The organism is Arthrobacter sp. 05L44, assembly GCF_056397605.1.
Map to the genome: position 1 here is coordinate 1 of NZ_JBFTNS010000010.1, position 55,498 is coordinate 55,498.

Genomic DNA, 55,498 nt, shown 5'->3' on the forward strand with positions numbered 1-55,498 from the left:
ACCAACCATCCCCGCCCCCTGGTGCGAAGCCCACCACATCACCTACTGGTCCCACGGCGGCACCACCAGCACCGACAACGGAACCCTCCTCTGCTCACACCACCACCACCTCATCCACAAAGAACAATGGACCATCCACAACCACAACGGCACCCCCTGGTACACCCCACCACCACACCTCGACCCCACCCAACAACCCCGACGCAACCACCACTTCCGACCCTAAAAAGAAGTCCAGACCGGCTGCGGGCAGAAACTGTCCTCCGCTGGGACCCATGGACTGCGGATACCCAGTGAGCACCGAGGCGGTGACGGGACGGACGGCGCGGCAATAAGCACCATGCCCTCACCGCGTCACGGTTCGTCGGCGACTAGCGGGTCTTGAACGGCAGGGGAGCGCCCGTGGGGAAGGGGAGAGCTCCCTGGTCCGGCGTCATGGTGAACCATTCGCCGTTCTGGTTGGTGAGGAAGAGGAGCTGCCGACCGCCGGCGTCGAGCGGGTCACCGTCCGGATACGACTTGCCGCACGTAACAGGCATGGACGCAACCCGGACGGGTGCAGTCCCCACATCGCCCTTGAAAACCCGTTCAACCTCAACAGCATGGATGTTGGCCTGATACCCATAGATGCGGGTTTCGCCGTCCGTCGGCTGCGGGGTGCCGACAACAACAGCTCCCGCATGGTCGAACCGTTCCTGCAGGGTGCCGAAGCGGACCCAGTCCACGCAGGCGGCCGTGTGGGAGCCCGGCTCCAGCCAGCATCCGCTGAGCACCGTCACGGAAACCAGGCTGATCGCTGCTGCCGCCGCCAGTCGCCTCATACCCAGATAGTAGGCACGGCAGTGACGCCGGGTACATGGGGAAGTGCCGCGGACTCGTCGGACTAGCGGAACAAGGCAAAGACCCGAAGGGGTTCCGGAGTGAAATCGGTGCCCTCAGTGAATCCAAGGGCCTCGTAGAAAGCCCGCTGGCCAGGTTCGTTGTCCGTGAGGAGCACCGTCTGTCGGACATGCCGGTAACGGGCCTGGACAGCTTCCAGCATGGCGCGCCCGACGCCTGCACCTTGGCACCCCGGGTCCACGAGGATGTCCTGCACATAGCAGATGGTCGCATCGTCGGAGACGGCGCGGGCCAGCCCGACCAGCCGTCCGTCCGGGTTCCGTGCGGCGACCACAAAGGAGGAGTTTCGGAGCGCCTGTAATAACAGGCCGGGGTCCCGCGTGTACGCGGCCCACCCGACGGATTCATAGAGTGCCACCACCTCGGCGCCGGAGACCTCGGGGCTGGCGGCAATGACAAATTCGGGCATCGGACCAGTGTGGCATGCTGACCTAGTGCAACCCCCACCTTCGCCAGCGGCCCCTTCGCGAGTCCTTTTCTACGGCGTCACCGGCAGCGGCAAGTCCTCCGCCGCACACGCCTACGCTGCGCGTACCGGGCTGCCGGAGTATTCCGCCGACGACGACATTGGCTGGCTTCCGGGGTGGCGGCAACCGGATACCGCGGAACAACGCGAGCTCGCGGCGCGCATCGCCGGCCAGGACAGGTGGGTCCTCGACAGCGCCTACGGCGTGTGGCGGGACCTGGTCGTGCCCCGGGCGCAGCTGATCATAGGGCTGGACTATCCGCGGTGGCTTTCGCTGCTGAGGCTGATCCGTCGTTCGCTTCGGAGAGTCGTTGCCAGGGACGAAGTGTGCAATGGCAACCGGGAGACGTTCGCCCGACTCTTCGCGCCGGATTCGATCATCGGCTGGCACTTCCGGTCCTTTGGCCGGAAACGACGGGTCATGCGGGAACTCCAACGTTCCCCCGGGCCGGCTGAAGTCCTCCTCTTCCGTCGCCCACGGGACCTGGAAGCATGGTTGCAGCTCATCCCGCAGGCAGATCCGACGGCCGCCCGGAAGCAGTAGCCCCGCTGATATTGGAAAGCAGTACCGGGCAGGGCGCCGGGGCGGGCGATGAGGCGCGGCCGCCCCGCCTGGTACGCGGTCTGGACCCTACTTCTTCCCGAAGAGTCCGCCGAGCAGGCCGCCGAGTCCGCCGTCGTCTTTCCGGGACTGCTCCGCGGACTGCCCCTCATCCTGCCGGGCCGCGTCGTCCTGCTGTTGCCCGGGGAGGTCAATGTCGATCAGCTCACCCGGTGCCGGACCGTCGCCCGACGGCTGTCCCTGCGGTACCGCCTGGGGCTCAGCTTGGGGAGCCGGTTCCGTTGCACGGCCCGCATCGGGCGCTGGAGCTTCATCGGTGGTGCGCTGTTCGCCGCCGCCGAACATGCCGCCGAGGATGCTGCCCAGGCCGCCGCCCGCCCCTCCTGCGCCGCCACCCAGGATTCCACCCAGGATTCCGCCGAGGTCAATGCCCCCGGGTCCGGCCTGGCTCCCGGCGCCGGCGCCGGCGCCAGCTCCGGCACCTGCGCCGGCCTGGCCACGGCCGCCCAGGACCTTCTTGGCGAGGTAGGACATCACGATCGGGGCGAGCAGCGGAAGGAGCTTGCGCACCAGGTCCCCGCCCATCCCGCCGAGCTGTGCCGAGCCGGCCAGCTGGCTGGCCACCTGGTCCTGCTGGCCGCCGAAGACGTGGTTCACGATCTTTTCGCCGTCGGCGGTGTCCACCTGGGCGGCATCCACACCGCCGTCCACCAGCCCGTCCCGGTGCTGGTCCAGGGCCGACTCCAGGGCGGCTGCGCCTTCGGGGGCCTGCGCGTTGTTGTGCATGCCGGCGAGAAGCGTGGGGACAGCGGCCTCCACAGCGGCCTGGGCCGTCTGCCGGTCCGTGCCGAGCATGTCGGCGATCTGGTCTACGGGAATCTGCCCAAGGATGTCATGGAGCTCAGTCATGGCGTTCTCCTTCAGCCGCGGTCCGGCCGCGGGCATTGGTGGCGGCGGCGGCCGCATTGCCGTCGCCGAACTGGTGCCCTTGCATCGTAGCCCCGGGCCGGGTAGACGGAAAGGTAACGGCGGCGCCCGGATCCGTCCGGGACCAGCGCCGGCAGCGGGTAATCTTAGAGAGTTCCGGAGCCGGCCAGACCCTCCGGAAAAGTCCACAGCAGGCAGCAAAAGGCGAGGTAGATGGTCCACATCTGGAACGATCCGTCCGAAGTCCCGGCGGACTTCGGTCCCTCCGTGGTCACGTTCGGCAACTTCGACGGCGTGCACCGCGGCCACCAGCAGGTGCTGTCGCAACTGATCCGCACGGCCCGCCTGACCCACGCCCGCGCCGTCGCCATCACCTTCGACCCGCACCCGGCACAGGTCCACCGCCCCGAATCCGCCCCCGAGCTGATCATGGGGCTCGAAGACAAGCTGGTTGCCCTCGGCGAGGTCGGCCTGGACGCCGTCCTGGTGATGAAGTACTCGCTGGAACTGGCCAGCCTGACCCCGGAGGAATTCGTCTCCTCGGTGCTGGTGGATGCCCTCAAGGCCAGCCACGTCGTCATCGGCCACGACGCCCGGTTTGGCCGGGGCAACTCCGGCGACCTGGACACCATGAAGGAGCTGGGGGAGAAGCTCGGCTTCGAGGTGCAGGTCATCAGCGAATTCGGCTCCGAAGGCTACCCGGTGCACCGCACCGACGGAACTGACCACGACGGCGGCGCGGGCGACCGCCGCTGCTCGTCCACCTGGGTCCGGGATGCCTTGCGGGAGGGCGACGTCGCCACCGCCGCTGCCGTCCTGGGCCGGCCGCATAAGATGCGGGGCGAGGTGGTGCACGGCGCCGCCCGCGGCCGCGACCTCGGTTTCCCCACCGCCAACCTCGCTGCGGACGCCAGCGGCTACATCCCCGCGGACGGCATCTACGCCGGCTGGCTCGTAGACCAGGCCGGCATCCGCTGGCCGGCCGCCATTTCGGTCGGCTCAAACCCCACTTTTGACGGCGTCAGCCGGCAAGTCGAGGCGCACGTGATCGACCGGCCCGAAGAGGCCGTGGAGGATTTCGATCTCTACGGCCAGACAGTCGTCATCGAATTCGTGGCCCGCCTGCGCGGTATGGTCGCGTACCGTGGCCCGGAGGCGCTGGTGGAACAGATGCGCCTGGACGTCGTCCAGGCGCACGATCTCCTGACCGCGTCCCAAGGTTAAGGAAGGCACCCGACGTGACCCTAGAGAAGAACACCCGCGAGCTGGACAAGGACATTGTCCGCGACTTCAGCTCCCGGATGAGCTACGCCTCATACCTGCAGCTGCCAACGCTGCTCAGCGCCCAGCAGCCCGTGAGTGCACCGGAGCACCACGACGAGATGCTGTTCATCATCCAGCACCAGACCACGGAGCTGTGGCTCAAACTCGTGCTGCACGAACTCCGCAGCGCCGCAGCCTGGCTTCGCGCCGACGACCTCGGCTCCGCGCTCAAGGCCATCGCCAGGGTCAAGCACATCCAGAAGACCCTCACGGAGCAGTGGTCTGTCCTGGCCACCCTGACACCCACCGAGTACTCCCAGTTCCGGGGTTTCCTGGGCAGCTCATCAGGCTTTCAGTCCAGCCAGTACCGCGCCGTGGAGTTTCTCCTGGGCAACAAGAACCGCAAGATGCTGCCGGTTTTCGAATCGGACCCCGAGGCCCACGGGATGCTCCTGGAGCTCCTCGAAGCACCCAGTATCTACGACGACTTCCTTGCCTACCTCAAGCGCCAGGGCTTCGACGTGCCGGCGTCGGTCCTGGACCGCGATGTCAGCAAGGCCCACGAATTCAGCCCGGAACTTGTCCCCGTGTTCAAGTACATCTACGAAAACGCGGCCACCAACTGGGGCGCCTACGAAGCCTGCGAGGAACTCGTGGACCTCGAGGACAACTTCCAGCTCTGGCGCTTCCGGCACCTCCGGACGGTCCAGCGGACCATCGGCATGAAGTCCGGGACCGGCGGGTCCAGCGGAGTGGCCTTCCTGCAAAAAGCCCTCGAACTGACGTTCTTCCCGGAACTGTTCGCCGTCCGCACGGAGATCGGCCAGTGAGCGCCGGCACACCGGCACAGGCAGCGACCGATGCCCTGTGGCAGCGCGCGTTGGACCTCGACGCCGCGGACCCGCTGGCCGCGTACCGCGCCCACTTCGTCGGGGCGGACACGGAGCTGTCCTACCTCGATGGCAACTCCCTGGGCCGGCCCCTGAAGCGCACTGTCACGGACATCAGCAGCTTCATCCAGGACAGCTGGGGCGGCCGCCTGATCCGCGGCTGGGACGAGGAATGGCTGCAGCTGCCGCAGCAGATCGGTGACCAGCTGGGCCGGGCCGTGCTGGGCGCGGCCCCCGGGCAGACCATCATCGCCGACTCCACCACCGTGGTGCTTTACAAACTGATCCGCGCCGCGCTGGCCGCCGTCACCGATCCGGCCCGCACCGAAATCGTGCTGGACACGGACAACTTCCCGACCGACCGCTACCTCGTCGAAGGCATTGCCCGCGAAGAGGGGCTCACACTGCGCTGGATCGAGGCAGACCCCTCCGCAGGGGTCAGCGTTGACCAGGTGCGCGCCGCCACCGGGCCGGCCACCGCCGTCGTGGTCCTCAGCCAGATCGCCTACCGCTCCGGTTTCCTCGCGGACCTGCCCGGTATCACCGCCGCTGTGCACGACGCCGGCGCGCTGGTGGTGTGGGACCTGTGCCACTCCGCCGGGTCGGTGGAGATCGGCCTGGACGACGCCGGCGTCGACTTCGCCGCAGGCTGCACCTACAAGTACCTGAACGGGGGACCGGGGTCGCCCGCGTTCGCCTACGTCAACGCCCGGCACCTGGCCGGGCTGCAGCAGCCCATCTGGGGCTGGATGGGACGCAAGGACGCGTTCGAGATGGGTCCGGGCTACGAGGCGGCGGCAGGGATCCGGGGCTTCCTCAGCGGAACGCCCGCCATCTTCGGCATGCTCGCCATGCGCGGGACACTGGACCTGCTTGAGGAGGCCTCCATGGCCGCCGTCCGGGAGAAGTCACGGCTGCTGACGGCGTTCGCCGTCGAACTCCATGACGCCTGGCTGGCGCCCGCAGGGGTGCAGTTGTCCACCCCGCGGGACCCTGACCTGCGCGGCAGCCACATCACGGTGGACCATCCCGCGTTCCGTGAGATGACCGCCCAGCTGTGGGAACAGGACGTGATCCCTGACTTCCGGGCGCCGCAGGGCATCAGGATCGGGCTCTCGCCGCTGAGTACCTCCTTCGCCGAGCTGTACCAGGGTGTCGCCGCCATCCGCGGGTTGCTGGTGGGCGCGCCGGACGGTTTAGACAACATCGGCGGCGTGCCAGTAAACTAAACGTTGGATCCGGCTGCAGTCCGTGGCGGCTGGCTCTTGTTGTGTGGAGGATACCTTCCCTGTGGGGCAGGAATTCCGGCGCAGCACCCCCGGCAGTGAATTACTGACTCGGGCCTCACGGCACATCTCTAGGAGTTAACGTGGCACTTGAAGCCGCTGTAAAGCAGTCCATCATGAAGGATTTCGCAACGTCCGAGGGCGACACCGGTTCGCCGGAGGTCCAGGTTGCAGTCCTGACCCAGCGGATCAAGGATCTGACTGAGCACATGAAGGAGCACAAGCACGATTACCACACCCAGCGCGGTCTGCTGGCCATGGTTGGTCGTCGCAAGCGCATGCTCACCTACCTCAAGAACACTGACATCAACCGCTACCGTGCGCTCATCGAGCGTCTCGGCCTGCGCCGCTAGTCAGCTTTAAGGGGCGGCCCTTTCCCACGGGAAGGGCCGCCTTTTTCAAAACTCAATAGGAGGATCAACCGCATCGCGCATTCGCGGTCTTCGGTAGTGATCTCCGGGAACGGCTTCGAAGAATGAAGCCCGGCCCGTGGGTCTCGATCGATGACCGGGTGCAGTGCAGGCCAGTCGACAGATGCTGGCCTGGGTTGATGCGGATGGGCTCCGTTAACCAAGAAACGGAGGTGACTCTCTTGGAGGGTCCCGAAATCCAGTTCTCAGAAGCCGTCATTGACAATGGCCGCTTCGGCAAGCGGGTTATCCGCTTTGAAACCGGCCGTCTTGCCAAGCAGGCAGCCGGCGCAGCCATGGTCTACATCGATGAAGAGACCGCGCTGCTGTCCGCAACCACCGCCGGCAAGCACCCGCGCGAAGGTTTCGACTTCTTCCCGCTGACCGTCGACGTCGAAGAGCGTATGTACGCCGCGGGCCGTATCCCGGGTTCGTTCTTCCGCCGCGAAGGCCGCCCCTCGACCGAAGCCATCCTGGCCTGCCGCCTCATGGACCGCCCGCTGCGCCCCGCGTTCGTCAAGGGCCTGCGCAACGAGGTCCAGATCGTCGTCACCGTGCTCTCCATCAACCCGGATGAGCTCTACGACGTCGTCGCGATCAACGCCTCCTCGATGTCCACCCAGCTCTCCGGCCTGCCCTTCTCCGGCCCGATCGGCGGCGTCCGCGTTGCCCTCGTCGCCGACGAGCACGGCACCCAGTGGGTTGCGTTCCCGAAGCACTCCCAGCTGGAGAACGCCGTCTTCAACATGGTCGTCGCCGGCCGCGTTGCAGGTGACGACGTCGCCATCATGATGGTTGAAGCCGAAGCCACCGACAACTCCTGGAACCTCATCAAAGAACAGGGCGCCACCGCCCCGACCGAAGAAGTTGTTTCCGAGGGCCTCGAGGCCGCCAAGCCGTTCATCAAGGCCCTGTGCGAAGCCCAGTCCGACCTCGCAGCCCGCGCCGCCAAGCCGACCGTCGAGTTCCCGGTCTTCCTGGACTACCAGGACGATGTCTACGCCGCTGTGGAATCCGCTGCCGCCGACAAGCTGGCTGCTGTCTTCCAGATCGCCGACAAGCAGGAGCGCGACACCGCCTCGGACGAGCTCAAGGACGAGGTCACCTCTTCCCTGGCCGGCCAGTTCGAAGGCCGCGAGAAGGAGCTGTCAGCAGCCTTCCGCTCCGTCACCAAGCAGGTTGTGCGCCAGCGCATCCTCAAGGACCAGATCCGCATCGACGGCCGCGGCCTGACGGACATCCGCCAGCTCACCGCCGAGGTTGAGGTTCTGCCCCGCGTGCACGGCTCGGCCATCTTCGAACGCGGCGAGACCCAGATCATGGGTGTCACCACGCTGAACATGCTCAAGATGGAACAGCAGATCGACTCGCTGTCGCCGGTAACGCGCAAGCGCTACATGCACAACTACAACTTCCCGCCGTACTCCACCGGCGAGACCGGCCGCGTCGGTTCCCCGAAGCGCCGCGAAATCGGCCACGGCGCCCTCGCAGAGCGCGCCATCATGCCGGTGCTGCCCACCCGCGAGGAATTCCCCTACGCCATCCGCCAGGTGTCTGAGGCTCTCAGCTCCAACGGTTCGACGTCGATGGGTTCCGTCTGCGCCTCCACGCTGTCCCTGCTCAACGCAGGCGTGCCGCTGAAGGCGCCGGTTGCCGGTATCGCCATGGGCCTGGTCTCCGACCAGGTTGACGGCCAGACCCGCTACGCCGCACTGACCGACATCCTCGGCGCCGAAGATGCCTTCGGTGACATGGACTTCAAGGTCGCCGGTACCTCCGAGTTCGTCACGGCCATCCAGCTGGACACCAAGCTCGACGGCATCCCCGCCTCGGTCCTGGCCGCCGCCCTGAAGCAGGCCCGCGAAGCGCGCCTGCACATCCTGGACGTCCTGAACTCCGCGATCGACACCCCGGACGAGCTCTCCGAGTTCGCACCGCGCGTCATCGCGGTCAAGATCCCGGTAGACAAGATCGGCGAGGTCATCGGCCCGAAGGGCAAGATGATCAACCAGATCCAGGAAGACACCGGAGCCGACATCTCGATCGAGGACGACGGAACTGTCTACATTGGCGCCACCAACGGCCCGTCTGCCGACGCAGCACGGTCCGCGATCAACGCCATCGCCAACCCGCAGGTCCCGGAAATCGGTGAGCGCTACCTGGGTACGGTCGTCAAGACCACCACCTTCGGCGCCTTCGTTTCCCTGACCCCGGGCAAGGACGGTCTGCTGCACATCTCCGAGCTGCGCAAGATCGCCGGCGGCAAGCGCGTGGACAACGTCGAGGACGTTGTTTCCGTGGGCCAGAAGATCCAGGTGGAAATCACCAAGATCGATGACCGCGGAAAGCTCTCCCTCTCGCCCGTCGTGGCCGATGAGGCAGGGTCCGCTGACGCTGACAACGCTGAGGTTTCCGTGGAGGCCGCAGAGTAGTCTTTCCTGACTCGCGCAGCGGGGCCGGTGGATTCGTCCACCGGCCCCGCTGCCGTTAAAGGCAGGTAGGATTGCAGGCAGATTTGGCACGTTTCCCCTGACGGTTTTCTTGAAAGGCCTTAATGACTGTCGTACCCCTGCCGCTTGAGCAGAACCAGCACGCCGACACCCTCATCCACGGAGCCGACGGCGGCTCGCAGGTGCGCCGCTCGGTGCTCCCCGGCGGCGTCCGCGTGCTGACCGAAGCGATGCCGGGCCAGCGCTCGGCGACCATCGGGTTCTGGGTCGGCGTCGGATCGCGGGACGAAGCGCCGGGGCAGCACGGGTCCACCCACTTCCTGGAACACCTGCTCTTCAAGGGCACCAAACGGCGCACCGCGCTGGAAATCGCCTCCGCCTTCGACGAGGTCGGCGGGGAATCCAACGCCGCCACCGCGAAGGAAAGCACCTGCTACTTCGCCCGGGTCCTGGACACGGACCTCCCCATGGCGATCGACGTCATCGCCGACATGATCACCGGCGCCGTCCTGGACCCCCAGGAAATGGAGCAGGAACGCGACGTCATCCTCGAGGAAATCGCCATGGACAGCGATGACCCTACCGACGTCGCCCACGAACACTTCGTCGCCGCCGTCCTCGGCACGCACCCGCTCGGCCGTCCGATCGGCGGCACCCCGGACGCCATCCGCGCCGTGGCCCGCGACTCGGTCTGGGACCACTACCGCCGCTACTACCGTCCGGATGAGCTCGTTATCACCGCCGCCGGGGGACTGGATCACGACGTCGTCTGCGGGCTCGTCGTCGACGCCCTGCATTCGGCGGGCTGGCAGCTCGAGCACGACGCCGCCCCCGTCCAGCGCCGGTCCACCGAACGGGCGGCGATTACCGGCACGGCCGGCCTGCACGTGGTCAAGCGTCCCGTGGAGCAGGCCAACATCATCATGGGCTGCCCCACGATCGTCGCTACCGACGACCGCCGTTACGTGATGAGCGTGCTGAACGCCGTCCTGGGCGGGGGCATGTCGTCGCGGCTCTTCCAGGAGGTCCGGGAAAAGCGCGGCCTGGTGTATTCGACGTACTCCTTCGCGTCCTCCTACGCCGACGCCGGCTACTTCGGCATGTACGCCGGCTGCACCCCGTCGAAGGTCCGGCAGGTCCTGGAACTCCTCGGCGCGGAGCTGGACAAGCTGGCCGAGGGCGGGATCTCCGAAGAGGAACTGCGCAAGGCCGTCGGACAACTGAGCGGCGGCATCGTCCTGGCCCTGGAGGACACCGGGTCACGGATGTCCCGGCTGGGCCGGGCCGAGCTGGTCTCCGGCGAATACCAGGACATCGACGAGACCCTGCGCCAGATCAAGGCCGTCACCGTGGCCGACGTCCAGGAACTGGCCCGTGAACTGGCCGCCGCACCGCGGACCGTTACTGTGGTGGGCCCGTTCGAGGAAACCGAGACCTTCGGCCTCTGAGCTGATCCCCGGGGGCTTCCGCCGGGCTACCCCTCCTTTACAGCCGGGCGGCCCGGCGTGATGATGGTGGCGGGACCGCACGGGAGGAAACCCCATCGGAGGACGCATGGACCGGCCGCTGCCAGGCAGTGCACACGAGGCGCTTGAGGGCTTCCTCGGCCAGTGGAGTGGCACCACCCAGTGGGAGGCAACGGCGTGGGGTCCGGCCCGTACGGCCGCGGCCGACGTCGTTTTCGCCCGCGCCGCCGCCGGTCTCGCCGTCACCATGAGCTACCGCCATACCGATGCCGACGGCGCCAGGACCGAGGGTGTCGGTGTCTTCACCATGGACCCCGATCATCCGGACACACTCTGGTACCACGTGAACAGTATGGGCCTGCCGCCCGAGGCGCCGGCCCGTGCCAGCTGGCAGGACGGCACCCTGACCATTGAACGGCGCAGTGACCGCGGCACTGCACGGCATACCTTGAGGGTCGACGACGGGGAGCTGACCCACGCTGCCGGGCTGCGGCTGGGCCACGCGAGCGATTTCAGCCCGTTTATGACCACCGTCTGCCGCCGCGTTCCCGAGCCCGCGGCCGTTCCGGCCTAGGCTGCCCGGGCTCGGCTAGCCGCCGGCGAACGGCGGGAGCACGTCGACGACGTCGTCCGGTCCCAGCGTGGCCGCAGGGTTGCGGACGGCCACCTCGTTGAGCAGGAAGCTGGACCGGGACAGGATGCGGGCCAGCGGCGGAGTGCCGGCGGGCGGTTCGGGACGTTCGACGGCGATAATCGCCTTCACAAGGCCGGTCAGCGTGGTGCCGTCGGGCAGGTCGAACTTTTCCTCGTCCATCCCGGCGGCGGCGCGCGCGGCAGCGAAGTAACGTACGTTCACGGGTGGTTCAGCCTCCGATGGCGCTCATGCTGCGGTCCGGCTGGACGAAATCCGGGGCGTCCAGCCCGACGTGGTCCATGCCGTGGGCCTTGGGCTTGATCCACATGGCGTCCTGCCACCGCTCGGCGAGTTGTTCGTCGCTGGCGCCCTCGCGGAGCAGTCCCAGCAGGTCAATCTCCTCGCGCGAAAACAGGCAGCTCATGATCTTGCCTTCAGCGGTGATCCGGGTGCGGCGGCAGTCCGCGCAGAACGGTTCGGTGACGGAGGCGATGATGCCCACCGTGCCCAGCACGGGTCCGGTGGCCTGATCCGTTCCGGGTACCCTGGCGCGGACCTCAAAGCGTTCAGCGGGGGCGCCGTCGCGCTCCCTCGGGTCCGCGCCCAGCACGTAGTCCACCGAGAGCAGGTCACGGATTTCCGCTGCCGTGATCATGTTCCGGCGCGTCCAGCCGTGGTCGGCGTCCAATGGCATCTGTTCGATGAAGCGCAGTTCGTAGCCGCGGTCCAGGGCCCACGCCAGCAGGGCGGGCGATTCGGCGTCGTTGATGCCGCGCATCAGCACCGCATTGAGCTTGACGGGTCCGAGGCCGGCCGCCCAGGCGGCGTCGACGCCGGCGAGGACGCGGTCCAGGAAGGGACGCCGGGTCAGTTTGGTGAAGGTTTCCTCGTGCAAGGAGTCCAGCGAGACGTTGATCCGGGTCAGGCCGGCGGCTTTTAGGCCCGCGGCCTTCCTGTCCAGTCCGACGGCGTTGGTGGTCATGGAGATCGGCAGGTCCGGGTGGGCCTGGCGCAGCGCGGAAATGATATCCAGGAGGTCGGCCCGGACCAGGGGTTCGCCGCCGGTGAGCCGGAGTTCCCGGACGCCCAGCAGGTCCACTCCGATCCGGACAATCCGCACTATCTCGTCCGCGGTCATAACCGCCTGCTTGGCCAGCCATTCGAGGCCTTCGGCCGGCATGCAGTAGGTGCAGCGCAGGTTGCATTTGTCCGTCAGCGAGAGCCGCATGTCGGTGGCGCGGCGGCCGTAACGGTCCATCAGGCCGGCCGGCAGCCCGGCAGGGCGCCCGGCTGGAAGCGGCGCGGCGCCGGGGCCGCTTTCCGCCCGGGGCTGGGGCATGCCAAGCTGAACACTCATACTGTCAGGCTACGCCACCGCGGGCCGGCCATCACGCCCCTGTTGCCAGCGAACTTATGCTGGAAGGGTGAACACCTCCAGGGTTGTCCCGGCAGCACCGCCCCGGGGGCGGCTGCGGCCCGCAGGCGGGCGCCCGTTATGGTGGGCCGCCGCGGCGGGAGTGGCGGCGGTCGGCGCGGGCGTCGTCGTGGGTGAACTGGCCGCCGGGCTGGTGAGTCCCTCGGTGTCGCCGGTGACAGCAGTGGGCGGAGCCGTTATCGACGCCGTGCCGCCGGGCGTCAAGGACTGGGCTATCTCCTTATTCGGGACTTCGGACAAGCTGGCCCTGCTGACGTCGATGGTGGTGCTGATCGCAGTACTGGCCGCCTTGGCCGGGATGCTCGAATGGCGCCTCCGCTTTGCCGGGCTGGCCGTGATAGCCGTGTTCGGCGTCGTTGGCCTGGCCGCCGTACTGACCCGGGCCGGGGTAACGCCCAACGCGATTCCTGTACCGCTGCTTGGCGCGGTGCTCGGCATCATCCTGCTGCGCTGGCTGGTCCGCTTACTGAAGACCTGGCACGGCGCGCCGGCACCGGCGGAACAGCAGCAGCCGCAGCCTCCGCAGCCCCGGGATACGGCGGACGGCCCCGCCCGCCGCCGGTTCCTGCAGTCCCTGGCAGGGACGGGCCTGGTCGCCGCGATCGGCGGAGTGCTGGCGTCCACCCTGCGCGGGGCGGCAGCCGCCGTCACCGAGGTGCGTGGCAAACTGGTCCTGCCCAACCCGGCGTCGCGGGCGGCAGCGATTCCCGCCGGCGCCGAAGCCGGACTCGCGGGCGTAAGCCCCTTAGTGACCCCGAACGCGGACTTTTACCGGATCGACACGGCCCTCCGGGTTCCCGTCGTGGACCCGGCCCAATGGACGCTCAAAGTCACCGGAATGGTGGAGCGCGAGGTCGAGCTGGATTTCGCCGCGCTGCTGGCCAAGCCCCTGACCGAGCGGTACGTCACCATTGCCTGCGTTTCCAACGAGGTGGGAGGTGACCTCATCGGCAACGCGCGCTGGCTCGGCTGGCCGGTCCGCGAACTGCTGGCCCAGGCCGGACCCAAACCGGGGGCGGACATGGTGCTTTCCCGCAGCGCGGACGGCTGGACAGCCGGAACGCCGCTGGAAGTTCTCACCGACAACCGTGACGCCCTCCTGGCGGTGGGAATGAACGGGGAGCCGCTGCCGCTCGAGCACGGCTTCCCGGTCCGGCTGATCGTCCCCGGGCTGTACGGCTACGTCTCGGCAACCAAGTGGGTCACCGAACTGAAAGTGACCCGGTTCGCGGACGACGTCGCTTATTGGACGCCCCGGGGCTGGAGTGAACACGGCCCGATCAAGACCTCGTCACGGATCGACGTGCCCCGTTCCGGCCGCAGCGTGCAGGCCGGGACGGTGGACCTGGGCGGCGTCGCCTGGGCGCAGCACCGCGGCGTCGGCAAAGTGGAGGTCCGGATCGATCGCGGCGACTGGAAACAGGCGGACCTGGCCCGCGCCATCTCTACGGACACGTGGTGCCAGTGGAGGATCTCCGTGCCCCTGGGCCCGGGCCAGTACGAGGTGCAGGTCCGGGCGACCGATCTCACGGGCGTCCCGCAGGTGGAGGACCGGGCTCCGGCGGCGCCCAGCGGTGCCACCGGCTACCACACCGTTACAGTGGACGTGAAGTCCTAGTCCGCCGAGCCGAAGGTCACCACCGCATGCACCGCACCGCGAACAGGCCCGTCACCGTGGAAGCGCACCGGGACAAGGTCCGCTCCCTCCTGGTACCGCTCGCTGACCGCATCGAGACCGTGCCGCTGGGCGACGCCCTGGGCCGCGGACTGGCTGCCGACATTGAGGCCCCCCTGGACCTCCCGCCGTTCCCCAACTCGCAAATGGACGGCTTCGCCATCCGCAGCGCCGACGTGCCGGCCGGCGGTGCGGAACTGCACGTCGCCGCACCCGTACCGGCCGGTGCCGAGCCCGCGCCCCTGACCCCGGGGACGGCCGCGCCCATCATGACCGGGGCCATGATCCCGCCTGGCGCGGACGCCGTCGTTCCCATTGAACAGGCCCTTCCGGACGTCTTCCCTGCGCCGGGGGAGGCCGCCACTGTGCGCCTCCCCGCCACGCCGCCGGGCACCTTCGTCCGCGACGTCGGCAGTGACATCGCCGCCGGGGCGCTGGCACTGGCGGCCGGGACTTACCTTGGCCCGGGACAACTCGGGCTCCTGGCGGCCCTGGGCATCACCCGGGTGCCGGTGCACGCCGCGGCCCGGGTCCTGCTCGTCACCACCGGGGACGAAGTACTGGAACCCGGCACCCCGCTGCAGCCCGGAAAGATCTACGACGCCAACGGCACCCTGCTCGAATCAGCGCTCCGGCAGGCCGGCCTGTCCGTGACGCGGTCGGGCATCTCCACGGACGACCCCGCGGAACTGGCCGGGCTGCTGCGCCGGCACGCCCCCGACGTCGACCTCATCATCACCACCGGCGGCGTCAGCAAGGGCGCCTACGAGGTGGTCCGGCAGGCACTGGCAGGCCACGACGTCGAATTCGGCGCCGTCGCCATGCAGCCGGGCGGGCCGCAGGGCATCGGCAGCTTCGAAGGGGTGCCGGTCCTTGGTTTCCCAGGGAACCCCGTCAGCTGCCTGGTCTCCTTTGAAATGTTCCTCCGGCCCGTACTCGCCGAGCTCTTCGGCGCCCCGTCGCCCCGCACTGTGATCCGGGCCAGGCTCTCCGAGGCCCTGGAATCCCCGGAAACCAAACACCAGGTCCGGCGCGCAGTGCTCGGCCCCGACGGGACGGTGCGGCCGGAGGGCGGACCGGGATCACATCTGGTCCACGCGCTGGCGAACTCCAACGCCTTCATCCAGGTCCCCGTGGGCACCGCGGCGCTCGAGGCGGGCGACGAGGTGGAAGTATGGGTGCTGTGAACGAAACCAATACCCCCGGCAAGCCCGGGCTAACCCACCTGCGGCAGGACGGCACCGCCCAGATGGTTGATGTGTCCAACAAGGCCGAGACCACGCGGGAGGCCACCGCCACCGCAACCGTGAACAGCACCCCGGAGGTCCTGGAGCTGCTCGGCGCCGGGGAACTGCCGAAGGGGGACGCACTCGCCGTGGCCCGGGTCGCCGGCATCATGGCCGCCAAGAAGACGCCGGACCTCGTTCCGCTGTGCCACCCGCTGCCGCTGACCAAAGTCACCGTCGACTTCGAACTCGGCGCCGGCTCGGTGACGATTTTCGCCACCGTCAAGACCCGGGGCGTGACCGGGGTGGAAATGGAAGCGCTCACGGCCGTTACCGTGGCCGCCCTAAGTGTGTACGACATGATCAAGGCCGTGGACAAGCACGCGGTCCTGACGGACATCAAAGTGCTGGCCAAGAGCGGCGGCAAGAGCGGGGACTGGACACTGTGAGCCTGACCGGAACGAACCACCCAGAACCGCACCGCCACGGCGAAGCGACCGGCCGCAGGGCCGGGATTGTGATCGCCTCCACCCGGGCCGCCGCGGGGGTCTACGAGGACCTCACCGGCCCGGTGATCGCCGACTGGCTGGCCGAACACGGCTTCGAGTCATTTCCCGCCATGGTGGTACCCGACGGCGAGCCGGTGGGCGCGGCCCTCCGAGCCCTGCTGACCCAGCACCCGGCCGTCATCATCACCAGCGGCGGTACCGGCCTGAGCCCCACCGACGCCACGCCCGAACAGACCCTCCCGCTGCTGGACCGCGAGATCCCCGGCATCATGGAGGGGCTCCGCAGCGCCGGCACGGCAAAAACCCCGACGGCCATGCTCAGCCGCGGCCACGCCGGCACGGCCGGGACCACGTTCATCGTCAACCTCCCCGGCTCGCCGAAGGGCGTGATGGACGGCCTGGGTGTGCTGGACCCCATCATCGGACACCTCTGCGACCAGCTGGAGGGCACCCATGGGCACTGAACCATCCTTCGAAATCGTGCATGCCGTCCTCAGCGCCGAACCCATCTCCGTGGACCAGGCGATCCTTGCGGTGGAATCGGACACGGCAGGCGCCGTGGTGAGTTTCAGCGGCGTTGTCCGCAACCACGACGGCGGCAAGCCGGTGCACCGGCTCAGCTACAGCGCCCATCCCACGGCGCACCAGGTGATGGCCGACGTCGTCGCGCAGCTCGTCGCCGAACACTCCGCCGGATCGGACAGCCCCGCCCAGCCCGTGCGGATCTGGGCCGCGCACCGGACCGGGATGCTGGAAATCGGCGACCCCGCCCTGGTCTGTGCCGTCTCCGCCGCGCACCGGGGGCAGGCCTTCGCAGTGTGCGCCGAACTGGTGGACCGGATCAAGGACCAGGTCCCCATCTGGAAGGAACAGTTCTTCGCCGACGGCACCGTTGAGTGGGTCGGCGCGGGCGGATAAGCCCTCCGCAGCGGGTAACGCTCGGCCGCCGGTTCCAGCCGGGACCGCCCCCGGCGGTAGGGTTGAAGCCATGACCGAACAACTCGCCGTCGCCGTCCTGGGCGCCAACGGACGGATGGGCGCCGAGGCTGTTAAAGCCGTGCACGCCGCCGAAGACCTCACCCTCGTCGCCGCACTGGGCCGCAGCGACTCCCTCGACGCGCTGGTGGACTCCGGCGCCCGCGTTGTGGTGGACCTGACCGTTCCCGAAAGCACCGAGGCGAACGTCCGGTTCGCCGTCGAACACGGTATGCACGCCGTCGTCGGCACCACCGGCTGGGACGCAGACCGGCTGGCCCGGCTCGAGTCCCTCCTCGCCGGCCAGCCCGGCGTCGGCGTCCTCATCGCCCCGAACTTCGCCCTCGGTTCGGTGCTCGCCTCGGCCTTCGCCGCGAAAGCGTCCCGCTACTTCGAATCGGTCGAGATCATCGAGCTGCACCACCCGGACAAGGTGGACGCCCCCTCCGGCACCGCCGTCCGCACCGCCCAGCTGGTCGCCGCGGAGCGGGCCGCCGCCGGCACCCCGGCCAGCCCCGACGCCACCACCAGCGAGCGCCCCGGCGCCCGGGGCTGCGAGGTCGACGGCGTCCGAGTCCACAGCGTGCGGCTGCGCGGCCTCGTTGCACACCAGGAGGTCCTGCTCGGCGGCCCGGGGGAGCAGCTTACCTTCCGCCACGACTCCTTCGACCGCGCCTCCTTTATGCCTGGCGTGCTGCTCGGGGTCAGGAACGTTGCCGCCCACCCCGGCCTGACGGTAGGCCTGGACGGCTACCTGGACCTGGGCCTCTGATGGCCGGCGTCCTGGGTGCCTTCAAGGCCAACCGCACCAAAATCTGGGTGGGCGCTGTCACGCTCCTGCTCGTCTTCTACCTGGTGGTGTCCCTGCAGCGGTCCGTGCTGCTGCTGACCGACCAGAACCTGGTCGCGAAGGCCCTCGGCCTCGCGTACCTGCTGCTGCCGATCGTCGGGGCGTGGGCCCTGGTGCGGGAGCTGCTCTTCGGGGCCCGGACCGAGCGGATGGCCAAGGTCCTGGAAGCGGAAGGCGGCCTGCCCGAGGACACCCTCCCGCGCACGCCCGGCGGCAGGATCGTCCGGGAGGCTGCAGACCTGGAATTCGAGAAATACCGTGCGGAAGCAGAAGCGGCCCCGGGGGACTGGCGCTCCTGGTTCCGGCTCAGCTGCGCGTACGACGCCGCCGGCGACCGGAAGCGCGCCCGTGCTTCCATGCGCGACGCTGTCCGCCTGTTTCGGGCCGGCTAACGGCGCCTCCAGCGCAGCAGGCCGGCCTTCTAGCGCAGCCCCCTAGCGCAGCCTTCTAGCGCAGGCCGGCCCGCCGGCCGCGTCCCAGGAGGTTCGCGGCATGGCCGGCCCATTCCAACGGCCCCCGCCAGGACAGCCTGGCGAAGATCGTGCCGATGACCAGGGCCGCGAGCGCCTGCGCCCAAAACAGGCCCTCCACGCTCCAGCCGGCCGGAAGCGGGCGGCCATGCAGCGAGGCCATTAGGCACACATGCGCCGTGTAGAGGCTCAGCGTCAAGGCGCCGGCCCCGCGCAACGGGAGCAACAGATCCAGCTGCACCCAGTCCGCGAGGCGGCCCAACAACAGGCAGAGACCGACGACGGCGGCGCCCACCCCCGCGGTATGCAGCAGGTCAAGTGTGGTTCCCGAATGCGGGGCGCTGGAGGCCAGCCACCACGCCGAACCTGACTGGTCGATGCCCGCGAGGTTCACCTGCAACAGGCTCGCCAGCGGATAGGCGGGATCACCTACGTGCTCCTGGAGCGCCGCCCGGCCGCCCCAGTCCTCCATCAGCACAACACTGAACCACTTCGCCAGGACCGCGGTGATGGTCCCGCCGGCCACCAGCAACAGCTGAACGGCCGCGGTGGACAGTGCCATCCGGCCGATCGCCAGGCCAATGATCAGGTAGGCCAGCCACTGCAGTACCGGGTAGTAGCCGGTCAGGAACACATCGCCGAGCACCCGGCCCGGGGTAGCCAGATCCTCCCAGCCGGGGTTGTAGCCCAGGTGGAGGGGCGGCTCGGCGGCCAGCAGCCACGGCCGCAGGAGATAGGCCAGTACCGGGGCCGCCAGCAGCCAGGCCGCGGCCAGCAGCCAAAGCCGCTTCGGATTCAGCCCGAGGAACGGCAGGACGCAAAGGAACAGCACGGCGTAGTGGACCAGGATGACGGCGATGTTCACCTCGAGGCCACCGAGGCAAAGTCCGACGGCGCCTATCACCAGCGCGCGGAGTGCGATGCCCCGCCGGGCGCCCCACAGCGCGGCGCCTTCCAGGGGACGCTCCTTGCCCGTGGAGAGTGCGAGTCCGATGCCCGCAAGCACCGCGAAAAGCGCCGCGGCGCGTCCGGAGAGCACCAGGCCAACCCACGTGGGAGTGAGCTGGGCGTCGGACCCGAAGGTGGGGAGCACGTGGGTTGCCATCATGCCCAGCAGGGCCAGGCCGCGGGCTGCGTCAATGCCCCTCAGCCGGGGAGCGGCTGCCTTGGTCTTAGCGGTCCGTGAAGTGGTTGCCGTACCGCGCGAGCTCATCCCACGATCGTCTCATGACCGGCCCGCGCGGGTGCTCCGCCCCGGCCGGTGCCGGACCGGCCATACTGCAGAACCACTCCTTGTATTCGAATATATGTTCGAATACTATGTGCATCATGAACAACGCACCAGAGCCGGCTCCGATCAACGCCACCGGCGTCCTCAAGGCACTGAGCCCCAGAGTGGTGGACTTCCTCTTCCGCCGCCTGGTCGCGGGTGAGGCTTCCGAGGACATCCAATGGCACCGGGAGGGGACTTCCCTCGCTGACCAGATGCCCGGCGCGGAGCTTGCCCGCCGGCTGGCCGAAACGGACATCGAGGCGCTCGCCCCCACCGAGCTGTTCCACTACGTCCGCGCCGCCCAGCGGCTGTCCGCCTGGGCTGAAGGGCTGCGCGAGGAGGCCGTGGGCCGTTACTGCGCTGTCCCGCCGGCGCATCCTGCGGCGCCAGGGAGCGCCACTGGGGACGGCCATATTTGACGCGCATCACTTCGTCGCCATTGTCCTAACACGCCGCGGACAAGGTAACGTTTTTCCTATGGCTGACTCTGACATTCGCTCTTACACGTTCGGAACCCTTGTGACCGCCATGGTCACTCCGTTCACGACCGCCGGTGAGGTCGACTATCAGCAGTCCGCAGAGCTGGCCGCCAAGCTCGTCGACGACGGCAATGACGCCCTCGTCATTTCCGGCACCACCGGGGAGACCTCCACGCTGGAAGACGACGAAAAGGAAAAGCTGTTCCGCGTCATCGTCGAGGCCGTGGGGGACCGCGCCAAGGTTATCGCCGGCACCGGCACCAACCACACCTCACACTCGATCGAGATGGCCAAGCGGGCCGCCAAAGCCGGCGCCCACGGCCAGCTGATCGTCACGCCGTACTACAACAAGCCCAGCCAGGCCGGGATCCAGGCCCACATCGAAGCCGTGGCCGACGCCGCCGACCTTCCCGTGATGGTCTACGACATCCCCGGCCGCGCCGGTGTGCCCATCCTGCCGGAAACCATGATCCGGCTCGCCGACCACCCGCGCATCGTCGCCCTCAAGGACGCCAAGGCAGACTTCGCGGCGGTCACCCGCGTGATGGCGAACACCGAGCTGGACGTCTACTCCGGCGACGACGGACTGACCCTGCCCTGGATGGCGGCCGGCGCCGTCGGGCTGGTCAGCGTGTCGGCACACGTGGCCACCAAGCAGTACCGTGCGATGATCGATGCCGCACTTGCAGGCGATTTTGCCACCGCCCGCACCATACATTTCGAACTGGACCCTGTGGTCCGTGCAGTGATGACCCACATCCAGGGTGCTGTTGCTGCGAAGCAAGTTCTTAAGTGGCAGGGAGTCCTGCCCAACTCGGTTGTCCGTTTGCCCCTCGTGGAGCCGGGCGAAGCCGAGATCGAAACGATCCGCGAGGACTTGGCGGAAGCAGGACTCGTCTACTCCTGATCCGGCAGCCAATGCCTGATCAGGAACGGACACCTCCTGCCCCGCCTGGAAAGTAGTGCACTATGACCCAAACCGCCCTCCCCGGCCTTGTCACGCCGCCGAAACTGCCCAAGAACACCCTGCGGATCGTGCCGCTCGGCGGACTCGGGGAAATCGGCCGCAACATGACCGTCTTCGAAATCGACGGCAAGCTGCTGATCGTTGACTGCGGCGTCCTCTTCCCCGAGGAGACCCAGCCCGGCGTCGACCTGATCCTGCCCGATTTCTCCTACATCGAGAACCGCCTCGACGACATCGTCGCCGTGGTCCTCACCCACGGCCACGAGGACCACATCGGCGCCGTCCCGTACCTGCTGCGCCTGCGCAACGACATCCCCCTCGTCGGCTCGCAGCTGACACTGGCGCTGATCGAGGCCAAGCTCCAGGAGCACCGGATCAAGCCGACCACCATGATCGTGAGCGAGGGCCAGACCAAGAAGTTCGGCCCCTTCGACTGCGAATTCGTGGCCGTCAACCACTCGATCCCGGACGCCCTGGCCGTGTTCCTGCGCACCTCCGGCGGCACCGTGCTGCACACCGGTGACTTCAAGATGGACCAGCTGCCGCTCGATGGCCGGATCACCGACCTCCGCCACTTCGCCAAGCTCGGCGAAGAGGGCGTTGACCTCTTTATGTCCGACTCCACGAACGCGGACGTGCCCGGCTTCACCACGGCCGAGAAGGAAATCGGTCCCACCCTGGACCGGCTCTTCGGCCAGGCGTCCAAGCGCATCATCGTGGCCTCGTTCTCCTCGCACGTGCACCGCGTCCAGCAGGTGCTCGACGCCGCCGCGAACCACAACCGCAAGGTCGCTTTCGTGGGCCGGTCCATGGTCCGCAACATGGCCATCGCCGCGAAGCTCGGCTACCTCGAGGTGCCCGCCGGCATCCTCGTTGACATCAAGAACATCGACAACCTGCCGGACAACCGCGTCGTGCTGATGTCCACCGGGTCCCAGGGCGAGCCGATGGCCGCACTGTCCCGCATGGCCAACGGAGACCACCGCGTCGTCGTCGGCCAGGGCGACACCGTCATCCTCGCCTCCAGCCTCATCCCGGGCAACGAGAACGCCGTCTTCCGCATCATCAACGGCCTGCTCAAGCTCGGTGCCGACGTCATCCACAAGGGCAACGCCAAGGTGCACGTCTCCGGCCACGCCGCCGCGGGAGAGCTGCTGTACTGCTACAACATCCTCGAGCCGCTCAACGCGATGCCCGTCCACGGTGAGACGCGGCACCTGATCGCCAACGGCAAGATCGCCCTCGAGTCCGGCGTCCCGGAGGAAAGCATCCTGCTGGCCGACAACGGCACCGTGATCGACCTCCGCGACCACCAGGCAGACATTGTCGGCCAGGTCGAGGTCGGCTTCGTCTACGTTGACGGCTCCAGCGTCGGCGAGGTCACCGAAGCGGACCTCAAGGACCGCCAGACCCTCGGCGACGAAGGCTTCATCTCGATCGTCACGGTCATCCACCGCGCAACCGGCAAGGTGGTCTCCGGGCCGGAAATCCACGCCCGCGGCGTTGCCGAAGACGACTCCGTCTTCGACGAAATCATTCCCAAGATCAACGCCGCCCTCGAAGAGGCCGTCCAGAACCGCGACCACACCACGCAGCAGCTGCAGCAGGTCGTCCGCCGCGTGATCGGCACCTGGGTGAACCGTAAACTCCGCCGCAAGCCCATGATCATCCCGGTGGTCCTCGAGGCTTAGCCCGCACCGTCGGCTCCGCCCCGGCGGCCCGGCACCAGCGTCACCGAGACGGCCTTCCCGGCCGGCACCGCTTTCCGCGGTCCCGGCGGGGGAGGCCGTTTCCGTAGCCGCCCGGCTCCCGGGACGGCAGCCCCGCAGTCCAACATGATCCCGCCCGCCCCGGAAATCCGCGGGTTTCGGCCCAGTGTCCGGTACCGTTGCGGGTATGGCGACACGCACCTCCTCCGCGCCTAGAGGCAACTCAAGCGGCAGTTCAACCGGCACTTCCAGGAGCAAAGCGGGCAGCTCCTCGGGCCGGACCACTGGCGCAGCCGCGTCCAAAACCGGCCGCTCGCAAGGCACGGCGCGCACCCGCCAGCTGGCCGCCGTCGAACCCCGGCAGCCCTGGCTGGTCCGGGTTGTCGCGGGCGCGTGGCTGGGAATCGGCCACGTGGTCGGCGCCGGGATCCGCCGGATCGGCCACGACGTCTCCGACCTCGACCCGGCCGATCGCCGCGACGGCGCGGCCCTGTTCAACCTCGCACTCGGCGTCTTCATTGCCACGTTCGCCTGGTGGGGTTTCCAGGGCTGGTTGCCGGACATGGTCTTCAACATCGTCAACGGCACCTTCGGCTGGATGACCCTGCTGCTGCCGCTGATGCTCTTCGTGTGCGCCTTCCGCCTCTTCCGCGAGCCCGTGGACGGCCGCGGCAACAACCGCATCGGCATCGGCTTCCTCATCATGACCTTCGCCGGCTGCGGCCTGGCCCACATCATCGGCGGCCAGCCCACCGTCGCCGACGGTTTCGACGGGCTCCGCCACGCCGGCGGCATGCTGGGCTACCTGGCCGCAGCGCCGCTGGCCACCATCCACGCCGCCGTACCGGTCGCCCTCTACAGCCTCCTGGCGTTCACCTCGCTCCTGATCGTCACCGCCACACCCTTCGGGGCCATCCCGTCCCGGCTCCGTGGCGCCTACGAGCACCTGATGGGTATCGACCTGCAGGACTACGAGGACCAGGACAGCCACGACCGCAGCTACCTGTATGAAAACGACGCTCCCGCGCCGAAGAAAAAGCGCAAGCGTATGTTCGGCAAGGACGACGACGCCGACCCGCGGCTGGAAGGCTACGTCGGAGACGAGGCGTTCGAGCACGCCGTCGTCGACGACGACGAGGCCGCAGACGCCAACGCACCCAAGGGCGGCAAGGCCGCCAAGGCCGTGGCCCCCGGTGTGCGGCGCCCCACCCAGGCCGAGATCGCCGTCGAAAAGATCAAGGCCGCACAGGGCCTCGGGACGGCAGCCGGCGCGGCAGGGGAGGGCGCCACCGAAGCCATCCCGCAGATCACGCCCGGCATGATCGCCGCAGGGTCCGTGACCGCCGGCGCGGCCCCCAAAGTCCCCGCCAACCCCGTCGCCCCCGCCCCGCTGCCCACCCCGATCCCGCAGCGAACCGAACAGCTCTCACTGGCCGGCGACGTCACCTACACCCTGCCGGCGTCGGACATGCTCACCCCCGGGTCCATCCCCAAGGAGCGCACCGAGGCCAACGACGCGATCGTTGCCTCCCTGACCGAGACGCTGACGCAGTTCAACGTGGACGCCCAGGTCACCGGCTTCAGCCGCGGTCCCACCGTGACGCGCTACGAGATCGAGCTGTCCCCGGGCACGAAGGTGGAGCGGGTTACCGCACTGTCCAAGAACATCTCCTACGCCGTGGCGAGCTCCGATGTCCGGATCCTGAGCCCGATCCCCGGGAAGTCAGCCATCGGCATCGAAATCCCCAACACCGACCGCGAGACGGTCTCGCTGGGCGACGTGCTGCGCAGCCAGAACGCCCGCCGCACGGACCACCCCATGGTGATGGGCGTCGGCAAGGACGTCGAGGGCGGCTACGTGGTGGCCAACCTCGCGAAGATGCCGCACCTGCTGGTGGCCGGCGCCACTGGTGCCGGTAAGTCCTCCTTCGTGAACTCGATGATCACCTCGATCCTGATGCGCGCCACCCCGGACGAGGTCCGGATGGTCATGGTGGACCCCAAGCGCGTCGAGTTGACCGCCTACGAGGGCGTGCCGCACCTGATCACCCCGATCATCACGAACCCGAAGAAGGCCGCCGAGGCGCTGCAATGGGTGGTCCGCGAGATGGACGCCCGCTACGACGACCTCGCCAACTACGGTTTCAAGCACATCGACGACTTCAACAAGGCGGTCCGGGCCGGCAAGGTCCACCCGCCGGTCGACTCCAAGCGCGTCATCCGCCCGTACCCGTACCTGCTGGTGATCGTCGACGAGCTCGCCGACCTCATGATGGTGGCGCCGCGCGATGTCGAAGACTCGATCGTCCGCATCACCCAGCTGGCCCGCGCCGCCGGCATCCACCTGGTCCTGGCCACCCAGCGGCCCTCGGTGGACGTGGTCACCGGCCTGATCAAGGCGAACGTCCCGTCCCGCATGGCGTTTGCGACCTCCTCCGTCACCGACTCCCGCGTGGTCCTGGACCAGCCCGGCGCCGAGAAACTCATCGGCCAGGGCGACGCGCTGTTCCTGCCCATGGGCGCCTCCAAGGCGATGCGCGTCCAGGGCGCCTGGGTCACCGAATCCGAGATCCACAAGGTGGTTGAGCACGTCAAGGGCCAGCTCAAAGCTGTGTACCGCGACGACGTCGCCCCCGAGGCGCAGAAGAAGCAGATCGACGACGACATCGGGGACGACCTCGAGGTCCTCCTGCAGGCCACCGAGCTCGTGGTCACCACACAGTTCGGCTCGACGTCGATGCTGCAGCGCAAGCTGCGCGTCGGCTTCGCCAAGGCCGGCCGCCTGATGGACCTGCTGGAGTCCAGGGGAGTCGTTGGCCCCTCGGAAGGCTCCAAGGCCCGCGACGTCCTGGTCAAGCCGGACGACCTCGCCGCGGTCCTGGCCGCCATGAAGGGCCAGGACGGCCCGGCCGCCGGCGATTCGCAGACCGCCGCGCTGAGCGAGAACGCCAACGCCAACATCGCCCAGGGCGGTTACGCCGAGGACCTGGTGGCCGCGGACCTGGACAACCGGACCCAAAGCGTCGACTACTACGACGGCGCCGACGGGCCCGGAGACGACGACGAGGGTTCCGAGGACGCCTGGTCGCTCACCGGACGGTAACCGGTGGAGACGGTAGCCTAGGAAGGTGACTAGCGCCGAAACCAACGCCGGGTCCGCCCCGCGGATCTGGAACCTGCCCAACATCCTGACGATGCTGCGGATCGCGCTGGTGCCCTTCTTCGTCTGGTTCCTGCTGGCAGACGCGCCCGGCCTGCACGCGCAAAGCGGCGTGTGGCGCTGGGCCGCCGTCGTCGTCTTCGCGGTGGCGATCTATACGGACAAGCTCGACGGCGACATCGCCCGCAGCCGCGGCCTCATCACCGACTTCGGGAAGATCGCGGACCCGATCGCGGACAAACTCCTGATCGGCTCGGCGCTGGTGATGCTGTCCCTGCTCGCCGAACTGCCCTGGTGGGTGACGGCGGTGATCCTGGTCCGGGAGTGGGGCGTCACGGCCCTGCGCTTCTTTGTCATCCGTTACGGCGTGATCCCGGCCTCCCGCGGCGGCAAACTCAAGACCGTCATCCAGACCGTCGCAATCTTCCTGTACGTCATGCCGCTGGCCTCAATTGCCCCCTGGCTGGGGTTCGTGGCCTTCGCGGTCATGATGGCGGCCGTGGCAATCACCGTCTGGACCGGGGCCGAGTATGTGGTGGAGGCCCTCAAACTGCGGGCCAGCGGCATCAAGGCCCGGCAGCAGCAGGTCCGGAAGGGGACCCCGTGAGCGCCCCGCAGCCAGCCCAGGAGTCCACCCCCCACCCCGGCCTGCACCCCAACCTGCACCGCCTGGCCGGAGAGGCCGTCGGCCGCGCCATCGACGGCGGGCTCACCGTGGCCACGGCCGAGTCCCTCACCGCCGGTATGGTCGCCGCCGTGCTGGCCGACACCCCGGGAGCCTCCGCCATGCTGCAGGGCGGAGTGGTTGCCTACGCAAACTCGGTCAAGTCCGCCGTCCTCGGCGTCCCCGCCGGGCTGCTCGCCACCGCCGGTTCGGTGGACGGCGAGGTGGCCGCCGCGATGGCGGCCGGCGCGCGGACGGCCTGCGGCGCCGATGTCGGCGTGTCCACAACCGGGGTGGCCGGCCCCGACCCGCACGACGGCAAGGACGTGGGAACGGTCTTCATCGGCCTCGCCACGGCGGCGAACGCGACGTCGTTCGCCTACCACTTCGAGGGAAGCCGCCAGGAGATCCGGGCCCTGGCCTGCGGCGCCGCCCTCGAAAGGCTGCTCGAGGCCCTGTCGCCCACAAGCTACCGCGGGTAAAGTTGCCGGGAACAAATGTTGATTCCGAATAGTTGTTACATTGTGTCGCCCCTGAAGAAGGGTGGCGCCTAGGATGAAATCATCAGACGGTTCGCCTTCAGCAGCGAACCAGACTTACGAGGGAGCAAGGCGATACAGATGGTAAAGCAGCCCGTATCCGTAAACGGCGTTGTCCGCTGGAAGGATGTGGGCCTCGCCGATCAGGCAAAGAGCGAACAGAAGGAGCGCAAGATGGTTGTACTTCGTCACGAAATCGGTGATGTGCTGCGCGACGTCCGCCAACGCCAAGGCCGTACCCTCCGCGAAGTCTCGCACAGCGCCCGTGTTTCCCTGGGCTACCTGAGTGAAGTGGAACGTGGCCAAAAGGAAGCCTCCTCGGAGCTGCTTTCCTCGATCTGCTCGGCCCTCGACGTTCCCCTCTCCACCATGCTCCGCGAGGTCAGTGACCGTGTGGCCGTGGCCGAGGGCGTCGCAGTCCCGGACACCGTGCCGCAGGAATTTGCCCAGCGCTATGGTCGTGACCTCGACCGGGAGCTGAACGACGAGCTGGCCACGGGCCTGCTCTCCGGGGCACGCTAGCCCCCACTGCAACTACTAAGAAGGTCCCCGGCGGTGTGCCGGGGACCTTTTTTGTGTCGTGAGTGTCCGGAGTGTGCGGCGGGCCACGTCGTGGCAGGTGCTCCGGTCAGAAACTGTCGTCGCGGGGGAAACCGTCACGCTCATACGTGGCGTTGAGCTTGGCCATGTAGCCGGCGAAGGCCTCGAGCTCGTGCGCCGGCCATTCCGCTAGCCGCTCGCGGAAGACCTCGCGGCGCGCATCCTGGACCAGGTGCATCTTCTCTTCGCCGCGCGCCGTCAGGCTGATGGCCTGGGCGCGGCCGTCGAGCGGATCCGCCGCCTTCGAGACAAGTCCGAGGCCCTCCAGGAACGCTACCTGCCGGCTGACCGACGGCTTCCCGACGCCGATGCAGGATGCCAGCTCGGTCAGGCGGATGGGCCCCTTGGTCCGCAGGACGGACAGCAGACCGTAGGCGGCCGGCTCCATCTCCGGGTGGACCTGGCGGGAGAGCTGCTGCGACATGGACCGGGCGCGCCGCCACAGCAGGCTTAACTGGCGTTCGACGTCGGCCAGTGCCTCCTCGGAAGTGGCGCCGGTCCCGGAAACTGGCGCCTGATCGGGGGTGGCGCCGCGTGCGTTGCTCATAGCAACCATTCTAGGGTCCGGGCCCGTGAGAGACTTTACCGATGCGAATCAGCGACTTCTGGCGGCTTATGGATGACGAGTTCGGAGCCGGGTACTCCCGCGTCCTTAGCGGCTCCCTGGTGCTCTCCGGCGTCGGCGGACGGACCGCTGACGAGGCCCTCCGCGCCGGCGTGCCGCCCAAGCAGGTCTGGCTGGCCCTGTGCGATGTCCAGGATGTGCCGGCGGAGCGGCGGCTCGGCCGTGACGTCAAGCCCCGCTGAGCGACCCGGCGCGCGCCGAACGGGCGCTGACACGCCGCCCGATTGTTCGAATATCTGTTCGGACGGCGCTATGCTTTTTTCAGAGCGTTTTCCACATACGCAACGACGGCGGCACTTTTGTCAGAGGCTGCCAGTAGCGTCTGTGATGACAAAGCAAAGGCCGTAGCGGCCACTCCAAAGCGAGAAAGCATTAGAGGTGTGAACCATGGCGGCAGCCCCGGATCGTGAGAAGGCGCTCGAAGCAGCGCTGGCCCAGATTGACAAGCAGTTCGGCAAGGGATCGATCATGCGGCTGGGCGACGAGACCCGTGCCCCCATCGAGGTCATCCCCACCGGCTCCATCGCGCTGGACGTGGCCCTCGGAATTGGCGGGCTGCCCCGCGGCCGCGTTGTGGAGATCTACGGGCCGGAATCCTCCGGTAAGACCACCGTGGCCCTGCACGCAGTCGCTAATGCCCAGCGCCTGGGCGGGATCGCGGCGTTCATCGACGCCGAGCACGCCCTGGACCCCGAATACGCCGCCAAGCTGGGCGTCGACACCGACGCCCTGCTCGTCTCGCAGCCGGACACCGGTGAGCAGGCCCTGGAAATCATGGACATGCTGGTCGGCTCCGGGTCGCTGGACATTGTTGTCATCGACTCAGTCGCCGCCCTGGTGCCGCGCGCCGAAATCGAAGGCGACATGGGCGACAGCCACGTCGGCCTGCAGGCCCGCCTGATGAGCCAGGCCCTGCGAAAGATCACCGGCCGGTTGAGCCAGACCAAGACCACCGCCATCTTCATCAACCAGCTGCGCGAGAAGATCGGCGTCTTCTTCGGCTCGCCGGAAACCACCACCGGTGGTAAGGCCCTGAAGTTCTACGCCTCCGTCCGCATCGACGTCCGCCGGATCCAGACCCTCAAGGAGGGCGCCGATTCCGTGGGTAACCGGACCAAGGCCAAGATCGTCAAGAACAAGATGGCTCCGCCCTTCAAGATCGCTGAGTTCGACATCATCTACGGCCAGGGCATCTCCCGTGAGGGCGGCATCATTGACATGGGTGTCGAGCACGGCCTGATCAAGAAGTCCGGATCCTGGTTCACCTACGACGGCGACCAGCTGGGACAGGGCATGGAGAACTCCCGCCGGTTCCTGCGGGACAACCCCGAGCTCGCTGCCGAGCTGGAGCGACTGATCAAGGAGAAGCTCGGTGTCGGCGTCAAGGCGGAGCCCGAAGCGTCACCGAAGCTGAAGGCCGTTGACGGCTTCTAACAGCCGGGCCTCGGCCGCACGGCGCCGCAAGGGGTCAGGATTCCCGTCCGGGAACCCTGGCCCCGGCGTCGTTGCGGGCGAAGACTCCGGCCGGGCGGGACCGCCCGCGCCGGAGCAGGACCGCGACGCCGATCCCGCCGCCGTCGCCCGGGCCATTGTGCTCCGGCAACTGACCAGCTCGGCCAAGAGCCGGCTGCAGCTGGCCCGCAAGTTGGCGGAACGCAACATCCCCGAGGACGTAGCCGAAGCCGTCCTGGACCGCTTCGAAGAAGTCCGTCTCGTTGACGACACCGAGTTCGCCGAGATGTGGGTGCGGAGCCGGTCGCAGAGCCGGAAACTGGCCAAAGGTGCCCTGCGCCGGGAGTTGGCGGAGAAAGGCATCGACCAGGACACGGCAGCGGTCGCCCTCGAGCAGCTCAGCGATGAGGACGAGGAAGCGGCGGCCCGCGAGCTCGTGGACCGCAAACTGCGGAACGCCCGCGGCCTCGAGGACCGCGCCGAACGGGACAAGACAGTCCGGCGCCTAGCCTCCATGCTCGCGCGCAAGGGCTATCAGCCGTCGCAGGCGTTCCGGATCGTCGGCGAGGCAGTCGACGCGGTGCTCCAGGACCCGGACGGGTAGCCCTGAGCTTTTGCCGGCATGCCCTCCGGCCACGCGAGCGCGCCAACCCGGTACCCTTAACAGGTGAGTTTGACCATTCCCTCCCCAGCCCCCGGCGGAACCCCTTCCCCGAATGACGCCGCTCCGGCCCGCACGTACCAGGTCCGGACGTTCGGCTGCCAGATGAACGTGCACGATTCCGAGCGGATGTCAGGAATGCTCGAAGCCGCCGGCTACGTCCCGTCCGCCGGCGACCTGGCCGACGTCGTGGTCTTCAACACCTGCGCGGTCAGGGAGAACGCCGACAACAAGCTCTACGGCAACCTCGGCATCCTCCGCCCGGTCAAGGAAGCCAATCCGGGCATGCAGATCGCCGTAGGCGGCTGCCTGGCGCAAAAGGACCGCGAAACGATCCTGAAGAAGGCACCGTGGGTGGACGCCGTCTTCGGAACGCACAACGTCGGAGCCCTGCCGGCCCTGCTGGACCGGGCCCGCCACAACGACGAGGCCCAGCTGGAGATCCTGGAATCACTGGACGTCTTCCCCTCCACCCTGCCCACGAAACGGGACTCCGTCTACGCGGGCTGGGTCTCCATCTCGGTCGGCTGCAACAACACCTGCACGTTCTGCATCGTCCCGGCACTGCGGGGCAAGGAGAAGGACCGCCGGCCCGGCGACATCCTCGCGGAGATCCAGGCGCTCGTTGACGACGGCGCCATCGAGGTCACCCTGTTGGGGCAGAACGTGAACTCGTACGGCGTTGAATTCGGCGACCGGCAGGCGTTTTCCAAACTGCTGCGTGCCTGCGGTGAAATTCCGGGCCTTGAGCGCGTGCGGTTCACCAGTCCGCACCCGGCGGCGTTCACCGACGACGTCATCGACGCGATGGCCGAGACGCCGAACGTGATGCCGCAGCTGCACATGCCACTGCAGTCGGGTTCGGACAAGGTCCTCCGGGAGATGAAGCGGTCGTACCGCTCCACCAAGTTCCTCGGCATCCTGGACAAGGTGCGGGAGAAGATCCCGCACGCCGCCATCTCCACCGACCTGATTGTCGGATTCCCGGGCGAAACGGAAGAGGACTTCCAGGCCACGCTCGACGTCGTGGAAAAGTCCCGGTTCGCCACAGCCTTCACCTTCCAGTACTCAAAGCGCCCGGGTACCCCGGCCGCCGAACTGCCGGACCAGCTGCCCAAAGCGGTGGTGCAGGAACGCTTCGAACGGCTCACCGCGCTGCAGGACCGGATCGCGGCCGAGGAGAACGCCCGCCAGCTGGGCCGCCGCGTCGAGGTCATGGTGACCGCCCAGCAGGGCCGTAAGGCCGGAGAAACCCACCGATTGTCCGGCCGCGCCCGCGACCAGCGGCTGGTGCACTTCTCCGTCCCCGAAGGTGCCGAAACCCCCCGTCCGGGGGACCTCGTGACCGTGACCATCACCGAAGCCGCGGCGTTCCACCTGATCGCCGACCCCGCGGGCCCGGCCGAGTACAGCCTGCGGCGGTCCCGCGCCGGCGACGCCTGGGACCGGTCGCAGGCCGATTCGTGTGGCGCCCCGGTACCCGGCGCGGCCGGCGGCACCACGGGGGTGTCCCTGGGCATGCCCACCCTCCCGCTCCGCGCCCGCTAGCCCGTGGCCGCGCCCGCCCCGCAGGTCACGCCCGCACCCCTGACCGCCGCCCTGCCGGCCCACGGGACCCTCCGCGCCACGCCGCCGGTTATCGCCGTCGTCGGCCCCACCGGCTCCGGGAAGTCCGATCTGGCCGTCGCGCTGGCCGTGGCCCTCGACGGCGAAGTGGTTAACGCCGACGCCATGCAGTTCTACCGCGGCATGGACATCGGCACCGCGAAGATCACGCCGGCTGAACGCAGGGGAGTGCCGCACCACCTCCTGGACATCCTCGACGTCACCGAGGAAGCCAGCGTCTCGGACTTCCAGCAGCAGGCCCGCGCGGTGATTGCGGAGATCCACAGCCGCGGGAAACGGGCCATCCTCGCCGGCGGCTCCGGTCTCTACGTCCGGGCGGTCCTGGACGTACTCGAGTTCCCCGGCACCGACCCCGCCATCCGCGGCCGGCTGGAAGCTGAGGAAGCCGCCGCCGGGCTCGCGCCGCTGCGGGCACGGCTGGAACGGCTCGATCCGGTCTCCGCCGGACGGCTGGGCGATGCGCGGCGCGTGATCCGCGCGCTGGAGGTCTTCGAACTGACCGGGCGCCCCTTCAGCTCCTTTATGCCCTCCCGCGAGTACTTCCAGCCGGCTGTGCAGCTCGGCCTGGATGTTGACCGCGAGCTGCTGCGCGCCAGGCTGGCCACCCGCGTGCACGCCATGGTGGATGCCGGGTTGCTGGCCGAGGTGCAGCGCCTCGACGCCGAAGGGCTGCGGCGGGGCCGGACCGCCTCCCGCGCCCTGGGCTATTCGCAGTTCCTCCGGGTGGTGGACGGCGAGTGGGACCTGGAGACGGCCGCCGAGGACACCATCGCCGCGACCCGGAAATTCGCCCGGCGCCAGCTCACCTGGTTCCGGGCCGACCCCCGGATCCACTGGCTTGACTGGCAAGACCCCGGGTTACTGGCCCGGGCCGTGGAGCTCTGCGGCTGACAAGTCCGCCCCGGACACCCTGGCGGGCGCCACGCGTTCGCAGCCTGGCCGGCGCCCCGGTTCCACCCCGGCACGCAACGAACTGTAACCTTGGACCATGGACGAAACCCTGGCCCCGGCCGCTGACCACCTTGCTGCCGGAGGCGCCGTTACCCCTGGCGGCCTGAAGTTCTCGAAGGGCCACGGAACCGGCAACGACTTCGTCCTCATCGCGGACCCCAACGGGGCCCTGGCCGTCACCCCGGAACAGGTCGCGGCGCTCTGCGACCGGCACCGCGGCATCGGCGGCGACGGACTCATTCGCGCCGTCCCGTCCCGGCTGCTTCCCGAGGGCCAGGAACTGCTTGCCGCCCACCCCGGCGCAGAATGGTTTATGGACTACCGCAACGGCGACGGTTCGCTGTCCGAAATGTGCGGCAACGGCGTCCGGGTCTTCGTGCACTTCCTGATCGCCGAAGGCCTGGTGGACCTGCCGGCGGGCGAATCACTGACCATCGGAACCCGCGGCGGGGTCAAGACCGTGGTCCGCACTGCCTCCGGGTACGCCGTGGATATGGGCCCCTGGGAGTTCATCTTCCCCGGCGAAGCCACCGCCCGCGCCATGGATTCGCTGGTCAGCGCCGGCGGCCTGGAAGTGGCCCGGCCGGCACTCTCCGTCAGCATGGGAAACCCGCACACCGTCGTCGCCTTGGCCGAACTCGCGGAGCTGGAGGCCACGGAACTGTTCCGGGCGCCGCGGGTGGACCCGGTTCCGCCGCACGGGACGAACGTTGAGTTTGTGGTGCCGGCCGAGCCGTTGGTCCACGACGGCGTGGGTACCATCACCATGCGCGTGCACGAACGCGGGGTGGGGGAGACCCAGTCCTGCGGCACCGGAGCCTGCGCCGCTGCCGTCGCGATCCGGCACTGGGCCGGCCAGGGTGCACCGGATACCTGGAACGTGGAGGTGCCCGGCGGCGTCGTCGGCGTGAAGTTCTTCGTCGCCGCGGACGGCCACGAGCACGTGGAACTCAGCGGGCCCGCCGTGATCGTCGCTAGTGGGACGCTTTCCTGACCCGCAGGATCCTGAAGGACTTTGATGTGCTTTCCCGGGTCACGGTGAAGCTGGCATCCAGCTCGGCCGAAAGCCAGCGCTGAAGCGAATCGGAGCCCAGGTTCTTCTGCACCACCAGCCAGGCCGAGCCTCCCGCGGCCAGCCGCGGGAGCCAGAGCAGCAGCAGGGCATGGAGTTCATCCTTGCCGATCCGGATGGGCGGGTTGGACCAGATCGTGTCGAAGCGCAGCTCCGGGTCGACGTCCCCGGGGGTGCTGGCGGTGACGTTGGTGAGTCCCAGCAGCCCCGCATTCTCGTTCGTCAGCGTCACACAGCGTTCGTTGACGTCCACGGCATAGACCCGTGCGTGCGGCGCCCGCAACGCCATGGTCAGCGCGATCGGACCCCAGCCGCAGCCGATGTCCAGCAGGTTCCCCTGCGGTGCGGGAGCGGGAACATCCGCCAGGAGGACGGCTGTACCCTTGTCGATTCCGTCCGGGCTGAAGATCCCCGCGGACGTCTGCAACTGCCGCTGCCCGCCGGCGAGTTCCACGGTCAGGGGCTTGCGGGTGAACGGCCCGGCCGGCTGGGCGCTGAAATAGTGTGCAGACTCCATAACTGGCCAGATTAGTTGGCGCTCCGGCGGTATGGGAAACCGGCCGGGATCCGCCGCCGTCCGCCCCGACACGGCGGCCCATGGCGCGGGGGGCCGGTCTGCTAGGCTAAAAACATGATCCTTAACTTCAAGTAGCCGGCCGGATTTTCCGCAGCGACGTCTTCTGTACCGGCGCCTTCCGCACCGACAGCTGCGCTGGCGCCATCGGAAGTCCCGCCCCGGCAGCGACGCAGGTACTTACCTTCCGCTCTGCGCGCCTCCGTGATCACTGCATCAATCCCACGGCGCCGGATTTGCTTGGAGTCACTCCTCTCGGAACCTGTCCGTCCGCGTGCACAGCATGCGGGATCTCACGGCAGGGATACCAGCCGGTCCCGGCAGCATCGCATCCCGGCGGGCGCACCCGGATAGTACCAACGCACACCAGCCAGCTCACCAGCTGCCCGCACATCCGCGCCGTTCCTAAACCGCTGCAGCCCGCACTCACCGCTCCGGACCGGAGCCCCACCCCGCCGTCGGCGCCGCCGCCGTCCGGCACCCGAGGAGGCATGAATGACCACCAGTCGTCAGCCCAGCGCGAATACCGCGCCACGAAACACCGAACGGCACTATTCTGAGAGTGCAGACCCTTCGAAGGAGACCATGACCAGCCAGCCCAACCCCGGTTCCGATTCAGCCGCCCAGGACATGAGTCCTGCGGAAATCCAAGCTGTTATCGACCGGATCCTCTCCAAAGACGCCCCGGCATCCAAGACCGGCCCGAGTGCCGGCGACGGTGATGCCGCCCAGTCCCGGCCGGTCTTCGGCAAGGCGCAGGCATTGTCGCAACTGGATGAGGAACACAGCAGCTACGACGGCGACCAGCAGGACCTCGAGGAACGCCGCGCCCTCCGGCGGACGGCCGGACTCTCGACAGAACTCGAAGACGTCACCGAAGTCGAATACCGGCAGTTGCGCCTGGAGCGGGTGGTGCTGGCGGGGCTGTGGACCGAGGGTACCCTGGCCGACGCCGAGAACTCCCTGCGCGAGCTCGCGGCCCTGGCCGAAACCGCCGGATCCGAGGTCCTCGACGGACTGGTCCAGCGGCGCGCCAAGCCGGACCCGGGCACGTTCCTCGGCTCCGGCAAAGCCCAGGAGCTCAAGGACATTGTGATGTCGACAGGCGCTGACACCGTGGTGGTCGACGCCGAGCTGGCGCCCTCCCAGCGCCGTGGCCTGGAAGACATCGTCAAGGTCAAGGTCATCGACCGCACGGCCCTGATCCTGGATATTTTCGCCCAGCACGCCAAGAGCCGTGAGGGCAAGGCACAGGTGGAACTGGCACAGCTCGAATACCTGCTCCCGCGCCTGCGCGGCTGGGGTGAGTCGATGTCCCGCCAGGCCGGTGGCCAGGTGGGTGGCGCCGGTGCCGGTATGGGCTCACGCGGCCCCGGTGAGACCAAGATTGAACTGGACCGGCGGCGGATCCGCACCCGGATGGCCAAGCTGCGCCGCGAAATTGCGGCGATGAAGCCGGCGCGCGAGACCAAACGGGCCAACCGGCGTCGTAACGCCGTACCGTCGGTAGCCATTGCCGGCTACACCAACGCCGGTAAGTCCTCGCTGCTGAACCGGCTGACCGACGCCGGCGTCCTGGTGGAGAACGCCTTGTTCGCCACCCTGGACCCCACCGTCCGCAAGGCGGAAACGGCGGACGGACTGGGCTACACCCTCGCCGATACCGTCGGATTCGTCCGCTCGTTGCCCACCCAGCTCGTGGAGGCCTTCCGCTCCACCCTGGAAGAGGTCGCGGATTCGGACCTGATCCTGCACGTCGTCGACGTCTCCCACCCGGACCCGGAGGGCCAGATTGCGGCCGTCCGTTCCGTGTTCAGTGAAGTCGATGCCCGCAAAGTGCCGGAAATCATCGTCCTGAACAAGGCCGACGCCGCCGATCCCTTTGTGGTCGAACGGCTCAAGCAGCGCGAGCCACGCCACGTAGTGGTCTCTGCCCGTACGGGCGAGGGCATCCCGGAGCTGCTGAAGGCCATCAGCGAGGGCATCCCGCGGCCCAGCGTGAAGATGGAGCTGATGATCCCGTACAACCGCGGGGACCTGCTCAGCAAGCTCCACGAGACCGACGCCGAGATCATTAGCCTCGACCATGTGGAAGCCGGCACCAGGGCCGTGGTGATGGTACGCGAGGGCCTTGCGGCCGAACTGGACGCCTTCCTCAGCAATGACTGAACCAGCAGTAGCCGGGGAGGCGGCAGCATCGCCTGACGCCGGCCGGTCAGAAGACGGAACGTCCACAACAGGCGCATCCAAAGGCGGCCCGTCCGGCGAGGATTTCGTGGTTGAACTCCTCGACCGGGCGGTCGCCGGGATGGGCGGCCAGAGCCGTGAGGGCCAGCACGAAATGGCCCGGCAGGTGGCGCGCGCCATCGACACCGGCGACCACCTGCTGGTCCAGGCGGGCACCGGAACCGGCAAGTCCCTGGCGTACCTGATTCCGCTGATCGCCCACTCGCTGGTCAGCGACAAACCCACCCTGGTTTCCACCGCCACCCTCGCGCTGCAAACCCAGATCGTGGGCAGGGACCTCCCTCGTCTCCTGAAAACCATTACGCCGGCCCTGGAGCGGCCGGTGAAAGTCGCCCTGGTGAAGGGCCGCGCCAACTACGTCTGCCGCCACAAGCTCGAGGGCGGCTTCCCGTCCGAGGAGCCCGCGGAAGGCCAGCTTTTCTCCCTCGGCGAGGACACCTCCGTACCGCACTTCGCCGCAGCCATGGGCGGGCCCTCATCCCAGCTGGGCAAGGAAGTGGTCAGGCTCCGGGAGTGGGCCGAGGAGACCCAGACGGGCGACCGTGACGAGCTTCTGCCGGGCGTCACCGACCGCGCCTGGCGCCAGGTGTCCGTCACCTCGATGGAATGCCTGGGGGCGCAGAAATGCCCCCTCGCCGCCGAGTGCTTCAGCGAACTCGCCCGGCAGAACGCCGCCGACGCCGACGTTGTGGTCACCAACCACGCCATGCTCGCCGTCAGCGCCTTCGAGGGCCTCGCGGTGCTGCCCGAATACGACGTCGTTGTGGTGGACGAGGCGCACGAGCTCCAGGACCGCGTCACGGGCGCCGTGTCCGGGCAACTGTCCGTCGCGATGGTGCACGCCGCGGCATCCGGTGCCCGTAAGCACACCGGGATCACCGTGGATGCGCTCAATACCGCCGCCGCCAACCTCGAACTCGCCATCGAAGGTGTCCCAAGCGGGCTGATGCCGAACGGCCTGAACAGCGAACAGCTGGACTGCGTTGACCAGCTCCGCGACGCCTGCCGCGCCGCGCTCTCCGACTCCAAGGGGGATAGCGCCACGCCGGCCGACGGCGGCCGGCAGCTCGCCCGCTCCCGCCTGATGGTGATCCTGGAGCTGTGCGAACGGCTCCTGGCCGCCAAGGAAAACCGCGAGGTGGTCTGGTTTTCGCGCAACAGCAGCTTTGACCCGCAGCAGGGTTACTCACAGCCGGATGACTCCGCGCCGGCCCTGGTCAACATCGCCCCGCTCAGCGTCGCCGGGCGGCTGCGCGAAGGGCTGTTCGCGGACCACACAGTCGTCCTGACCTCGGCGACCCTCGCCATCGGAGCGGCATTCGAGCCCGCAGCCGGGGGACTGGGACTGGTGGGGCCCGGGGCGCCCAGCTGGACCGGCGTCGACGTCGGCTCCCCGTTTGAATATCCAAAACAAGGCATCCTGTACGTCGCCAAGCACCTGCCCAAACCGGGCCGCGGTACCTCCCCGGAGGCCCTCGACGAACTCGAGAAGCTTATCCGCGCCTCGAACGGCGGGGCACTGTGCCTCTTCTCCTCCCGGCGTGCTGCCGAGGAGGCCGCCGAGGCGATGCGGCCCAGGCTGGGCCTGAGCATCCTCTGCCAAGGCGAATCGACCATGACGGCGCTGGTCAAGCAGTTCGCGGACGAGCCGGACACCTGCCTGTTCGGGACAATGTCGCTGTGGCAGGGCGTTGACGTACCGGGTAATTCCTGCCGCCTCGTGGTCATCGACAGGATCCCGTTCCCACGGCCCGACGATCCCCTGATGACCGCCCGCTCCCGGGCCGTGGCACAGTCGGGCGGCAACGGTTTTATGAGTGTCTCGGCGACCCACGCGGCCATCCGCCTGGCGCAGGGCGCCGGCCGGCTGATCCGTTCGACGTCGGACAAGGGCGTGGTGGCCGTACTCGATTCCCGGCTTTCCACCGAGCGCTACGGCGGCTTCCTGCGCGCGGCGCTGCCACCGTTCTGGCCCACCACGGATCCGGCCGTGGCGCTGGCCGCGCTCGACCGCTTGGCCAAGGCCCCGGCCGCCGGATAGGCCGGAAAATTCTGCCCCAACGCCGCAGGTCCCGTCCGGAACATCGGACGGGACCTGCTGAGTTGGTGCTGGGTGGTTCCCGGTTAGAGGGAGCGCAGTACGGACACGACCTTGCCCATGATGACGGCGTGATCGCCGAGGATCGGTTCGTACTGGGTGTTCTGGGGGAGCAGCCAGGTGTGGCCGTCGCGCTGGCGGAACGTCTTGACGGTGGCCTCGTCGTCGAGCAGCGCGGCCACGATGTCACCATTGACGGCGTCGTTCTGGCGGCGGACCACCACCCAGTCACCGTCGCAGATGGCGGCGTCGATCATCGAATCCCCCGCCACCTTGAGCATAAACAACTCGCCGTGGCCCACCAGCTGGCGTGGCAGTGGCATAACGTCTTCCACGACCTGATCGGCCAGGATCGGGCCGCCGGCGGCAATCCGGCCCACGAACGGCACCATCGCGGTGTCGGTGGCGCTGGCCAGTTCCGAGACGGCGAGGCCGCCCACGGCCCGCAGACCGCTGGACTTCTCGACGCCGGAGATGGGGGTGGCGCCGCCGTCCAGGGTTAGCGGCATCAGGACTTCCATGGCACGGGGCCGCTTGGGGTCCCGCCGCAGGTAACCGAGCTTTTCCAGCTGTGAGAGCTGGTGGGTGACGCTGGAGAGGCTGGCGAGCCCCACAGTGTCACCGATTTCGCGCATGGACGGCGGGTAGCCGTTGTCCGTGACCGAACGCTGGATCGTCTCCAGGATCTTCTTCTGCCGGACGGTAAGGCTCTTCGGCGCCCGGCCGGTCTGCGGGCTCCGTTGGGTAGCCCTCCCGCCGGCGGCTTGTGCTGCCATATTCGCCATGCCTTTCCGTTCCGCCCTGCGGACCTTGCCGCCGGGCCGCTGTGGCCTGAAAACCCCCGGGGCCTAAAAATGTCAGACCCCGTTGTTGAACTTGAACTGTCCAACCGCAGGTGAACTCACCAGCGGTTGTTCCGTGATTCAAAAGTAGGCCAGCACACCATGTTTTTCAAACATTTGTTCTAGCGAGTCTCGACAATGTTCGTTCATAGGTGCTAAAACAGAACAAGCAGAGTTCGAATATGTGTTCGAAACCTGTCGACGGGAACCGAATGCAGGTTTCGATTCTGTGTTCTAAGTTTCGCAGTCGCAGGTTCGCCTATGAAGGTCACGCGTTCGATGGTTCGGCCGGTTGGCGGCGGGTACATGGAGTACGCCGGGCGGCACAGAGAGGTCCAGGAGGGCTTAGTTATGTCAGCAGTAAGCGTTATGTCCGGTTCGTTCGGCACCATCAAGTCCCGCACGGCCGTGCCCCAAGCGGCAGCACGCCAGGCGCCCCTGCGGCTGACCCGCCGGGGACGGTTCGTCTTCATCGGCCTGCCGCTGATCGTCCTGGCTGTCATGGTCCTGTCGCTCGCCGGTTTCCTCAACGCCCCCGCCAAGGCGGCCGACTCCGCCGCGGAGCTCTCGGTGACTCCCGCGGTCACCGTCACCGTCCAGCCGGGCGAATCACTCTGGGCGATCGCCGGCGCCGTGGCACCGGAACGCGATCCCCGCGACGTCGTGGCCGACATTGTCCAGCTCAACAACCTCGGCGCCGCCCGCGTGATGCCCGGCCAGCAGCTTTTCGTCCCTTCAAAGTAGGCAGGGCCCCCGCCGGCGAATGACCAGCCGGCGTGTGAGTGAACGCCCCTGGTGAACCCCGGCAGCCCCCACGGGGCGGGCATTCCGGGGTCACAGTTTCGGGGCGGGCCCGGGTCTCACTTAAACTGGGCGGGTGACTGACCAGCTAGAGCGCCTCAACCGACTGCCCCTCCGCACAAACCTGCGGGGCCTGCGCCCCTACGGCGCACCCCAGCTGGACGTGCCCATCCTGCTGAACGTCAATGAGAACACGCACGGGGTCCCGGCCGACGTCCGCGCCGCTATCGCCGAGGCCGTGACCGAGGCCGCCGCGGGGCTGAACCGGTACCCGGACCGCGAGTTCACCGAACTCCGCGAGGCCCTCGCCGAGTATCTGGGCCACGGCCTCGAAGCGGACAACATCTGGGCCGCCAACGGGTCCAACGAAGTGCTCCAGCAGATCCTCCAGGCCTTCGGCGGCCCGGGGCGCACCGCCCTCGGCTTCCCTCCCACGTACTCCATGTACCCGCTGCTGGCCGCGGGGACGGACACCGAATACATCGTGGGAGTCCGCGCCGAGGACTACGGCCTCAGCGCGGAATCGGCAGCCCGGCAGGTCCGCGAACTGAAGCCCAGCGTGGTCTTCCTCTGCTCGCCGAACAACCCCACCGGGACAGGCCTGGGCCTGGATGTTGTGGAGGCCGTCTATGAGGCGGGCCAGGAAAGCCAGACCATCGTGATCGTCGACGAGGCCTACCACGAGTTCGCCCACGACGGCACACCCAGCGCCCTGACCCTGCTGCCGGGCCGCGAGCGGCTGATCGTCTCCCGTACCATGAGCAAGGCCTTCGCCCTCGCCGGCGCACGGCTCGGCTATATGGCGGCCGCCCCGGAGGTCACCGACGCCCTCCGCCTCGTGCGGCTGCCGTACCACCTCTCGGCCATCACCCAGGCGACGGCCCTGGCCGCCCTGCACCACCGCGTGGCGCTGATGGCCGACGTCGAGGACATCAAACGCCAGCGGGACAGGATCGTCTCCGAACTGATCCGGATGGGCCTCAAGCCCGCCGCCTCGGACTCGAACTACGTCTTCTTCGGCGGCCTGGACAACCCGCACGAGGTTTGGCAGGGGCTGCTGGACGCCGGGGTGCTCATTCGCGACGTCGGCATTCCGGGACATCTGCGGGTGACAGCCGGCACTGAGACGGAAACCACAGCGTTTCTGCAGGCCCTCGAACAGATCCTGACCGGCCGCCAAGCACCGTCCGCCTAGACTTAACCCAGGACCCACGCACACCGCCCTGTTCGCCGGGGCGCCGCCTTCATCCAAAGGACACCCACATGAACAACCCCGGAGCAGCCGCGGCCCAGGCCCGGACCGCACGCCTGGAGCGGACCACCAGCGAGTCGTCCGTCCTGGTCGAGATCGACCTCGACGGCACCGGTGTATCGGACATCAGTACCTCCGTGCCGTTCTACGACCACATGCTGACGGCGCTCAGCAAGCACTCCCTGATCGACATGACGGTCAAAGCCACCGGCGACACCCACATCGACGTCCACCACACCGTCGAGGACGTCGCGATCACCTTCGGCGAAGTCCTGCGGACCGCGCTGGGCAACAAGGCCGGGATCCGGCGCTTCGGGGAGGCCACCGTGCCGCTCGATGAGGCCCTCGCCCACGCCGTCGTTGACGTCTCCGGCCGCCCCTACCTGGTCCACGCCGGCGAACCGGCCGGCCAGGAGTACCACCTCATCGGCGGCCACTTCACCGGCTCGCTGACCCGTCACGTCTTCGAAGCCATCACCCTGCACGCCGGCATCTGCCTGCACATGAACGTCACCGCCGGCCGCGACCCGCACCACATCGTCGAAGCCCAGTTCAAGGCGTTCGCCCGGGCGTTGCGCGCCGCCGTCGAACCTGACCCCCGCGTCGAAGGCATTCCCTCCACCAAGGGCGCGCTGTGACCGGAAAAGTGCTCCGCGACGGGGCCATCATCAACCCGGACGGGGACCGGAAGCCGGCCTCGCCCGCAGGCAAGCCCACCGTCACGGTGCTGGACTACGGCTCCGGGAACGTCCGGTCGGCCGTCCGCGCCCTCGAACGCGCCGGGGCCGAGGTCATCCTCAGCGCCAAGGCCGAGGACGTGCTGAACGCTGACGGGCTGGTGGTCCCCGGCGTGGGGGCCTTCGAAACCGTGATGAAGGAACTCAAAGCCGTAGACGCCGTCCGGATGATCGGGCGCCGCGTTGCCGGCGGCCGGCCCGTACTCGCGATCTGCGTCGGCCTCCAGGTGCTCTTCGAGGCCGGGGTGGAACACGGTACCGTCGCCGAGGGGATGGGGGAGTGGCCGGGCAAGGTCGAGCTCCTGCCGGCCGAAGTGGTGCCGCACATGGGCTGGAACACCGTCACGGTGCCGGAAGGGTCACGCCTCTTCGCCGGCGTCGAAAACGAACGCTTCTACTTCGTCCACTCCTACGGTGTGCAGCAGTGGGACTTCGACGTGATCCAGCCGCGGATGGCTGCCCCGCTGGTCACGTGGTCCGAACACGGGGCACCCTTCATCGCCGCCGTGGAAAACGGCCCGCTCTGCGCCACGCAGTTCCACCCGGAAAAGTCCGGCGACGCCGGAGCGCGCCTGCTCCGCAACTGGGTGGACAGCCTGCGCGGCGCCGCCCGCGCCGTTCCGGCCCCGGCCACCGCCCCGGAAGGAACGGCCTAGATGTGGTCCCTGGTCCTCATGGGCCTCGCCGGACTGCTGGTCGGCGGAGCCCTGTCCTTCCGGCAGCAGAAGAGCCCGCTCTGGGTGCAGATCGTGTTTTACGTCCTGGCCGCGATGTCCCTCCTGGCCGCCTACCTCCTGACGCTGCCCGGCAAGTAACCGGCCCCGCAGCGACGAATTCCTGACCCCTAATCCGTGAGGACCCTCCGATGACCACCGAAACCGCGCTGCCCGTCCTTGAGTTGCTCCCCGCCGTCGACGTCGTAAACGGCCAGGCCGTGCGCCTGGTCCAGGGCGAGGCCGGCAGTGAAACCAGCTACGGCACCCCGCTGGAAGCCGCGCTGAACTGGCAGGACCAGGGCGCCGAATGGGTCCACCTGGTGGACCTCGACGCAGCCTTCGGCCGCGGTTCGAACGCGGAACTCCTGCGCGAAGTGGTGGGCCGGCTCGACATCAAGGTGGAACTCTCCGGCGGACTGCGCGACGACGAGTCCCTGGAAAAGGCGCTGGAGCTTGGGGTGGCCCGGGTCAACCTCGGCACGGCGGCGCTCGAGAACCCCGAGTGGACCGAACGCGTGATCGAGCGGTTCGGCGACAAGATCGCCGTCGGCCTCGACGTCCGCGGCACCACCCTCGCCGGCCGCGGCTGGACCAAGGAAGGCGGCGACCTCTGGGAGGTCCTGGGCCGTCTGGAGGACGCCGGCTGCGCCCGCTACGTCGTCACCGACGTCACCAAGGACGGCACGCTCCAGGGGCCCAACGTTGAACTGCTCCGCCAGATGGTCGAGAAGACCGGAAAGCCCGTGGTGGCCTCCGGCGGCATCTCCAGCCTCGAAGACCTCAAGGTCCTGCGCTCGCTCGTGCCCCTGGGTGTCGAGGGCGCGATTGTCGGCAAGGCCCTCTACAACGGCAACTTCACGCTGCCCGAAGCCCTCGACGTCGCCGGCCGCCGCTAGCCCGGACCCTTCATGGAGCCCAACACCCAGCCCGGCCCGCGCGCCCTGCCCGGCCACATCGCCGCCGCCCTTGCCGGGGCGGGCGGCCCGGCCGATTCCGCCGGGCAGCCCTGGGCCGGCCGGAGCCTCACCGGCGAAGACGCCAAGATCCACAATTTCGAGGACGACGACGGCGCTGCCGACGCCGGCTATCTCGCGGCCCTGGCCGATCTCGCTGCCGGCCGCGGGGACGAGGCGGCCGTGGTGGCGGCCCTGGCAACCGCACGGGTGTTCGTGCCGATCGTGGCCACCCTGGCCGAGGAAGCGGAGGCCGTCGCCGGCCCCCATGGCGACCACGTCCATGGCGACAAGCAAGCGGATATGGCCCTCGTGACCCTCAAGGCGCCGGACGGCCGCACGGCGCTGCCGGCCTTCACCTCGGCCGCGGCACTGGCCGCCTGGCATCCCGAGGCCAGGCCCGTGGCCGTGTACGCGGCGCGCGCCGCGCTGTCCGCCGTCGCCGAAACCGCCGAACTGCTGGTGCTGGACCCCGGCTCCGCCACCACCTTCGTGGTGCGCCGGCCCGCCGTCTGGTCACTCGCCCGGCAAGAGGCCTGGACACCCAGCTACAGCGATCCCGCGGTGGCCGCATCGGTCGGCGACGCCGCTGCCGGCATCCCGGCGCTCCGCCGCGTGGAGATCCACCCGGGCGGCGGGGTTGCCTCAATGCAGGCCGGCGGGCAGCAGCTTGCCGGCGGCGGCTCCGGTCCGGAACTGCGGGTTGTGCTGTACCTTGAAGACGGACTCGACGCCGCCGCGGTGCAGTCCCTCGTGGCCGGCCTCAACGAGGCCCTGGCCCGGAATGAAACATTTGCTGAACGGGTTGACTCGATGGAAATCAAGTTGCAGCGCGCAGCTCAATAGGCCACGGCCCGCACCCAGAGTTCACGGTGCTGCCGACGGCAGTACACAAAGGAATGCAGTTTCGTGAATTTCGCGCTTTACCGGGACCTGCTGGCTGTGCGGCCCATCAGGAACCTCCTGCTGGTGGGTATGGTGGCCCGCATCCCGCACTCGGCCGCGGGGGTCCTGCTGACCCTGCACATCGTCCTGAGCCTGGGCCAGGGGTACGCAGCCGCAGGTGCGGCCGCCGCGGTGATGACCATCGGCATCGCCGTCGGGGCCCCCTGGCGTGGCCGCCGGGTCGACACGGTGGGCCTGCGGAAGGCCCTCATCCCGTCCGTTGTCTCGGAAACCGTTATCTGGTCGATCGTGCCGCACGTCAGCTATGAACTCCTGCTGCCGCTGGTGTTCGTCGGCGGCCTGCTGACGCTGCCGATCTTCAGCGTCGTCCGCCAGTCGCTGGGAATCCTTGCCAGCGGCGAGCAGCGCCGGACGGCGTTCGCCCTCGACGCGATCAGCACGGAGCTGGTCTTTATGATCGGTCCCGCCGCCGGAGCACTGGTGGCCACCGCGGGTTTCTCCGTGCTGGGGCTCACGGTGGTGGGCGTTGCGACGTCCCTGTCCGGTCTGTTCCTGATGTGGATCAACCCGCCCACACGCAGCACCACGACCGGCCCGAAACCGGAGCAGGTTTTCGCCGCGGCCCAGCAGGAAGGCGCGGAGGCAGCATTGGTCGCCGCCGCGCCCGCCCACCTGCAGGAGGCTGCAGCGGAGCTGGCGCCCCTGGCGGCTGCGGAGGAGCGACGCAAGGACCGGCTTGGCCTGCGGCATAAGGTCATCCACAACTTCGCCTGGTTCACCGCGGCAGTCGCGGCTGTCTTCGCTGTCGCGTCCGGGGCCGGCATGGTCCTCAGCGGTACCGACGTCGGCATCGTCGCCGCCCTGCAGACCGGCGGGCATCAGTCCGAAATCGGAATCGTCTTCCTCTTCTGGTGCGCGGCCTCGGTGCTGGGCGGGCTCGTCTACGGCGCCATGCACCGGCCCGTCTCGCCCATCCTGCTCCTCCTCGGCATGTCAGCACTGACGCTGCCGATGGCGTTCGCTCAGGACACCTGGACCCTGGCGTTGCTGTCCCTGCTCCCGGGCCTGCTCTGCGCACCCGTGCTCTCAGCCGCCTCCGAAAAAGTGGCCGACCTGGTGGAGGAGGGCCGCCGCGGCGAAGCGATGGGCTGGTACGGCTCTGCCCTGACCGGCGGCGTCGCGCTCGGCGCCCCGCTGGCCGGGCTGTTCATTGACGGCGTGGGACCCGGTGCCGGGTTCGTCTCGGTCGGTGTGGCCGGTGTAGTGCTGTGCCTGGTGGGCCTGCTCCTGCAGTACCGGCGCAGGCGCCGGCTCGCCGCAGCCTAGTCTGCCGGATCCGGAGACCAGCCGCGGACGAACCAGGACCGGCAGGCCCCGCGCCGGCGCCGGGTGACGGTTAAACGGCGACGGCGGGCGGACCGGTATGGTCCGCCCGCCGTCGCAGGCGCCAGGAGTGAGCCGTGCTCTCCTGCTGCCTGCCGTTGCCGGGTTGGTGGCTGTCAGCTAGTTGACGGCACCGGTGTACTTTTCGCCCGGGCCCTTGCCCGGAGCGTCCGGAATCACTGATTCCTCGCGGAACGCCAGCTGCAGGGACCGCAGGCCGTCGCGCAACGGACCGGCGTGCTGGGAGCCGATCTCCGGGGCCGCTGCGGTGACCAGGCCAGCGAGGGCGGTGATCAGCTTGCGGGCCTCGTCCAGGTCCTTGAGCTCTTCGGCATTGTCCTCGGCGGCCAGGCCGAGCTTCACGGCGGCTGCGCTCATCAGGTGCACGGCGGCGGTGGTGATGACTTCGATCGCGGGAACCTCGGAGATGTCGCGGATCTGCTGGGAGACGTCGTCCTGGCCACCGGCCGGCTGGTAAACATGTGAATTACTATCTGAAGTGCTCATGCTGGTAAGCTTGTCACAGACCAACTGAATGTCGTTATTCCAGCAGTTCCGGAAGCCCGACGGCGCACATGTGCGTTGAGCGGGTATCTTTCTGTAGGATTGGTTTTCAGTTTGCAAGCGGAGTTCTCTCCCACCCGCGTCAGCCGCGAGTATTCCCCAGGAATCAAGGTTGCCGGGTATCTGGTCGGGCATTCCCTCCGGGCTTCACGCCTGAAGGGCCTGCATGCCGCCTCGTCACGAGGAGGGCAGTTCCGATCTTTGAGGCCTTCGATTGCTCCGGCAGTTGGAGGCCTTCTTCATTTGCCGGCGGAGTACCCCTCACGAACACAGGAGCTTTAACATTAGCGAGCCAAGAATCAATGAGCGTATCCGCGTCCCCGAGGTGCGGCTGGTCGGCCCTGCAGGCGAACAAGTTGGGGTTGTCCGTATTGAGGATGCCCTGCGTTTGGCTGCCGAGTCCGATCTTGATCTCGTTGAAGTTGCACCGCAGGCTAAGCCTCCGGTGTGCAAGCTGATGGACTTCGGCAAGTACAAGTACGAAGCCGCTGTCAAAGCGCGCGAGGCCCGGAAGAACCAGACCAACACGGTCCTGAAGGAAATCCGTTTCCGCCTCAAGATCGACACCCACGACTACGAGACGAAGCGCGGCCACGCGCTCCGCTTCCTCGGCGCCGGTGACAAGGTCAAGGCCATGATCCAGTTCCGCGGCCGCGAGCAGCAGCGCCCCGAAATGGGCATCCGTCTGCTCCAGCGCTTCGCCGACGACGTCGCCGAAGTCGGCGTCGTGGAGTCCAGCCCGCGCATCGATGGCCGCAACATGGTCATGGTGGTGGGTCCGCTGAAGAACAAGGCTGAAGCCAAGGCTGAGGCCCGCCGTGCAACGCAGCGCGCAGAGGCCAAGGCCGAAAATGAAGCCAAGGCATCGGGCCGCGTTGACACTTCAGGTGGAGAAGCGCCCCTGACCCAGTCGCTCGCCGACCTTCTTCCGGAGGGCTACCAGGTCCGGACCGAGGCGTCCGAGACCGAGGCAGCCGCGACGGCTCCGGCGACGGACGCTCCGGCGGCCGAAGCCCCCAAGGCCGAGCCCGAAGCCCCCAAGGCTGACGCGCCCAAGGCCGAGGAAGCCGCAGCCGAGAAGGCTCCGGCAGTCGAAACCCCGGCCCAGGACGAGCCGAAGCAGGAGGCCCCCAAGGCCCCCAAGGCGGCTGCTCCGAAGGCAGCGCCCAAAGCCGCCGCGAAGCCCGCGGTGACCAAGGAGCCTGCCGCCCCCAAGGCGGCGGCACCGAAGGCGCCTGCAGCCCCCAAGGCCCCGGCCGCGGCGGCAACGCCGGCTGCCGACAAGCCTGCACCGAAGCCGGCTGCGGCACCGAAGCCGGTCGCCCGGCCCGCGGCGCCCAAGCCCGCAGCACGGCCGGCGGCCCCCAAGGCCGCCCCGAAGCCGAGCAGCAAGAAGACCAACTAGTTCACGGCTGCCGGACAGTAATGTCAGGCAGCAAGCAACCAGCACGCCGCCCGCAGGGGCGGCTGCACGAAAGACTGCAGACCCCCTCTGCGGATACGTTAGGAGATCGGTTCCCATGCCGAAGATGAAGACCCACAGCGGTGCTAAGAAGCGCTTCAAGCTGACCGGTAGCGGCAAGCTGCGCCGCCAGCAGGCCAACCGCCGCCACTACCTCGAGCACAAGTCCTCCCGGCTGACCCGTCGCCTCGCCGGCGACAAGATCGTCTTCAAGGGCGACGCCAAGGTCATCCGGAAGATGCTCGGCATCTAAGTTCCAAGTTCTCGGACCTGTTGCCACCTGGCAGCGGTCCACTACCAAAAAGGCTTCTCAGGCCAGCCGGGACCTCCGGCAGTAGACGCTTGGGATCAGAATTCTGAAGGAGTACGCACGTGGCACGTGTGAAGAGGGCGGTAAACGCCCACAAGAAGCGCCGGGTTATCCTCGAACGCGCAAAGGGCTACCGTGGACAGCGTTCGCGCCTGTACCGCAAGGCTAAAGAGCAGCTGCTGCACTCGTTTGTGTACAGCTACGGCGACCGCAAGAAGAAGAAGGGCGACTTCCGCCGCCTGTGGATCCAGCGCATCAACGCTGCGTCCCGCGCCAACGGCCTGACCTACAACCGTCTGATCCAGGGCCTGAAGGCCGCTGAGGTCGAGGTTGACCGCCGTATGCTGGCCGAGCTGGCCGTCTCCGACGCCAACGCCTTCGCCGCGCTGGTCAAGGTCGCCAAGGACTCGCTCCCCGCCGACACCTCCGCTCCGGCCGTCCAGGTCGAAGCCGCTTCTGCCCCGAAGGCCGCCAAGAAGGCCCCCGCGAAGAAGCCTGCCGCCAAGAAGGCTGACGCCGAGGCCGCAAAGTAGTTCCTGCCGCCGTCGAAAGACAGCGCGTTCAAGAACCGGCTGCGAAAGCAACTAAGGTTCTTATATGAACGAAACCGGGCGCCCGCAAGACTTCCCACTCTCCAATCCCCGAGCCGATCGGGTGAGGAAGGTGGCACAGCTTGCCGGGCGCCCGGCCCGTTTAAAGCGCAACGAGTTCCTGGTGGAAGGCCCGCAGGCTGTCCGCGAGGCCCTGGCCCTGCACCAGAAGCGGGTCGCCGCGGGGGAGCCCGGTCTGGTCTACGAGGTCTACGCAAGCGAGGCATGCCTGGACCGGCACCCGGAACTGGAGACCCTCGCGGAGGGCACTGCCGCCTATCTGGCCACCGACGAAGTCCTGGCGGCCATGGCTGACACGGTCACCCCGCAGGGCATCCTGGCCGTCTGCGGCACCCTGGACGTGGACCTGGACGCCGTCCTGGACGCCGGCCCGCAACTGCTGGCGGTCCTCTGCCAGGTCCGCGACCCCGGCAATGCCGGCACCGTGCTCCGGGCCGCGGACGCGGCCGGCGCCGACGCCGTCATCCTCACCGCCTCCAGCGTGGACATCTATAACCCCAAGGCCGTGCGCTCGACGGCAGGGTCCCTCTTCCACCTGCCGGTGGTGCTGGGCGCCGACATCGAGGAGCTCGTGGCCCGTTGCAAGGAACGCGGCATCGGGATCCTCGCGGCCGACGGCCAGGGCCAGCTGAACCTGGACACCCTGCAGGACGAGAACGCGGCCCGGCGGCTCGGTGCCTCCGACGCCGAATCCCGGTACTCCCTGGAGCAGCCCACCGCGTGGCTGTTCGGCAACGAGGCCCAGGGACTCTCCGAGGCCGAACTTGCCCTGGCCGACCACCGGGTGGCCGTGCCGGTCTACGGTGCGGCGGAAAGCCTGAACCTGGGCACCGCGGCCACCGTGTGCCTCTACGCCAGCGCCCGCTCCCAGCAGCCGGTCGCCTGAGCCGAGGACTTGACCTCCTCTTAACGAGGGCGGCTGTTAACGACGGCGGCGGGCCCCACCATCCGGTGGGACCCGCCGCCGTCGTACTTTCACTATCCCGGAGCTGCCGGGACCATGGTTGGATGAATTAGGTGGTCTTGTTGCGGCCCGTGATGGCACCGTAGATTCCGGCTACGACGAGGCCGCCGACAATGGCAAGGAGCCAGGAACCGAGATTCCAGAATTCCATCTTGCCGCCGCCGAACAGCAGGTCCCCGATCCAGCCGCCGACAATGGCTCCGACGACGCCGAGCACGAGGCTGGTGACCCAGCCGCCGCCGACCCTGCCAGGCATGACTGCCTTAACGATTGCACCTACAATGAGTCCGAGAATGATCCAGCCTAGAAAGCCCATTTCTCCTCCTACATATTCGTCGGCATTCACCTTAGGAATCCCGAATATGGCTTCAAGCTAACACAGCGCGATGCCGGTGTCAGTAACATCACACTCAATCGTTACGTAGCTCTTCCGGCCCCGCCGTGGCGCGTCAGCGGGCCCGGAACGGGTACGGTATTCCTTGCGGAAGCGGGCGCCGCGCGGCGTCCCGGATCATCCTGACAAACCCCTCCAAAGGAGACGTTCTCTTGGCTGCAAACGGCGGTACCAAGGCGATTATCGCGGCCCTTGCCGCGAACCTGACAATTGCCGTCCTCAAATTCATTGCGTTCGTCCTGACGCTGTCCTCATCGATGCTCGCGGAGGCCATCCACTCGCTCGCGGATTCGGGGAACCAGCTGCTGTTGCTGGTCGGCGGGAAACGGGCCAAGAAGGAAGCCAGCCCGGAGCACCCGTTCGGCTACGGCCGGGAACGCTACATCTACGCGTTCATCGTCTCGATTGTGCTCTTCTCCGTGGGCGGCCTGTTCGCCCTCTATGAGGCGTGGGGCAAGATCCAGCACCCGCACGGCATCGAAGGGGACTTCTGGTGGGTCCCGCTGGCTGTGCTGGTGGGCGCCATCATCGCGGAGTCGTTCTCGTTCCGGACCGCCATCAAGGAATCCAACCCGCTGCGGGGCAAGCAGAGCTGGATCCACTTCATCCGCAACGCCAAACAGCCCGAGCTGCCCGTCATTCTGCTGGAGGACTTCGGCGCCCTGCTGGGCCTGGTATTCGCGCTGTTCGGCGTCGGACTGACCCTGGCCACCGGGAACGGCATCTGGGACGCGCTGGGCACCGGCATGATCGGCCTGCTGCTGGTGGCGATCGCCGCCGTGCTGGCCGTGGAAACCAAGTCCCTGCTGCTGGGGGAGTCCGCCACGCGCACCGACGTCGCCAAGATCCGCGAGGCCATCGAATCCGACGGCACCCGCATCATCCACATCAAGACCATGCACCTGGGTCCGGAGGAGCTGTTGGTAGCAGCCAAGATCAGCATCGGTGCCGCGGACTCCGGCCGGGACATCGCCGCGGCGATCGACGCGGCCGAGGCCCGGATCCGCGCGTCCGTCCCCACCGCGCGGGTGATCTACCTCGAACCGGACGTCGAGCGGGTTACCGCCGGTTAAGTCCGGGCAGAGTCCTGCGCTGCCGGGGGCCGCTGTCCAGTACCGCCGTGCGGCTACTGGACCAGCGGCCTCTTGCGTTCCACCGCGCCGCTGAGCAGTGCGACGCCGAGTCCCAGGATGGCCAGCACGGCACCCACGAGGGCCGGTGCCACGTAGCCCCAGCCCCAGGCGATGACCAGGCCACCGAGAAACGCGCCGAGGGCGTTGGCCACGTTCAGGGCCGCGTGGTTCAGGGAGGACGCCAGCGACGGTGCGTCGGGCGAGGCGTCAAGGAGCCTTGTCTGCAGCGCCGGGACGAGCATGGAGCCGGCGCCGCCGACCACAAAGACCATCACAAACGCCGACCACGGCCAGTGCACCGCCACGGCGTACACCACCAGGGCCACGGCCACGCCGGGCAGGACCCAATAGATGGTGCCCATCACGGACCGGTCCGCGATGCGTCCGCCGACGATGTTGCCCACCACCATGCCCACCCCATACAAGGCCACCACCAGGGGCAGCCATTCCGCGGGGATGCCGGCCACGGAGGTCATGGTGTGGGCAATGTACGTGTAGGTGGCGAAGAAGCCGCCGAAGCCGACGACGCCGATCAGCACCGCGAGCCAGACCTGCAGCCGCTTGAGTGCCCCGAGCTCCCGCCGGATGCTGGCATCCGCGTGGGGCTCCTGGTAGGGAACGAACTTCCAGAGCATCACCATCGTGGCGATCCCAATGACGCCGACCAGCAGGAAGAGCAGCCGCCAGCCAAAGGACTGCCCCAGCCAGGTCCCGAAGGGCACACCGATGACATTGGAGACGGTCAGGCCCGCCATCACCATCGAGATGGCCCAGCCCCGCCGGGTCGGGGCGACCAGGGATGAGGCAATGACCGCCGCGACGCCGAAGAACGCACCGTGCGGCAGGCCCGCGGCGAAGCGGGACACCAGCATGGTGCCGTAGTCCGGGGCGATAAAGGAGCTGAGGTTGGCCAGGCTGAAGAACAGCATGAGCCCGAGCGCGAGGTATTTGCGCGGCATTTTGGCGCCGACGGCGGCCAGGACCGGGGCGCCGACCACCACACCCAGGGCGTAGGCGGAGATCAGGTGCCCGGCTTCCGGGGTGCCGATGTCCAGCCCCCGTTCCACCTCCTTGAGCAGGCCCATCATGGTGAACTCGGTGGTGCCGATGCCGAATCCGCCCATGGCGAGGGCAAGGATGGCGAGGGTCAGGTGGCGCGTGCCGGTTTTGGGCGTCGCGGGGGAGTCTTGGGTGGTTGTCATCCGTCTGCTTTTCGGGAATTGTCCGGGCCGGGGCCCGGAGAAGGCGGCGTCGTAATTCGGTGGGGTCTCTGTGCAGGGAACGCGGGGGACCTGCCCCGGTATTCCAGCGCCGGACGCCGGGTCTCCACCATTCTCCCCCGGCAGGGCACCTGCGGCGCCCCTAGACTGGTGGACGTGACTGAACTCATCAACGTCGTCGGCGGGGCAGTGGTCGATTCCCTTGCGTCCCCCCGGAACCTCCTGGTGGCCCGGCGGACGGCGCCGCCACAGTTCGCCGGCATGTGGGAGTTCCCCGGCGGCAAAGTGGACCCCGGCGAAACCCCGGAACGCGCGCTGCACCGGGAACTGAAGGAAGAACTCGGGGTGGAGGTCCGGCTGGGGCCGGAGCTGGCCGCCGCGGCACCGTCCGGCTGGCCGCTCAACGAACGGGCCGTGATGCGGGTCTGGTTTGCCGAGCTGGCGGCGGGCACGCCGGAGCCCCTGGAGGACCACGACGAACTGCGGTGGGTGGCCCTGGCCAACCCGGACGAAGTCCTGCGGCTGCCCTGGATCCCGGCCGACCTTCCCATTGTGGAGGCACTCCTGGCCGCCGCCGCGGCCGAACCCTCGCCAAACTGACACCTGTATGTCTACGCTGGGGCGAACCGAGAGGAGCTGGGCGTGCAGGTCGGGGTCAGACGGGAACAGCGTGCCGGGGAACGCAGGGTTGCGGCCACCCCCGAGACAGTGCGGCAGCTGACGGGTCTTGGCCTGTCGGTGCTGGTGGAATGCGGGGCCGGCACCGCCGCCGGGTATAACGACGCCGACTACGAGGCGGCCGGTGCGGTCCTGACCCCGGCGCTGCCGCTGGCGGCCCTAGATGTCCTGCTGCACGTCCGTCCGCTTTCGCCCGAGACCGCCGCGGAGCTGCGCGCCGGGACCGTCACCGTCGGCTTCGCGTCCCCGGCCTCGGAGCTGCAGACGGTGGGGGCCCTTGCCGCCGCGGGGGTGACGTCCTTCGCCCTCGAACTCGTGCCGCGGATTTCCCGTGCACAGTCCATGGACGCCCTGAGTTCGCAGTCCCTAGTCGCCGGCTACCGCGCCGTGCTGGAGGCGGCCCTGCGCTACCCGAGGTTTTTCCCCCTCTACATGACCGCTGCGGGGACCATCCCGCCGGCCCGGGTGCTGGTCCTGGGCGCCGGCGTTGCGGGGCTCCAGGCGATCGGCACCGCGAAACGCCTTGGCGCCCGGGTCTCCGCCAACGACATCCGGGCCGCGTCAGCCGACGAGGTCGCATCGATGGGCGGCACCTTTATCAACCTGGAGCTCGACGCCCGGGCCGCGGACACCCCCGCCGAGGGCACCGGCGGATACGCCCGCGAGCTCGCCGAAGACCGGGCCGACCGGCAGCGGGCCCTGCTGGCGCCGCACGTCGCCGCAGCGGATGTGCTCATCACCACCGCGGCGATCCCTGGCCGGCCGGCGCCGCTGCTGGTCACCGCCGCTATGGTCGCCGCGATGAAGGCGGGATCCGTGGTGGTGGACCTCGCCGCCGAGTCCGGCGGGAACGTGGAGGGCGTCATCGCCGGCCGGGACGTCCTGGTTCCCGTCCCGGGCGGGACCGTGACACTGGTGGGAATGCAGGACGCGGCCTCCGCCGTCGCCTCGGACGCGTCCCGGCTGTACGCCAAGAACGTGGCCAATTTGCTGGCCCTGATGACCACGGACGGGAAGGTGGTCCCGGACTTCGACGACGACGTCGTCGCCGGCGCGTGCCTGACCCACGGCGGCGCCGTCCGCCACGCCGGCACCGCGGCAGCGATGGAGGCACTGAACTAATGGACGCAGTCACGTTGCTCACCGTGGTGGTGCTCGCCGTCTTTGTCGGCTTCGAAGTGGTCTCCAAAGTCACCAGTAAGCTGCACACCCCGCTGATGTCCGGCGCCAACGCCATCCACGGCATCATCCTGGTCGGCGCGGTCATCGTCGCCGGCCAGGCGGGGGAGCCCTGGCTGCTGGCCGTCGCCCTGCTGGCGGTGGTCCTGGCCACCGCCAACCTGGTGGGCGGCTTTGTGGTCACCGACCGGATGCTGGAAATGTTCGGCCCGCGGAAAACGGCCCCTCCCGCGGATCCGTCCGGAGCTCCGCCCGGAGCCCGGACCGGGGCCGGGACCGTCGCCGGCGACCCGGGGGAGGGC

59 protein-coding genes (1 of these 59 cut by a window edge) are annotated in these 55,498 nt (G+C 68.3%); 47 read left to right on the plus strand and 12 right to left on the minus strand.

Features of this window, described 5'->3' with window-relative positions; genetic code table 11:
- Positions 1–226, plus strand: a 226-nt coding sequence (locus AC1DHY_RS14955) for an HNH endonuclease (RefSeq protein WP_476903852.1), incomplete at its 5' end; no start/stop codon positions are given.
- A 145-nt stretch (positions 227–371) separates the two neighbouring features.
- On the opposite strand, the gene AC1DHY_RS14960 is transcribed toward AC1DHY_RS14955, so the two are convergent.
- The gene (locus AC1DHY_RS14960; RefSeq protein ID WP_476879100.1) at positions 372–821 is read right to left on the minus strand and encodes a hypothetical protein; all 450 of its coding nucleotides are present in this window, start codon (positions 819–821) and stop codon (positions 372–374) included.
- Positions 822–883: 62 nt separating this feature from the next.
- The gene (locus AC1DHY_RS14965; protein WP_476879101.1) at positions 884–1,309 is read right to left on the minus strand and encodes a GNAT family N-acetyltransferase; all 426 of its coding nucleotides are present in this window, start codon (positions 1,307–1,309) and stop codon (positions 884–886) included.
- Between the two features lie 25 nt (positions 1,310–1,334).
- Here AC1DHY_RS14965 and AC1DHY_RS14970 point away from each other — a divergent pair, with 25 nt between their 5' ends.
- Positions 1,335–1,910 carry a P-loop NTPase family protein gene (locus AC1DHY_RS14970; protein ID WP_476879102.1) on the plus strand — a complete coding sequence of 192 codons (576 nt, stop codon included), beginning with the start codon at positions 1,335–1,337 and terminating at the stop codon, positions 1,908–1,910.
- 87 nt (positions 1,911–1,997) lie between these two features.
- On the opposite strand, the gene AC1DHY_RS14975 is transcribed toward AC1DHY_RS14970, so the two are convergent.
- Entirely contained in the window at positions 1,998–2,837 is an 840-nt protein-coding gene (locus AC1DHY_RS14975; protein WP_476879103.1) for a DUF937 domain-containing protein, read from the minus strand.
- 231 nt (positions 2,838–3,068) lie between these two features.
- Here AC1DHY_RS14975 and AC1DHY_RS14980 point away from each other — a divergent pair, with 231 nt between their 5' ends.
- From AC1DHY_RS14980 to AC1DHY_RS15010, 7 genes are all read left to right on the plus strand, one after another.
- Positions 3,069–4,079 (plus strand): bifunctional riboflavin kinase/FAD synthetase, encoded by a 1,011-nt coding sequence (locus AC1DHY_RS14980; RefSeq protein WP_476879104.1) that lies wholly within the window; start codon positions 3,069–3,071, stop codon positions 4,077–4,079.
- Positions 4,080–4,093: 14 nt separating this feature from the next.
- Positions 4,094–4,948: a tryptophan 2,3-dioxygenase gene (kynA, locus tag AC1DHY_RS14985; RefSeq protein WP_476879105.1), complete on the plus strand. Its 855-nt coding sequence runs from the start codon at positions 4,094–4,096 to the stop codon at positions 4,946–4,948.
- Positions 4,945–6,237: a kynureninase gene (gene kynU / locus AC1DHY_RS14990; RefSeq protein ID WP_476879106.1), complete on the plus strand. Its 1,293-nt coding sequence runs from the start codon at positions 4,945–4,947 to the stop codon at positions 6,235–6,237. The genes kynA and kynU overlap by 4 nt, the downstream gene beginning before the upstream one ends.
- A gap of 140 nt (positions 6,238–6,377) precedes the next feature.
- The gene (gene rpsO, locus AC1DHY_RS14995) at positions 6,378–6,647 is read left to right on the plus strand and encodes a 30S ribosomal protein S15 (RefSeq protein WP_138769772.1); all 270 of its coding nucleotides are present in this window, start codon (positions 6,378–6,380) and stop codon (positions 6,645–6,647) included.
- A 239-nt stretch (positions 6,648–6,886) separates the two neighbouring features.
- Complete coding sequence (locus tag AC1DHY_RS15000; protein WP_476879111.1) at positions 6,887–9,136, plus strand: polyribonucleotide nucleotidyltransferase; 2,250 nt, start codon at positions 6,887–6,889, stop codon at positions 9,134–9,136.
- Positions 9,137–9,258: 122 nt separating this feature from the next.
- Complete coding sequence (locus AC1DHY_RS15005) at positions 9,259–10,602, plus strand: M16 family metallopeptidase (protein WP_476903853.1); 1,344 nt, start codon at positions 9,259–9,261, stop codon at positions 10,600–10,602.
- A gap of 106 nt (positions 10,603–10,708) precedes the next feature.
- Entirely contained in the window at positions 10,709–11,194 is a 486-nt protein-coding gene (locus AC1DHY_RS15010) for a DUF1579 domain-containing protein (RefSeq protein WP_476879108.1), read from the plus strand.
- 15 nt (positions 11,195–11,209) lie between these two features.
- Here the strand turns inward: AC1DHY_RS15010 and AC1DHY_RS15015 are convergent, their stop codons facing one another.
- Together AC1DHY_RS15015 and moaA are read right to left on the minus strand one after the other, a co-directional pair.
- On the minus strand, positions 11,210–11,476 hold the full coding sequence (locus AC1DHY_RS15015; RefSeq protein WP_476879109.1) for a MoaD/ThiS family protein: 267 nt from the start codon (positions 11,474–11,476) through the stop codon (positions 11,210–11,212).
- 7 nt (positions 11,477–11,483) lie between these two features.
- On the minus strand, positions 11,484–12,611 hold the full coding sequence (gene moaA, locus AC1DHY_RS15020; protein ID WP_476879110.1) for a GTP 3',8-cyclase MoaA: 1,128 nt from the start codon (positions 12,609–12,611) through the stop codon (positions 11,484–11,486).
- A gap of 67 nt (positions 12,612–12,678) precedes the next feature.
- Here moaA and AC1DHY_RS15025 point away from each other — a divergent pair, with 67 nt between their 5' ends.
- The 7 genes from AC1DHY_RS15025 to AC1DHY_RS15055 all read left to right on the plus strand — a co-directional run bounded on the left by AC1DHY_RS15025 (position 12,679) and on the right by AC1DHY_RS15055 (position 18,316).
- Entirely contained in the window at positions 12,679–14,307 is a 1,629-nt protein-coding gene (locus tag AC1DHY_RS15025) for a molybdopterin-dependent oxidoreductase (RefSeq protein WP_476903854.1), read from the plus strand.
- Between the two features lie 26 nt (positions 14,308–14,333).
- Positions 14,334–15,551, plus strand: coding sequence for a molybdopterin molybdotransferase MoeA (locus tag AC1DHY_RS15030; protein ID WP_476880095.1), 1,218 nt, complete (start codon positions 14,334–14,336; stop codon positions 15,549–15,551).
- Entirely contained in the window at positions 15,539–16,039 is a 501-nt protein-coding gene (moaC, locus tag AC1DHY_RS15035; protein ID WP_476880096.1) for a cyclic pyranopterin monophosphate synthase MoaC, read from the plus strand. Before AC1DHY_RS15030 ends, moaC begins: the two co-directional genes overlap by 13 nt.
- Before the next feature lie 2 nt (positions 16,040–16,041).
- The gene (locus tag AC1DHY_RS15040) at positions 16,042–16,563 is read left to right on the plus strand and encodes a MogA/MoaB family molybdenum cofactor biosynthesis protein (RefSeq protein ID WP_476880101.1); all 522 of its coding nucleotides are present in this window, start codon (positions 16,042–16,044) and stop codon (positions 16,561–16,563) included.
- Positions 16,553–17,017: a molybdenum cofactor biosynthesis protein MoaE gene (locus AC1DHY_RS15045; RefSeq protein WP_476880097.1), complete on the plus strand. Its 465-nt coding sequence runs from the start codon at positions 16,553–16,555 to the stop codon at positions 17,015–17,017. Before AC1DHY_RS15040 ends, AC1DHY_RS15045 begins: the two co-directional genes overlap by 11 nt.
- A 70-nt stretch (positions 17,018–17,087) precedes the next feature.
- Entirely contained in the window at positions 17,088–17,846 is a 759-nt protein-coding gene (gene dapB, locus AC1DHY_RS15050) for a 4-hydroxy-tetrahydrodipicolinate reductase (RefSeq protein ID WP_476880098.1), read from the plus strand.
- Positions 17,846–18,316, plus strand: a complete 471-nt coding sequence (locus AC1DHY_RS15055; RefSeq protein ID WP_476880099.1) for a hypothetical protein — start codon at positions 17,846–17,848, stop codon at positions 18,314–18,316. Before dapB ends, AC1DHY_RS15055 begins: the two co-directional genes overlap by 1 nt.
- A 55-nt stretch (positions 18,317–18,371) precedes the next feature.
- On the opposite strand, the gene AC1DHY_RS15060 is transcribed toward AC1DHY_RS15055, so the two are convergent.
- Positions 18,372–19,607 (minus strand): heparan-alpha-glucosaminide N-acetyltransferase domain-containing protein, encoded by a 1,236-nt coding sequence (locus AC1DHY_RS15060; protein ID WP_476903855.1) that lies wholly within the window; start codon positions 19,605–19,607, stop codon positions 18,372–18,374.
- Positions 19,608–19,723: 116 nt separating this feature from the next.
- On the opposite strand from AC1DHY_RS15060, the gene AC1DHY_RS15065 reads away from it, so the two are divergent.
- From AC1DHY_RS15065 to AC1DHY_RS15095, 7 genes are all read left to right on the plus strand, one after another.
- The gene (locus tag AC1DHY_RS15065; RefSeq protein ID WP_476903856.1) at positions 19,724–20,086 is read left to right on the plus strand and encodes a hypothetical protein; all 363 of its coding nucleotides are present in this window, start codon (positions 19,724–19,726) and stop codon (positions 20,084–20,086) included.
- Positions 20,087–20,144: 58 nt separating this feature from the next.
- Entirely contained in the window at positions 20,145–21,053 is a 909-nt protein-coding gene (gene dapA, locus AC1DHY_RS15070; RefSeq protein ID WP_476879603.1) for a 4-hydroxy-tetrahydrodipicolinate synthase, read from the plus strand.
- A gap of 62 nt (positions 21,054–21,115) precedes the next feature.
- Positions 21,116–22,804: a ribonuclease J gene (locus AC1DHY_RS15075; protein WP_476879602.1), complete on the plus strand. Its 1,689-nt coding sequence runs from the start codon at positions 21,116–21,118 to the stop codon at positions 22,802–22,804.
- 205 nt (positions 22,805–23,009) lie between these two features.
- Positions 23,010–25,925 (plus strand): FtsK/SpoIIIE family DNA translocase, encoded by a 2,916-nt coding sequence (locus AC1DHY_RS15080; RefSeq protein ID WP_476903857.1) that lies wholly within the window; start codon positions 23,010–23,012, stop codon positions 25,923–25,925.
- A gap of 25 nt (positions 25,926–25,950) precedes the next feature.
- Positions 25,951–26,589, plus strand: coding sequence for a CDP-diacylglycerol--glycerol-3-phosphate 3-phosphatidyltransferase (gene pgsA, locus AC1DHY_RS15085; RefSeq protein WP_476879600.1), 639 nt, complete (start codon positions 25,951–25,953; stop codon positions 26,587–26,589).
- Positions 26,586–27,128, plus strand: coding sequence for a CinA family protein (locus tag AC1DHY_RS15090; RefSeq protein WP_476879599.1), 543 nt, complete (start codon positions 26,586–26,588; stop codon positions 27,126–27,128). Before pgsA ends, AC1DHY_RS15090 begins: the two co-directional genes overlap by 4 nt.
- 138 nt (positions 27,129–27,266) lie before the next feature.
- Positions 27,267–27,707, plus strand: coding sequence for a helix-turn-helix domain-containing protein (locus AC1DHY_RS15095; RefSeq protein ID WP_476903858.1), 441 nt, complete (start codon positions 27,267–27,269; stop codon positions 27,705–27,707).
- Between the two features lie 106 nt (positions 27,708–27,813).
- Here AC1DHY_RS15095 and AC1DHY_RS15100 read toward each other — a convergent pair whose 3' ends face one another.
- On the minus strand, positions 27,814–28,332 hold the full coding sequence (locus AC1DHY_RS15100; RefSeq protein ID WP_476879597.1) for a MarR family winged helix-turn-helix transcriptional regulator: 519 nt from the start codon (positions 28,330–28,332) through the stop codon (positions 27,814–27,816).
- A gap of 41 nt (positions 28,333–28,373) precedes the next feature.
- On the opposite strand from AC1DHY_RS15100, the gene AC1DHY_RS15105 reads away from it, so the two are divergent.
- The 6 genes from AC1DHY_RS15105 (at position 28,374) to dapF (ending at position 34,094) form a co-directional block, all read left to right on the plus strand.
- Positions 28,374–28,592, plus strand: a complete 219-nt coding sequence (locus AC1DHY_RS15105) for a DUF3046 domain-containing protein (RefSeq protein ID WP_476879596.1) — start codon at positions 28,374–28,376, stop codon at positions 28,590–28,592.
- 205 nt (positions 28,593–28,797) lie between these two features.
- Entirely contained in the window at positions 28,798–29,844 is a 1,047-nt protein-coding gene (recA, locus tag AC1DHY_RS15110; RefSeq protein WP_476903859.1) for a recombinase RecA, read from the plus strand.
- Positions 29,831–30,466, plus strand: a complete 636-nt coding sequence (locus AC1DHY_RS15115; protein WP_476880110.1) for a regulatory protein RecX — start codon at positions 29,831–29,833, stop codon at positions 30,464–30,466. Before recA ends, AC1DHY_RS15115 begins: the two co-directional genes overlap by 14 nt.
- Before the next feature lie 63 nt (positions 30,467–30,529).
- A complete protein-coding gene (gene miaB, locus AC1DHY_RS15120) occupies positions 30,530–32,071 on the plus strand; it encodes a tRNA (N6-isopentenyl adenosine(37)-C2)-methylthiotransferase MiaB (RefSeq protein WP_476903860.1) in 1,542 nt (513 codons plus the stop codon).
- 51 nt (positions 32,072–32,122) lie between these two features.
- Positions 32,123–33,040: a tRNA (adenosine(37)-N6)-dimethylallyltransferase MiaA gene (miaA, locus tag AC1DHY_RS15125; RefSeq protein ID WP_476903872.1), complete on the plus strand. Its 918-nt coding sequence runs from the start codon at positions 32,123–32,125 to the stop codon at positions 33,038–33,040.
- Positions 33,041–33,137: 97 nt separating this feature from the next.
- Positions 33,138–34,094: a diaminopimelate epimerase gene (dapF, locus tag AC1DHY_RS15130; RefSeq protein WP_476880112.1), complete on the plus strand. Its 957-nt coding sequence runs from the start codon at positions 33,138–33,140 to the stop codon at positions 34,092–34,094.
- Here dapF and AC1DHY_RS15135 read toward each other — a convergent pair.
- Positions 34,075–34,689 (minus strand): class I SAM-dependent methyltransferase, encoded by a 615-nt coding sequence (locus AC1DHY_RS15135; protein WP_476880113.1) that lies wholly within the window; start codon positions 34,687–34,689, stop codon positions 34,075–34,077. The two genes, dapF and AC1DHY_RS15135, sit on opposite strands and share 20 nt — an antisense overlap.
- A 642-nt stretch (positions 34,690–35,331) precedes the next feature.
- On the opposite strand from AC1DHY_RS15135, the gene hflX reads away from it, so the two are divergent.
- Both hflX and AC1DHY_RS15145 read left to right on the plus strand, forming a co-directional pair.
- Positions 35,332–36,915: a GTPase HflX gene (gene hflX / locus AC1DHY_RS15140; RefSeq protein WP_476903861.1), complete on the plus strand. Its 1,584-nt coding sequence runs from the start codon at positions 35,332–35,334 to the stop codon at positions 36,913–36,915.
- A gap of 139 nt (positions 36,916–37,054) precedes the next feature.
- A complete protein-coding gene (locus AC1DHY_RS15145; RefSeq protein ID WP_476879648.1) occupies positions 37,055–39,034 on the plus strand; it encodes an ATP-dependent DNA helicase in 1,980 nt (659 codons plus the stop codon).
- Between the two features lie 83 nt (positions 39,035–39,117).
- Here AC1DHY_RS15145 and lexA read toward each other — a convergent pair whose 3' ends face one another.
- Positions 39,118–39,867 carry a transcriptional repressor LexA gene (gene lexA / locus AC1DHY_RS15150; RefSeq protein ID WP_476879639.1) on the minus strand — a complete coding sequence of 250 codons (750 nt, stop codon included), beginning with the start codon at positions 39,865–39,867 and terminating at the stop codon, positions 39,118–39,120.
- A 417-nt stretch (positions 39,868–40,284) separates the two neighbouring features.
- On the opposite strand from lexA, the gene AC1DHY_RS15155 reads away from it, so the two are divergent.
- The 8 genes from AC1DHY_RS15155 (at position 40,285) to AC1DHY_RS15190 (ending at position 46,624) form a co-directional block, all read left to right on the plus strand.
- Positions 40,285–40,677 (plus strand): LysM peptidoglycan-binding domain-containing protein, encoded by a 393-nt coding sequence (locus AC1DHY_RS15155; RefSeq protein WP_476879640.1) that lies wholly within the window; start codon positions 40,285–40,287, stop codon positions 40,675–40,677.
- Between the two features lie 133 nt (positions 40,678–40,810).
- Positions 40,811–41,929, plus strand: coding sequence for a histidinol-phosphate transaminase (locus AC1DHY_RS15160; protein ID WP_476879641.1), 1,119 nt, complete (start codon positions 40,811–40,813; stop codon positions 41,927–41,929).
- Between the two features lie 68 nt (positions 41,930–41,997).
- Positions 41,998–42,624 (plus strand): imidazoleglycerol-phosphate dehydratase HisB, encoded by a 627-nt coding sequence (gene hisB, locus AC1DHY_RS15165; protein WP_476879642.1) that lies wholly within the window; start codon positions 41,998–42,000, stop codon positions 42,622–42,624.
- Positions 42,621–43,379: an imidazole glycerol phosphate synthase subunit HisH gene (gene hisH, locus AC1DHY_RS15170; RefSeq protein ID WP_476879643.1), complete on the plus strand. Its 759-nt coding sequence runs from the start codon at positions 42,621–42,623 to the stop codon at positions 43,377–43,379. The genes hisB and hisH overlap by 4 nt, the downstream gene beginning before the upstream one ends.
- Positions 43,380–43,538, plus strand: a complete 159-nt coding sequence (locus tag AC1DHY_RS15175; RefSeq protein WP_476879644.1) for a hypothetical protein — start codon at positions 43,380–43,382, stop codon at positions 43,536–43,538.
- Positions 43,539–43,588: 50 nt separating this feature from the next.
- Positions 43,589–44,335 carry a bifunctional 1-(5-phosphoribosyl)-5-((5-phosphoribosylamino)methylideneamino)imidazole-4-carboxamide isomerase/phosphoribosylanthranilate isomerase PriA gene (priA, locus tag AC1DHY_RS15180; RefSeq protein WP_476879645.1) on the plus strand — a complete coding sequence of 249 codons (747 nt, stop codon included), beginning with the start codon at positions 43,589–43,591 and terminating at the stop codon, positions 44,333–44,335.
- A gap of 12 nt (positions 44,336–44,347) precedes the next feature.
- Positions 44,348–45,238 carry an SseB family protein gene (locus AC1DHY_RS15185; RefSeq protein WP_476879646.1) on the plus strand — a complete coding sequence of 297 codons (891 nt, stop codon included), beginning with the start codon at positions 44,348–44,350 and terminating at the stop codon, positions 45,236–45,238.
- Positions 45,239–45,301: 63 nt separating this feature from the next.
- Positions 45,302–46,624: an MFS transporter gene (locus AC1DHY_RS15190; RefSeq protein WP_476903862.1), complete on the plus strand. Its 1,323-nt coding sequence runs from the start codon at positions 45,302–45,304 to the stop codon at positions 46,622–46,624.
- Positions 46,625–46,801: 177 nt separating this feature from the next.
- Here AC1DHY_RS15190 and AC1DHY_RS15195 read toward each other — a convergent pair whose 3' ends face one another.
- Complete coding sequence (locus AC1DHY_RS15195; RefSeq protein WP_476880688.1) at positions 46,802–47,188, minus strand: DUF1844 domain-containing protein; 387 nt, start codon at positions 47,186–47,188, stop codon at positions 46,802–46,804.
- Positions 47,189–47,570: 382 nt separating this feature from the next.
- On the opposite strand from AC1DHY_RS15195, the gene infC reads away from it, so the two are divergent.
- The 4 genes from infC (at position 47,571) to AC1DHY_RS15215 (ending at position 50,514) form a co-directional block, all read left to right on the plus strand.
- Complete coding sequence (gene infC, locus AC1DHY_RS15200) at positions 47,571–48,650, plus strand: translation initiation factor IF-3 (protein WP_476903863.1); 1,080 nt, start codon at positions 47,571–47,573, stop codon at positions 48,648–48,650.
- Positions 48,651–48,765: 115 nt separating this feature from the next.
- On the plus strand, positions 48,766–48,960 hold the full coding sequence (rpmI, locus tag AC1DHY_RS15205) for a 50S ribosomal protein L35 (protein ID WP_009358635.1): 195 nt from the start codon (positions 48,766–48,768) through the stop codon (positions 48,958–48,960).
- 119 nt (positions 48,961–49,079) lie between these two features.
- Positions 49,080–49,550, plus strand: coding sequence for a 50S ribosomal protein L20 (gene rplT, locus AC1DHY_RS15210; protein ID WP_476878036.1), 471 nt, complete (start codon positions 49,080–49,082; stop codon positions 49,548–49,550).
- Positions 49,551–49,614: 64 nt separating this feature from the next.
- Positions 49,615–50,514 (plus strand): TrmH family RNA methyltransferase, encoded by a 900-nt coding sequence (locus tag AC1DHY_RS15215; protein WP_476878037.1) that lies wholly within the window; start codon positions 49,615–49,617, stop codon positions 50,512–50,514.
- 127 nt (positions 50,515–50,641) lie between these two features.
- Here AC1DHY_RS15215 and AC1DHY_RS15220 read toward each other — a convergent pair whose 3' ends face one another.
- A complete protein-coding gene (locus tag AC1DHY_RS15220; RefSeq protein ID WP_476878038.1) occupies positions 50,642–50,908 on the minus strand; it encodes a GlsB/YeaQ/YmgE family stress response membrane protein in 267 nt (88 codons plus the stop codon).
- Positions 50,909–51,138: 230 nt separating this feature from the next.
- Between AC1DHY_RS15220 and AC1DHY_RS15225 the strand changes: the two genes are divergently transcribed.
- Positions 51,139–52,059, plus strand: a complete 921-nt coding sequence (locus tag AC1DHY_RS15225; RefSeq protein ID WP_476878039.1) for a cation diffusion facilitator family transporter — start codon at positions 51,139–51,141, stop codon at positions 52,057–52,059.
- 53 nt (positions 52,060–52,112) lie between these two features.
- On the opposite strand, the gene AC1DHY_RS15230 is transcribed toward AC1DHY_RS15225, so the two are convergent.
- Positions 52,113–53,321: an MFS transporter gene (locus AC1DHY_RS15230; protein ID WP_476878040.1), complete on the minus strand. Its 1,209-nt coding sequence runs from the start codon at positions 53,319–53,321 to the stop codon at positions 52,113–52,115.
- A 174-nt stretch (positions 53,322–53,495) separates the two neighbouring features.
- On the opposite strand from AC1DHY_RS15230, the gene AC1DHY_RS15235 reads away from it, so the two are divergent.
- The 3 genes in view from AC1DHY_RS15235 to AC1DHY_RS15245 are tightly spaced (at most 42 nt apart) and all read left to right on the plus strand, a layout consistent with a single transcriptional unit that may run on beyond the window.
- On the plus strand, positions 53,496–53,939 hold the full coding sequence (locus tag AC1DHY_RS15235) for a (deoxy)nucleoside triphosphate pyrophosphohydrolase (RefSeq protein ID WP_476878041.1): 444 nt from the start codon (positions 53,496–53,498) through the stop codon (positions 53,937–53,939).
- 42 nt (positions 53,940–53,981) lie between these two features.
- Positions 53,982–55,139 (plus strand): Re/Si-specific NAD(P)(+) transhydrogenase subunit alpha, encoded by a 1,158-nt coding sequence (locus AC1DHY_RS15240; RefSeq protein WP_476878042.1) that lies wholly within the window; start codon positions 53,982–53,984, stop codon positions 55,137–55,139.
- A protein-coding gene (locus AC1DHY_RS15245) for an NAD(P) transhydrogenase subunit alpha part 2 (RefSeq protein ID WP_476878043.1) crosses the window boundary here: on the plus strand, positions 55,139–55,498 show its 5' portion. It continues 9 nt past the right edge of the window; only the first 360 of its 369 coding nucleotides appear in the window; it begins with the start codon at positions 55,139–55,141; its stop codon lies off the right edge, out of view. Before AC1DHY_RS15240 ends, AC1DHY_RS15245 begins: the two co-directional genes overlap by 1 nt.

Bases quoted from the DNA above. Each gene is read 5' to 3' on its own strand.
- AC1DHY_RS14960 (WP_476879100.1), bottom strand. From the start codon at position 821: ATGAGGCGACTGGCGGCGGCAGCAGCGATCAGCCTGGTTTCCGTGACG.
- AC1DHY_RS14965 (WP_476879101.1), bottom strand. From the start codon at position 1,309: ATGCCCGAATTTGTCATTGCCGCCAGCCCCGAGGTCTCCGGCGCCGAG.
- AC1DHY_RS14975 (WP_476879103.1), bottom strand. From the start codon at position 2,837: ATGACTGAGCTCCATGACATCCTTGGGCAGATTCCCGTAGACCAGATC.
- AC1DHY_RS14980 (WP_476879104.1), top strand. From the start codon at position 3,069: ATGGTCCACATCTGGAACGATCCGTCCGAAGTCCCGGCGGACTTCGGT.
- AC1DHY_RS15005 (WP_476903853.1), top strand. From the start codon at position 9,259: ATGACTGTCGTACCCCTGCCGCTTGAGCAGAACCAGCACGCCGACACC.
- AC1DHY_RS15010 (WP_476879108.1), top strand. From the start codon at position 10,709: ATGGACCGGCCGCTGCCAGGCAGTGCACACGAGGCGCTTGAGGGCTTC.
- moaA (WP_476879110.1), bottom strand. From the start codon at position 12,611: ATGAGTGTTCAGCTTGGCATGCCCCAGCCCCGGGCGGAAAGCGGCCCC.
- AC1DHY_RS15030 (WP_476880095.1), top strand. From the start codon at position 14,334: ATGCACCGCACCGCGAACAGGCCCGTCACCGTGGAAGCGCACCGGGAC.
- moaC (WP_476880096.1), top strand. From the start codon at position 15,539: ATGGGTGCTGTGAACGAAACCAATACCCCCGGCAAGCCCGGGCTAACC.
- AC1DHY_RS15045 (WP_476880097.1), top strand. From the start codon at position 16,553: ATGGGCACTGAACCATCCTTCGAAATCGTGCATGCCGTCCTCAGCGCC.
- dapB (WP_476880098.1), top strand. From the start codon at position 17,088: ATGACCGAACAACTCGCCGTCGCCGTCCTGGGCGCCAACGGACGGATG.
- AC1DHY_RS15055 (WP_476880099.1), top strand. From the start codon at position 17,846: ATGGCCGGCGTCCTGGGTGCCTTCAAGGCCAACCGCACCAAAATCTGG.
- AC1DHY_RS15060 (WP_476903855.1), bottom strand. From the start codon at position 19,607: ATGAGCTCGCGCGGTACGGCAACCACTTCACGGACCGCTAAGACCAAG.
- AC1DHY_RS15065 (WP_476903856.1), top strand. From the start codon at position 19,724: ATGAACAACGCACCAGAGCCGGCTCCGATCAACGCCACCGGCGTCCTC.
- dapA (WP_476879603.1), top strand. From the start codon at position 20,145: ATGGCTGACTCTGACATTCGCTCTTACACGTTCGGAACCCTTGTGACC.
- AC1DHY_RS15075 (WP_476879602.1), top strand. From the start codon at position 21,116: ATGACCCAAACCGCCCTCCCCGGCCTTGTCACGCCGCCGAAACTGCCC.
- AC1DHY_RS15080 (WP_476903857.1), top strand. From the start codon at position 23,010: ATGGCGACACGCACCTCCTCCGCGCCTAGAGGCAACTCAAGCGGCAGT.
- AC1DHY_RS15095 (WP_476903858.1), top strand. From the start codon at position 27,267: ATGGTAAAGCAGCCCGTATCCGTAAACGGCGTTGTCCGCTGGAAGGAT.
- AC1DHY_RS15100 (WP_476879597.1), bottom strand. From the start codon at position 28,332: ATGAGCAACGCACGCGGCGCCACCCCCGATCAGGCGCCAGTTTCCGGG.
- AC1DHY_RS15105 (WP_476879596.1), top strand. From the start codon at position 28,374: ATGCGAATCAGCGACTTCTGGCGGCTTATGGATGACGAGTTCGGAGCC.
- recA (WP_476903859.1), top strand. From the start codon at position 28,798: ATGGCGGCAGCCCCGGATCGTGAGAAGGCGCTCGAAGCAGCGCTGGCC.
- dapF (WP_476880112.1), top strand. From the start codon at position 33,138: ATGGACGAAACCCTGGCCCCGGCCGCTGACCACCTTGCTGCCGGAGGC.
- AC1DHY_RS15135 (WP_476880113.1), bottom strand. From the start codon at position 34,689: ATGGAGTCTGCACACTATTTCAGCGCCCAGCCGGCCGGGCCGTTCACC.
- hflX (WP_476903861.1), top strand. From the start codon at position 35,332: ATGACCAGCCAGCCCAACCCCGGTTCCGATTCAGCCGCCCAGGACATG.
- AC1DHY_RS15145 (WP_476879648.1), top strand. From the start codon at position 37,055: ATGGGCGGCCAGAGCCGTGAGGGCCAGCACGAAATGGCCCGGCAGGTG.
- lexA (WP_476879639.1), bottom strand. From the start codon at position 39,867: ATGGCAGCACAAGCCGCCGGCGGGAGGGCTACCCAACGGAGCCCGCAG.
- AC1DHY_RS15155 (WP_476879640.1), top strand. From the start codon at position 40,285: ATGTCAGCAGTAAGCGTTATGTCCGGTTCGTTCGGCACCATCAAGTCC.
- hisB (WP_476879642.1), top strand. From the start codon at position 41,998: ATGAACAACCCCGGAGCAGCCGCGGCCCAGGCCCGGACCGCACGCCTG.
- AC1DHY_RS15175 (WP_476879644.1), top strand. From the start codon at position 43,380: ATGTGGTCCCTGGTCCTCATGGGCCTCGCCGGACTGCTGGTCGGCGGA.
- priA (WP_476879645.1), top strand. From the start codon at position 43,589: ATGACCACCGAAACCGCGCTGCCCGTCCTTGAGTTGCTCCCCGCCGTC.
- AC1DHY_RS15185 (WP_476879646.1), top strand. From the start codon at position 44,348: ATGGAGCCCAACACCCAGCCCGGCCCGCGCGCCCTGCCCGGCCACATC.
- AC1DHY_RS15195 (WP_476880688.1), bottom strand. From the start codon at position 47,188: ATGAGCACTTCAGATAGTAATTCACATGTTTACCAGCCGGCCGGTGGC.
- rpmI (WP_009358635.1), top strand. From the start codon at position 48,766: ATGCCGAAGATGAAGACCCACAGCGGTGCTAAGAAGCGCTTCAAGCTG.
- AC1DHY_RS15215 (WP_476878037.1), top strand. From the start codon at position 49,615: ATGAACGAAACCGGGCGCCCGCAAGACTTCCCACTCTCCAATCCCCGA.
- AC1DHY_RS15220 (WP_476878038.1), bottom strand. From the start codon at position 50,908: ATGGGCTTTCTAGGCTGGATCATTCTCGGACTCATTGTAGGTGCAATC.
- AC1DHY_RS15230 (WP_476878040.1), bottom strand. From the start codon at position 53,321: ATGACAACCACCCAAGACTCCCCCGCGACGCCCAAAACCGGCACGCGC.